The 57,671-nt window shown below is 36.0% G+C and carries 54 protein-coding genes and 2 pseudogenes (2 of these 56 running past the window's edge); 14 read left to right on the forward strand and 42 right to left on the reverse strand.

Features of this window, described 5'->3' with window-relative positions; translation table 11 throughout:
• From LZ578_RS10865 to LZ578_RS10900, 8 genes are all read right to left on the reverse strand, one after another.
• Nucleotides 1–125: the beginning of a D-alanyl-D-alanine carboxypeptidase family protein gene (locus LZ578_RS10865; RefSeq protein ID WP_235145196.1), read on the reverse strand. It extends 472 nt beyond the left edge of the window; 125 of the gene's 597 nt are visible here — the first part of the coding sequence; its start codon is at nucleotides 123–125; its stop codon lies beyond the left edge, outside the window.
• A gap of 392 nt (nucleotides 126–517) precedes the next feature.
• A complete protein-coding gene (locus LZ578_RS10870) occupies nucleotides 518–1,066 on the reverse strand; it encodes a hypothetical protein (protein WP_311198577.1) in 549 nt (182 codons plus the stop codon).
• Between the two features lie 196 nt (nucleotides 1,067–1,262).
• On the reverse strand, nucleotides 1,263–1,916 hold the full coding sequence (locus tag LZ578_RS10875) for a CBS and ACT domain-containing protein (protein ID WP_235145197.1): 654 nt from the start codon (nucleotides 1,914–1,916) through the stop codon (nucleotides 1,263–1,265).
• 3 nt (nucleotides 1,917–1,919) lie between these two features.
• Complete coding sequence (locus LZ578_RS10880; protein ID WP_235145198.1) at nucleotides 1,920–2,624, reverse strand: ABC transporter ATP-binding protein; 705 nt, start codon at nucleotides 2,622–2,624, stop codon at nucleotides 1,920–1,922.
• Between the two features lies 1 nt (nucleotide 2,625).
• Complete coding sequence (locus tag LZ578_RS10885) at nucleotides 2,626–3,399, reverse strand: ABC transporter ATP-binding protein (RefSeq protein WP_235145199.1); 774 nt, start codon at nucleotides 3,397–3,399, stop codon at nucleotides 2,626–2,628.
• Nucleotides 3,396–4,394 (reverse strand): branched-chain amino acid ABC transporter permease, encoded by a 999-nt coding sequence (locus LZ578_RS10890; protein ID WP_235145200.1) that lies wholly within the window; start codon nucleotides 4,392–4,394, stop codon nucleotides 3,396–3,398. Before LZ578_RS10890 ends, LZ578_RS10885 begins: the two co-directional genes overlap by 4 nt.
• Before the next feature lie 10 nt (nucleotides 4,395–4,404).
• Nucleotides 4,405–5,283: a branched-chain amino acid ABC transporter permease gene (locus tag LZ578_RS10895; protein ID WP_235145201.1), complete on the reverse strand. Its 879-nt coding sequence runs from the start codon at nucleotides 5,281–5,283 to the stop codon at nucleotides 4,405–4,407.
• 136 nt (nucleotides 5,284–5,419) lie between these two features.
• Nucleotides 5,420–6,598, reverse strand: a complete 1,179-nt coding sequence (locus LZ578_RS10900; protein ID WP_235145202.1) for an ABC transporter substrate-binding protein — start codon at nucleotides 6,596–6,598, stop codon at nucleotides 5,420–5,422.
• Between the two features lie 307 nt (nucleotides 6,599–6,905).
• Between LZ578_RS10900 and LZ578_RS10905 the strand changes: the two genes are divergently transcribed.
• On the forward strand, nucleotides 6,906–7,415 hold the full coding sequence (locus LZ578_RS10905; protein ID WP_235145203.1) for an aromatic acid exporter family protein: 510 nt from the start codon (nucleotides 6,906–6,908) through the stop codon (nucleotides 7,413–7,415).
• A 46-nt stretch (nucleotides 7,416–7,461) separates the two neighbouring features.
• Here LZ578_RS10905 and LZ578_RS10910 read toward each other — a convergent pair whose 3' ends face one another.
• The 3 genes from LZ578_RS10910 to LZ578_RS10920 form a co-directional block, all read right to left on the reverse strand.
• A complete protein-coding gene (locus tag LZ578_RS10910; protein WP_235145204.1) occupies nucleotides 7,462–11,349 on the reverse strand; it encodes an FtsX-like permease family protein in 3,888 nt (1,295 codons plus the stop codon).
• Between the two features lie 12 nt (nucleotides 11,350–11,361).
• Nucleotides 11,362–12,063, reverse strand: a complete 702-nt coding sequence (locus LZ578_RS10915) for an ABC transporter ATP-binding protein (RefSeq protein ID WP_235145205.1) — start codon at nucleotides 12,061–12,063, stop codon at nucleotides 11,362–11,364.
• Nucleotides 12,064–12,224: 161 nt separating this feature from the next.
• A complete protein-coding gene (locus tag LZ578_RS10920) occupies nucleotides 12,225–12,761 on the reverse strand; it encodes a hypothetical protein (RefSeq protein WP_235145206.1) in 537 nt (178 codons plus the stop codon).
• A gap of 175 nt (nucleotides 12,762–12,936) precedes the next feature.
• Between LZ578_RS10920 and LZ578_RS10925 the strand changes: the two genes are divergently transcribed.
• Entirely contained in the window at nucleotides 12,937–14,199 is a 1,263-nt protein-coding gene (locus LZ578_RS10925) for an NAD(P)/FAD-dependent oxidoreductase (RefSeq protein ID WP_235145207.1), read from the forward strand.
• 89 nt (nucleotides 14,200–14,288) lie between these two features.
• On the opposite strand, the gene LZ578_RS10930 is transcribed toward LZ578_RS10925, so the two are convergent.
• Nucleotides 14,289–15,482, reverse strand: a complete 1,194-nt coding sequence (locus LZ578_RS10930) for a class I SAM-dependent rRNA methyltransferase (RefSeq protein WP_235145208.1) — start codon at nucleotides 15,480–15,482, stop codon at nucleotides 14,289–14,291.
• A 210-nt stretch (nucleotides 15,483–15,692) separates the two neighbouring features.
• On the opposite strand from LZ578_RS10930, the gene LZ578_RS10935 reads away from it, so the two are divergent.
• Nucleotides 15,693–17,870, forward strand: a complete 2,178-nt coding sequence (locus LZ578_RS10935) for an LTA synthase family protein (protein ID WP_235145209.1) — start codon at nucleotides 15,693–15,695, stop codon at nucleotides 17,868–17,870.
• Between the two features lie 64 nt (nucleotides 17,871–17,934).
• Here LZ578_RS10935 and LZ578_RS10940 read toward each other — a convergent pair whose 3' ends face one another.
• Together LZ578_RS10940 and LZ578_RS10945 are read right to left on the reverse strand one after the other, a co-directional pair.
• Nucleotides 17,935–19,356 carry a HAMP domain-containing sensor histidine kinase gene (locus tag LZ578_RS10940; RefSeq protein WP_235145210.1) on the reverse strand — a complete coding sequence of 474 codons (1,422 nt, stop codon included), beginning with the start codon at nucleotides 19,354–19,356 and terminating at the stop codon, nucleotides 17,935–17,937.
• Nucleotides 19,353–20,084, reverse strand: a complete 732-nt coding sequence (locus LZ578_RS10945) for a response regulator transcription factor (RefSeq protein ID WP_235145211.1) — start codon at nucleotides 20,082–20,084, stop codon at nucleotides 19,353–19,355. Before LZ578_RS10945 ends, LZ578_RS10940 begins: the two co-directional genes overlap by 4 nt.
• A 201-nt stretch (nucleotides 20,085–20,285) precedes the next feature.
• On the opposite strand from LZ578_RS10945, the gene LZ578_RS10950 reads away from it, so the two are divergent.
• Nucleotides 20,286–20,633 carry a single-stranded DNA-binding protein gene (locus LZ578_RS10950; protein ID WP_235145212.1) on the forward strand — a complete coding sequence of 116 codons (348 nt, stop codon included), beginning with the start codon at nucleotides 20,286–20,288 and terminating at the stop codon, nucleotides 20,631–20,633.
• A 54-nt stretch (nucleotides 20,634–20,687) separates the two neighbouring features.
• On the opposite strand, the gene whiA is transcribed toward LZ578_RS10950, so the two are convergent.
• The 4 genes from whiA to glpK all read right to left on the reverse strand — a co-directional run bounded on the left by whiA (nucleotide 20,688) and on the right by glpK (nucleotide 25,264).
• Nucleotides 20,688–21,629: a DNA-binding protein WhiA gene (gene whiA, locus LZ578_RS10955; protein WP_235145213.1), complete on the reverse strand. Its 942-nt coding sequence runs from the start codon at nucleotides 21,627–21,629 to the stop codon at nucleotides 20,688–20,690.
• A gap of 62 nt (nucleotides 21,630–21,691) precedes the next feature.
• Nucleotides 21,692–22,720, reverse strand: coding sequence for a YvcK family protein (gene yvcK, locus LZ578_RS10960; protein WP_235145214.1), 1,029 nt, complete (start codon nucleotides 22,718–22,720; stop codon nucleotides 21,692–21,694).
• The gene (rapZ, locus tag LZ578_RS10965; protein WP_235145215.1) at nucleotides 22,717–23,607 is read right to left on the reverse strand and encodes an RNase adapter RapZ; all 891 of its coding nucleotides are present in this window, start codon (nucleotides 23,605–23,607) and stop codon (nucleotides 22,717–22,719) included. Before rapZ ends, yvcK begins: the two co-directional genes overlap by 4 nt.
• A gap of 118 nt (nucleotides 23,608–23,725) precedes the next feature.
• On the reverse strand, nucleotides 23,726–25,264 hold the full coding sequence (gene glpK / locus LZ578_RS10970) for a glycerol kinase GlpK (protein WP_235145216.1): 1,539 nt from the start codon (nucleotides 25,262–25,264) through the stop codon (nucleotides 23,726–23,728).
• 313 nt (nucleotides 25,265–25,577) lie between these two features.
• On the opposite strand from glpK, the gene LZ578_RS10975 reads away from it, so the two are divergent.
• From LZ578_RS10975 to LZ578_RS10990, 4 genes are read left to right on the forward strand one after another with little or no spacing between them, the layout of a single operon-like run.
• The gene (locus LZ578_RS10975) at nucleotides 25,578–26,777 is read left to right on the forward strand and encodes a betaine/proline/choline family ABC transporter ATP-binding protein (RefSeq protein ID WP_235145217.1); all 1,200 of its coding nucleotides are present in this window, start codon (nucleotides 25,578–25,580) and stop codon (nucleotides 26,775–26,777) included.
• Nucleotides 26,774–27,415 (forward strand): ABC transporter permease, encoded by a 642-nt coding sequence (locus tag LZ578_RS10980; protein ID WP_396326762.1) that lies wholly within the window; start codon nucleotides 26,774–26,776, stop codon nucleotides 27,413–27,415. The genes LZ578_RS10975 and LZ578_RS10980 overlap by 4 nt, the downstream gene beginning before the upstream one ends.
• Entirely contained in the window at nucleotides 27,415–28,362 is a 948-nt protein-coding gene (locus LZ578_RS10985; protein WP_235145219.1) for an osmoprotectant ABC transporter substrate-binding protein, read from the forward strand. The genes LZ578_RS10980 and LZ578_RS10985 overlap by 1 nt, the downstream gene beginning before the upstream one ends.
• A 5-nt stretch (nucleotides 28,363–28,367) precedes the next feature.
• Nucleotides 28,368–29,036: an ABC transporter permease gene (locus LZ578_RS10990; protein ID WP_311198626.1), complete on the forward strand. Its 669-nt coding sequence runs from the start codon at nucleotides 28,368–28,370 to the stop codon at nucleotides 29,034–29,036.
• A gap of 77 nt (nucleotides 29,037–29,113) precedes the next feature.
• Here LZ578_RS10990 and LZ578_RS10995 read toward each other — a convergent pair whose 3' ends face one another.
• Nucleotides 29,114–30,838: a phospho-sugar mutase gene (locus LZ578_RS10995; protein WP_235145220.1), complete on the reverse strand. Its 1,725-nt coding sequence runs from the start codon at nucleotides 30,836–30,838 to the stop codon at nucleotides 29,114–29,116.
• A gap of 166 nt (nucleotides 30,839–31,004) precedes the next feature.
• Between LZ578_RS10995 and LZ578_RS11000 the strand changes: the two genes are divergently transcribed.
• The 6 genes from LZ578_RS11000 (at nucleotide 31,005) to LZ578_RS11020 (ending at nucleotide 36,110) form a co-directional block, all read left to right on the forward strand.
• Nucleotides 31,005–32,213 (forward strand): hypothetical protein, encoded by a 1,209-nt coding sequence (locus LZ578_RS11000; RefSeq protein ID WP_235145221.1) that lies wholly within the window; start codon nucleotides 31,005–31,007, stop codon nucleotides 32,211–32,213.
• Nucleotides 32,214–32,223: 10 nt separating this feature from the next.
• A complete protein-coding gene (locus LZ578_RS11005) occupies nucleotides 32,224–33,411 on the forward strand; it encodes a hypothetical protein (RefSeq protein ID WP_235145222.1) in 1,188 nt (395 codons plus the stop codon).
• Nucleotides 33,408–33,785 (forward strand): ATP-binding cassette domain-containing protein, encoded by a 378-nt coding sequence (locus LZ578_RS12755; RefSeq protein ID WP_396326681.1) that lies wholly within the window; start codon nucleotides 33,408–33,410, stop codon nucleotides 33,783–33,785. The genes LZ578_RS11005 and LZ578_RS12755 overlap by 4 nt, the downstream gene beginning before the upstream one ends.
• Nucleotides 33,719–34,327, forward strand: coding sequence for an ATP-binding cassette domain-containing protein (locus LZ578_RS11010; protein ID WP_396326764.1), 609 nt, complete (start codon nucleotides 33,719–33,721; stop codon nucleotides 34,325–34,327). The genes LZ578_RS12755 and LZ578_RS11010 overlap by 67 nt, the downstream gene beginning before the upstream one ends.
• 5 nt (nucleotides 34,328–34,332) lie before the next feature.
• Nucleotides 34,333–35,112, forward strand: coding sequence for a hypothetical protein (locus LZ578_RS11015; RefSeq protein ID WP_235145223.1), 780 nt, complete (start codon nucleotides 34,333–34,335; stop codon nucleotides 35,110–35,112).
• 197 nt (nucleotides 35,113–35,309) lie between these two features.
• The gene (locus LZ578_RS11020) at nucleotides 35,310–36,110 is read left to right on the forward strand and encodes a transporter substrate-binding domain-containing protein (protein WP_235145224.1); all 801 of its coding nucleotides are present in this window, start codon (nucleotides 35,310–35,312) and stop codon (nucleotides 36,108–36,110) included.
• Between the two features lie 66 nt (nucleotides 36,111–36,176).
• Here the strand turns inward: LZ578_RS11020 and heR are convergent, their stop codons facing one another.
• The 23 genes and pseudogenes from heR to pstC (LZ578_RS11135) form a co-directional block, all read right to left on the reverse strand.
• On the reverse strand, nucleotides 36,177–36,959 hold the full coding sequence (gene heR / locus LZ578_RS11025; protein WP_235145225.1) for a heliorhodopsin HeR: 783 nt from the start codon (nucleotides 36,957–36,959) through the stop codon (nucleotides 36,177–36,179).
• Between the two features lie 128 nt (nucleotides 36,960–37,087).
• Nucleotides 37,088–37,744 carry an amino acid ABC transporter permease gene (locus LZ578_RS11030; protein ID WP_235145226.1) on the reverse strand — a complete coding sequence of 219 codons (657 nt, stop codon included), beginning with the start codon at nucleotides 37,742–37,744 and terminating at the stop codon, nucleotides 37,088–37,090.
• Nucleotides 37,745–38,025: 281 nt separating this feature from the next.
• Nucleotides 38,026–38,985, reverse strand: a complete 960-nt coding sequence (gene trxB / locus LZ578_RS11035; RefSeq protein ID WP_235145227.1) for a thioredoxin-disulfide reductase — start codon at nucleotides 38,983–38,985, stop codon at nucleotides 38,026–38,028.
• A 177-nt stretch (nucleotides 38,986–39,162) separates the two neighbouring features.
• Nucleotides 39,163–40,053 carry a UTP--glucose-1-phosphate uridylyltransferase GalU gene (galU, locus tag LZ578_RS11040; RefSeq protein ID WP_235145228.1) on the reverse strand — a complete coding sequence of 297 codons (891 nt, stop codon included), beginning with the start codon at nucleotides 40,051–40,053 and terminating at the stop codon, nucleotides 39,163–39,165.
• A 32-nt stretch (nucleotides 40,054–40,085) separates the two neighbouring features.
• Entirely contained in the window at nucleotides 40,086–41,096 is a 1,011-nt protein-coding gene (locus tag LZ578_RS11045; protein ID WP_235145229.1) for an NAD(P)H-dependent glycerol-3-phosphate dehydrogenase, read from the reverse strand.
• A 17-nt stretch (nucleotides 41,097–41,113) separates the two neighbouring features.
• Nucleotides 41,114–41,764, reverse strand: a complete 651-nt coding sequence (ppaX, locus tag LZ578_RS11050; RefSeq protein ID WP_235145230.1) for a pyrophosphatase PpaX — start codon at nucleotides 41,762–41,764, stop codon at nucleotides 41,114–41,116.
• A gap of 15 nt (nucleotides 41,765–41,779) precedes the next feature.
• A complete protein-coding gene (gene lgt, locus LZ578_RS11055; RefSeq protein ID WP_235145231.1) occupies nucleotides 41,780–42,622 on the reverse strand; it encodes a prolipoprotein diacylglyceryl transferase in 843 nt (280 codons plus the stop codon).
• 23 nt (nucleotides 42,623–42,645) lie between these two features.
• On the reverse strand, nucleotides 42,646–43,584 hold the full coding sequence (gene hprK, locus LZ578_RS11060; protein ID WP_235145232.1) for an HPr(Ser) kinase/phosphatase: 939 nt from the start codon (nucleotides 43,582–43,584) through the stop codon (nucleotides 42,646–42,648).
• 191 nt (nucleotides 43,585–43,775) lie between these two features.
• Nucleotides 43,776–44,117 (reverse strand): phage holin family protein, encoded by a 342-nt coding sequence (locus tag LZ578_RS11065; RefSeq protein WP_235145233.1) that lies wholly within the window; start codon nucleotides 44,115–44,117, stop codon nucleotides 43,776–43,778.
• The gene (locus LZ578_RS11070; RefSeq protein WP_235145234.1) at nucleotides 44,117–44,437 is read right to left on the reverse strand and encodes a PspC domain-containing protein; all 321 of its coding nucleotides are present in this window, start codon (nucleotides 44,435–44,437) and stop codon (nucleotides 44,117–44,119) included. Before LZ578_RS11070 ends, LZ578_RS11065 begins: the two co-directional genes overlap by 1 nt.
• Nucleotides 44,438–44,481: 44 nt before the next feature.
• On the reverse strand, nucleotides 44,482–46,002 hold the full coding sequence (gene liaX, locus LZ578_RS11075; protein WP_235145235.1) for a daptomycin-sensing surface protein LiaX: 1,521 nt from the start codon (nucleotides 46,000–46,002) through the stop codon (nucleotides 44,482–44,484).
• 245 nt (nucleotides 46,003–46,247) lie between these two features.
• Nucleotides 46,248–49,103 (reverse strand): excinuclease ABC subunit UvrA, encoded by a 2,856-nt coding sequence (gene uvrA / locus LZ578_RS11080; protein ID WP_235145236.1) that lies wholly within the window; start codon nucleotides 49,101–49,103, stop codon nucleotides 46,248–46,250.
• Nucleotides 49,104–49,210: 107 nt separating this feature from the next.
• On the reverse strand, nucleotides 49,211–49,609 hold the full coding sequence (locus LZ578_RS11085; protein WP_311198578.1) for a metalloregulator ArsR/SmtB family transcription factor: 399 nt from the start codon (nucleotides 49,607–49,609) through the stop codon (nucleotides 49,211–49,213).
• A 56-nt stretch (nucleotides 49,610–49,665) separates the two neighbouring features.
• Nucleotides 49,666–50,340: a phosphate signaling complex protein PhoU gene (phoU, locus tag LZ578_RS11090; RefSeq protein ID WP_235145237.1), complete on the reverse strand. Its 675-nt coding sequence runs from the start codon at nucleotides 50,338–50,340 to the stop codon at nucleotides 49,666–49,668.
• 36 nt (nucleotides 50,341–50,376) lie between these two features.
• Entirely contained in the window at nucleotides 50,377–51,135 is a 759-nt protein-coding gene (pstB, locus tag LZ578_RS11095; protein WP_235145238.1) for a phosphate ABC transporter ATP-binding protein PstB, read from the reverse strand.
• 15 nt (nucleotides 51,136–51,150) lie between these two features.
• Nucleotides 51,151–51,918, reverse strand: coding sequence for a phosphate ABC transporter ATP-binding protein PstB (pstB, locus tag LZ578_RS11100; RefSeq protein ID WP_396326766.1), 768 nt, complete (start codon nucleotides 51,916–51,918; stop codon nucleotides 51,151–51,153).
• 81 nt (nucleotides 51,919–51,999) lie between these two features.
• Nucleotides 52,000–52,883: pseudogene (gene pstA / locus LZ578_RS11105) on the reverse strand (phosphate ABC transporter permease PstA).
• A 2-nt stretch (nucleotides 52,884–52,885) separates the two neighbouring features.
• Entirely contained in the window at nucleotides 52,886–53,785 is a 900-nt protein-coding gene (gene pstC, locus LZ578_RS11110; protein ID WP_235146458.1) for a phosphate ABC transporter permease subunit PstC, read from the reverse strand.
• An 84-nt stretch (nucleotides 53,786–53,869) separates the two neighbouring features.
• Nucleotides 53,870–54,730: a phosphate ABC transporter substrate-binding protein PstS family protein gene (locus LZ578_RS11115; RefSeq protein ID WP_311198579.1), complete on the reverse strand. Its 861-nt coding sequence runs from the start codon at nucleotides 54,728–54,730 to the stop codon at nucleotides 53,870–53,872.
• Nucleotides 54,731–54,977: 247 nt separating this feature from the next.
• Nucleotides 54,978–55,662 (reverse strand): annotated as a pseudogene (gene phoU, locus LZ578_RS11120) (phosphate signaling complex protein PhoU).
• 33 nt (nucleotides 55,663–55,695) lie between these two features.
• Complete coding sequence (pstB, locus tag LZ578_RS11125; protein WP_235145240.1) at nucleotides 55,696–56,457, reverse strand: phosphate ABC transporter ATP-binding protein PstB; 762 nt, start codon at nucleotides 56,455–56,457, stop codon at nucleotides 55,696–55,698.
• Between the two features lie 20 nt (nucleotides 56,458–56,477).
• Nucleotides 56,478–57,362 carry a phosphate ABC transporter permease PstA gene (gene pstA, locus LZ578_RS11130; protein WP_235145241.1) on the reverse strand — a complete coding sequence of 295 codons (885 nt, stop codon included), beginning with the start codon at nucleotides 57,360–57,362 and terminating at the stop codon, nucleotides 56,478–56,480.
• Nucleotides 57,362–57,671, reverse strand: partial view of a phosphate ABC transporter permease subunit PstC gene (pstC, locus tag LZ578_RS11135; RefSeq protein WP_235145242.1) — the end only. It continues 614 nt past the right edge of the window; only the last 310 of its 924 coding nucleotides appear in the window; its start codon lies beyond the right edge, outside the window; it ends in the stop codon at nucleotides 57,362–57,364. Before pstC (LZ578_RS11135) ends, pstA (LZ578_RS11130) begins: the two co-directional genes overlap by 1 nt.

Below are 57,671 nucleotides of genomic sequence, written 5' to 3' on the forward strand. Positions count from 1 at the left end.
TGTGCTTCACCATCCGCTATCATTTTTTCATATGATTCCGCAATTCGACTATCAATTATTCTTCCATTCGCTGTGTAGTAAGGCTCAAATTCAATATCTTTTTCCAATTGATTATAGCGATTCACTAGAACCAAATTCCAATCAGAAGAATGGGCATTTGGTGTATCAATTAGCTGTTCCTCTAGCTCTTCTTTTACTGTTTGAGAAGAAGATTCGATTTCTTCACTATTTTTTGATTCTAATATAGATTCTTCCGTACTAGATTGAATACTTGTATCTGTTTGAAAAGAACTAGTTTCTTGACCAGTGTCTTCTGTTTCGGTTCCACATGAAGTAAACAGAACGATACTAATCGAAGCAGCTACTCCTATGAACAGGTTTCTCCATTGTTTTTTCTTTTTTCATGATGCCTATTCGCCATTTTCGTACCTCTTTTATCTTTTTGTTTGTCTATTATGATAACACAATGGGAACAGGATATCCGAGTAATTCTAAATAAAATTCTTTAGAATTCAGTTTACTTTTTAGTTTCTTTTAATTCTTGAATGGTATCTGGATTATTTTCAGACATCCATTCTAATAGATCAATTTTTTTAGCTTCAATTTGATGACGAATAACACTAGGTAAACGAAGATCCAAAATATCTTTGTAACTCCAAAAGTCATAATTAGTTTCCAATCGTAAGGTCGTAACCGCAGACTTTCGCACAGAAACGTCCTCTTTAGGGTTCTCCGTACTATGCCATTTCACTGATGCAATTCCTGTTTTAAGCCATTTTTTTGCAATTTGATATTTAAGGAAATGATATTCTCGAACAGGTTCTTCCGCAACTTCTGGTAGAATATCTGCATTTCGACACACCTTTTGTACGAGCATCCATTCATAGTCTGTAAAAAGCTTCGCAACAACTTGCATATTATCTGGCTTTAATCCGTGTTCTCCTTTTTTCCAACGATCCCAACTTTGAGAGGATATCCCTAATTGCGTCGAATAAAAAGCTTTCTCAGTCACATACTGTTCTTTGATGGCATGTAAAACAATTGTTATCAATGCTTGGTTCATCATTTTTCCTCCTCATGATTTACTTACCTCATTATACACCTAACACGTGTAATAATCTTCTAATATCTAATAAAAGTAGACGAAAAAGAAGAGCTTGAGACAAAAGTCTCAGGCTCTTCTTGCTTCTTAACCATTTTCAGTAAAAGGCAGACCCTACGTCTACTTCACGAATCTAAACGCCTTTTATTCCGCTCTTTTTTTATCCTTGTGGTTCTTTGTACATAATCGAACCAACTTCAAAACCTTTTTCTTCTAAACTACTTTGTACACCTTCAACATCTTTACTATCGAGCTGGATAACGACTTGAATTAATCCTGTTTTCCGATAGACCGCAATTTGTTGGATACTAATTTCTGATTCTAAAAATAAATCAGTTACTTCTTCCAACACACCACGTCGGTCTTCAGGCACATTGACTACAACTCGAACTCCAGGTGTATAAAAACCTAAAACATCAATAAAGGCATCAAACATATCTTTGTCTGTGATGATTCCTACCAATTTTGAACTTTCTTCTACTACTGGTAATACCCCTATATTGTGTTGTCGCATCATCACTGCGGCTTCTTCTAACAATGCATCTTGATGGATTGTTATTACTTTTTTCTCCATAATGTCTTCTACATTTGTTTTATTCAATAAATAATTGACTTCGTGCATATCTAAACTCGTCATCGTTGAAGGAGTATTTCTGCCAATCACTCCTTCCGTAATCAGACCTACTAGCTTCCCCTCTTTTACAACAGGTAAGCGATGAATATGGTGCTCTTTCATTAAATCCAATGCATCCAATATTTTAGTTTTTGGATCAATGGTAACTAAATTATTCGACATATAACTTTTTACATCCATGGATTATCCTCCTAGATATGCTTTTTGAACTTCATCACTCTTCAATAAATTTTCTCCCGTATCAGCCAAAACAACTTTTCCAGTTTCAAGTACATATCCGCGATTGGCTACTTGCAAAGCTACATTCGCATTTTGTTCTATTAAAAGAATGGTTGTCCCTTGTTTTTGGATTTCTTCGATAATATGGAAAATCTCTTTAATAAAAATAGGTGCTAAGCCCATTGAAGGCTCATCTAAAAGCAATAATTTAGGTTTCGACATTAATGCTCGACCCATTGCTAGCATTTGTTGCTCTCCACCTGATAAAGTAGCCGCATCTTGATTTTTTCTTTCTGCTAAAATCGGAAACCGATCAAAAACATGTTCTAAATCAGCTTTTAATCCAGACTTATCTTTACGAGTAAAACTGCCCAAATCTAAGTTTTCTTGAACCGTTAATCCTTTAAAAACGTGTCTGCCTTCTGGGACTTGGATTAATCGTTCTTCTACAATTTTTCGAGAAGGCATTTTAGTAATGTCTTTCCCTAAATATTCAATGGATCCTGAAGTAGAACGGACAAGTCCGGATATGGTTCGAAGAATCGTAGATTTACCAGCACCATTTGCACCAATTAGCGTTACGATTTCTCCTTCCTCTACTTCAAAAGAAACATCTTTCACTGCTTGAATCATACCATAATTGACCGAGAGGTTTTTTATTTTTAACATCCTAGTCTCCTCCCAAGTAAGCTTTGATTACCGCTGGATTTTTTTGAATTTCTGCCGGAGTTCCTTGAGCAATTAAACGTCCATATTCCAAACAATAAATTCGCTCACAGACGTTCATTACTAAAGACATATCATGCTCAATTAAAACAACGGTTATAGCAAATTGTTTTTGAATTTTTTTAATTAGTTGAGTTAACTCTGCTGTCTCTTGTGGATTCATTCCAGCTGCAGGTTCATCTAAAAACAAGATTTTTGGTTGAGTAGCGAGCGCTCGAACAATTTCCAGTCTTCTTTGTTCTCCGTATGGCAAATTGCGAGCCAATACATCTACCTTGTTTTCCAACTCAAATATTTTTAGTAGTTCAATAGCTTCTTCTTTCAACATTTCTTCATTTCGATAAAATTCTGGTGTTCGAAATATACTGTTAAAAATATTTGTTCCTTTTCTACTATGTAAAGCAATCCGCACATTATCAATGACAGATAAATCCTTAAATAAACGAATATTTTGAAAGGTTCGTGCCAATCCTAATTTCGTGATTTTATAAGGTTTTTTCCCATTTAGTCTTGTCTTTTCACCATTTTCTTCCAAATAAATATCGCCTTCTGACGGTACATATACTCCTGTCAAAAGATTGAAGAACGTAGTTTTCCCTGCTCCATTTGGTCCAATTAATCCTACCAACTCATTTTCTTCTAAATGAAAATCAACATTGGAAAGAGCTGCTAATCCACCAAAGTTTTTTGTTAGATCCGTTACTGTTAATAGACTCATGTGCTTCCCTCCTCATCTGTTGTCAGAGGTTTCTTTTTACGACTCAAACGATTCAGTAGTGCCGAAATGGTAAACTCTTTGGTTCCTAATAGTCCTCCTGGACGGAATACCATAATTGCAATCAGTGCCAATGCATAAAAAATCATTCGTAGATCTCCTAAAGATTGAAGACTTGTATTCAAAACCCCTAAAGCAATCGCTGCAACAAAAGTTCCAGTGATACTTCCAATTCCACCAAATACAACAATAATTAGAATATCAATCGAACGTTGGAAGGTAAAGTCACTTGGATTAATTACACTAAAGAACGTTCCATACAAAGACCCTGCAATACTTGCAGTTGCTGCCCCTAGCATAAAGGCTACTACTTTGTAAAAAGTTGTATTCACGCCCATAGACTCCGAAGCAATCTCATCTTCTCGAATAGATATAGTGGCCCGACCTGGGCTACTCCGAATGAAATTAACAGTAATAATTGTAGTCAGAACAACGGCCCCAAAAGCCATCATGGTAAATGTCAAATTAGATGAAAATGGAAAAGAAATTCCAGTAATTCCCCGTGCCCCATTTGTTACATCTGGTAAATTGATAATAATAATTCGGATGATTTCTGCAACTCCTAGTGTAGCGATAGCTAGATAATCTCCTTTTAATCGTAAAGTAGGGATTCCTACTAAGAGAGCCACAGTCATAGATAAGATACTTCCAACAACTAATCCTAGTAAGAAGCCACCTATTCCATCGACCATTTTCCCAATAACGGCTCCACTATACGCTCCAATGGCCATAAATCCTGCATGACCTAATGAAAACTGTCCAGAAAATCCGATTACTACATTTAAACCAACCGCAAGAATTATATTAATCAAAATAGTCATTAATGTGATTTGGTAAAAAGGAGAAATGAGTCCTGAAGTAATACCAAAATAAAGAGCTAGCGCTCCGATTACGGTAAGGATGAGCCAGCCTGCATTATTTTTATTAAATTGTTTCATCTGTACTCACCTACACTTTCTCTTTACTATTTTTCCCGAAAATACCTGATGGTTTTACAATCAGGATTAAAATTAGGATTAGATATACAACGGCATCTTTAAACATGGATCCTCCATATGCACTAACAATCGTTTCAATAATACCAATTAAGTATCCACCGACCATCGCACCTGGTATGATTCCAATTCCACCGAAAACTGCTGCAACAAAGGCTTTCAAGCCTAACGTTACTCCCATTAATGGGTCAATTGAATTATAATATATTCCTACTAATACACCTGCTGCTCCTGCCAAAGACGACCCCAGCACAAATGTAAATGAAATAACATTATCAACATTAATTCCCATTAACTGAGCTGCTTCCATGTCCGTACTTACTGCACGCATCGCTTTTCCCATTTTACTATATTTAATAATGAACTGTAGAACGGCCATCAAAAAAATAGTTGTTAAAATAATGGTGATTTGTTGGGAGTTGATTGTAATATTTCCTAATGAAAATACCCGATTTTGTAAGGTAGTTGGAAAAGCTCTTCTTTGTGATGTCATAAAGTAAATCATCAGGTTCTGCAATAAGTAAGAAACACCAATTGCAGTAATCAGAGTTGCAATTCGAGTTGCTCCTCGTAATGGTTTATAAGCAACCTTTTCTATAATCACTCCTAACAAAGCGCATAGTGTCATCGAAATTAAAATAGCTGGAATGAGACCCAACCCTACATTTCGAATGAGTCCATAACCAATATATGCTCCTACCATATAAACGTCCCCGTGAGAAAAATTGATTAGTTTTATGATCCCGTACACCATTGTATACCCTAGTGCAATCAGTGCATAAATACTTCCTAGTGAGATTCCATTTATCATCTGTTGGATAAAGCTCTCCATGTTTACACCTCTCTTATTTAAAGCTTTTTTAACTACTTATCTACAAGTGAAGAAGAGGCCGAGACAGATGTCTTAGCCTCTACTCACATATAATTGGAAGAAGATACGAAAAGAATAAGTTTGTCTTTCTTTTTTATTATTTCGGAGAAACGACTGTGTTTCCTACCTCTTCACCATTTTGTAATTCAATTACATATGTATCTTTAACTGGGTTATGATTTTCATCTAAGGAGAAAGTTCCTGTTACTCCTTCAAAATCAGTTGTGTTTGCGATTGCTTCTGTTACCGCTTCTGGATCAGTTGTTCCTGCTGCTTCAATTGCTTCAAACAAAAGATTAGCTGCGTCATACGCTAATGCTGCAAATGAGTCCGCATCTGTGCCATACTCATCTTCATAAGCTGCTAAGAAATCTTTAACATTTTGGTTTTCACTGTTTGGAGTAAAGTGACCGGTATAGTAAACATCATTCACATTACCTGCACTAGCCAATTCTACTAAAGTTGTATTCGCAAAACCATCTGGTCCTAAGATTGGTTGATCAATTCCCATTTCACGTGCTTGCTTAATCAATAGACCTGCTTCTTCGTAGTATCCTGGGATAAACAAAACATCAAAATCTTTTGAACGGATATTCGTCAAAATTGCTTGGAAATCAGTGTCTCCAACTGTAAAGTTTTCTTCTGCTACAATTTCGCCAGTAAATACATTTTTAAATGCATCTGCTAGACCTAAACCATAATCGGTTGAGTTATCCCACAAGATAACAGCTTTATCAGCACTTAAATCGTTTTGGGCAAAGTTAGCTAAAACTTCTCCTTGGAAGGAGTCTTGGAAACAAACACGGAAGATATATTCTAGAACAGATTCTCCTTCTTGCATCGTTACACTATCTCCAGTTGCTGCAGGTAAAATTGCAGGAACTTTTGCTCGTGTAAGAGCAGGTGTTTGTGCGTTTGCATCTCCAGTCGTTGCCGGTCCGATAATTGCGGATACTTTATCTTCTGTAGCTAGACGAGTAGCAATACTAGCTGCTTCTGAAGGGGTTGACGTATTGTCATAAGAAACATAGGTTACATCTTCTCCTAATACTCCACCTGAATCATTCATGAGATTAACAGCGAGCTTCACAGCTTGATCCATTGGTGTTCCATAAGCACTTGCTCCACCAGATAACTCAAAGTTTCCGCCGATAACGGCACTTTCACTTGAACCTGTGCTTCCAGTAGTATCTCCTGCTGAATCTGTTTCTGCACCATTACCGCAAGCAGCGAGTAACAAAGTAGTTGCTAGACCTAACCAGTATTTTCTTTTCATTATAATACCCTCCACTTATCAATCTCATTGATATTTTTTATTTTTAAATAATAAGAAAAAAACCATCGTTTTCTCCTTAAATTTTAATGTTCATAGTATAGAATATTCTGACAACTTAAGCAACTCTTTTCATTAATTTTTTTTAAATTCTTTTTGTTACCTTTTTTTATTCTTTTACTATCGTTGATTTAATGATGATTCCCTCCACAAACAAAAGAATTTATCTTTCAAAAGTTAATTTACAAAGAGGACCTTATGTTATACTAATGATTAAAATCTCAAAAGATAATGATAGGTGGAAATCAACGTGCTTAAACTAAATCCTGATAAATTGACGATTGGTAGACGAAATTTAAAAACCAGTTTAGCAGCTGGAATCTGTATCCTCCTTTTTCGACTTTTACAAAGAGGAAGTCCTATGCTTGCCTGTTTAGCAACTGTTTTTGCTCTGAGAGAAGATAGTGCACGATCTTTTCACTTTGGTATCAGGAGAGTCGGGGCAACCTTATTGGCAGCTATTCTTGCTCTTTCCCTTGTTTATACAAAACAAGTAACGGGATGGACTTTTTCTGTGGACCTTTTCGGGGTCATGATTGCTATTGTTTTATTTATTATGCTGTGTAATTTTTTAGATTTAAGCCCAGCAATTGTTGGTGGAATGGCTGCTTTCTTTGTAATTTACTTCAACACTGCTTCTCACGAATCTTTCCTATACGCGAGTCAACGGGTATTGGATACTTTTATTGGTTCTCTCGTTGCGATAGGAGTTAATCTAGTATTTCCACCAAAAGGATTAAAGAAAATAGAGAATCCTTAAAATTAAAAAGAGAGACCGGATTTTTTTCCCGGTCTCTCTTTTTAATTTATTCAACTGATTTTAATGCTTCAATCATATCTACATTTTTTAATTTACGATGCATGATAATCATCACTACTGCAGAAAACACCATGGATAACAATGCTGAGTAAAGATAGCTCAGTGGTAAAATCGTAACTGGAAATAGCATGAAGTCAACTTCAACCATTTTCAGAACGACTCCACTCAATACGCTTCCCAGAATAAATCCAAAGAAAATTCCTAGTAACGTTAAGATAAAGGTTTCCCGATAGATATACATACTAACTTCCAAATCATAAAACCCTAAAACTTTAATAGTTGAAAGTTCTCTAATTCGTTCAGAAACATTAATATTCGTTAGATTATATAAGACTACAAAAGCTAGTGCTGCTGCTGATATAATCAGAACCAGTGTAATCACATCTAGGCTCTCCAATGTATCTGCAAAGGCACGATCGATTGTGTCTATGAAGGTCACTACTGCTACTTGTGATCCATCCATTACTTTTGAAGCAAAATTATCTTCCCATTTACGATCTTCTTCATATAAAAGTAAATCTGTATTGGGAACATATTTTTCTGAAAAGATATCTTCATATACTTTAGTTGTTAAATAAAGATAGTGCCCGGTATAGTTTTCGGTGACGGATTGAATCGGAATCGTATACTTCATCTCTTCATCGTCACGAATAACTAGTTCATCTCCTGGACCAACATCCATCAGAATGGCTAGTTTCTCAGAAATGATGGCTCCTCCATTTGTTAGTTCATAAGGAGTTTGTTTATTGCGATCTTGTAAACGTACAAACTCCGACAATTCTTCTGTACTTTCCGGAACAAAGACGGTTACATCTTGAAGGTTGACCCCTTCTTTTTCTACTTTATAAGCAGATTGTAAAACGTGAAGATGATCTTCTATTTCAGAATACTCTGCAATGGTCTCATCATATTCTCTTAGGTCACTCGTTGTTTGGTCTGGTTTCAAAGCTACTACTGCCTGATACCGCATCACATCGCCAAATTGGGTCTCTGCTAAGCCAGAAATAGAGTCCTTAAGAGCAAAACCAGTCAAAATTAATGCTGTACAACCCGCGACTCCAAAAATAGTCATAGAGTTACGAGCTTTATAACGTACTAAATTCCGTACCGTTATTTTAGCGTTAAATCCTAAACGACTCCAGATAAAAGGAAATCTTTCTAAAAACACTCTTTTTCCAATCTTGGGAGCTTTTGGACGCATCAATGATGCAGGATTTTCTCGTAAGGTTCTCGTAGTCGCTAGAATAGATGGCCCAACCGTGCAAAGCATTGCTATTAAGAAAGCAATCAGTGCGTAGGATAAATAATAGTGAATACGAATATCTGGTAAGTTATAAAGGGAACCATATGCTCGATAAATAATAGTAGGAAATAAATTATATCCGAATATCAATCCGAAAATCGTACCTGCAACTCCAGCAATTATTGAATAAACTAAAAACTTCTGTGCGATATCTATATTTCCATATCCAAGTCCTTTTAATGTTCCCATTTGTTGACGCTGTTCATCTACCATTCGGGTCATCGTTGTAAAACTAACGAGCGCTGCAATCATGAAGAAGAATACAGGGAAAATAGATGCGATGGCTGACATACGATTGGCATTATCTTGATACTCTTGATAGCCAGGATTAACCGAACGATCTTGCACGAAATAAATCGGTTCATCTAATCGCATTAACTCACTCATTGCTTTATTTATTTCTACTTGACCATCGGCAATTTCTTTTTCAGCATCCACTCGTTTTTCTTCGAATTCATTGAATCCTTCTTGATAGTCTGCTTCCCCTTTTTGAATATCATTTAAAGCTTCTGCTAAAGCTGTTTCCCCTTCTGCTTTTTGATTGGCTAATTCAGCTTTTCCTTGATCTAATTTTTCTTGGCCTATTTTTAACTCATTGCTTGCCGCTTCCAGTTCGGTACGAGCAGCTTCTAGTGCTGCACCTTGTTCTGAAAACTGAGCATCTGCTCCAGCAATTTGCTCTTGTACGCCTTGCATCGCCGTTTGAACTTCTGACAACAAAATAGTACGTGCTTGTTGAAGATTTTGTTCTTGCGTTTCTAATGCTTTTGCTTCCTCCATTAATCGATTCTTCGCTACTTCTAATTCTTGACCACTTACCAATAACGTGGCTTGTCGTGCTTCCACATTAAGTTCTTGAATAATCGCTTCATCATTTGCAATGGAGGCTTTTTTGCTATCAATTTCTTCCTGAACTTTTTGAAGTCCTTGAAGTTCATTAATTTCCGTTGCGACAAGCCCCTCCATATCAGTCGCTGAAAGGCTTCCGTCTAAATATTGGAGGAATGACTGATGAAATGGTAGTACTTCTTCAAGGCCGTTCCATATGCCTCTCATCTCCTCCTTGCGCTCTTCCGTTAGTTCCTCAAAGTTTTCCGAGAGGAAATCTTGAGCAGTCTCTAATTGGACTTGGCGGGATTCTAACTGAGCAGATGCAAGTTGTTCTTCTAGTATTTGTAAAGCTTCTGTTTCTTCTGCAATTTTTTGCTTTAATCCTTCTGATTGTTGGATGTGCTCATCCAAGGTCAATTGTGCTTCTTCTAATTGCACTTCTTGGGTATCAAGTGTTTTTTGGTGTGCCTTCATCTGGGCTTTTGCATCTTCAATAGCTGCTTCACCATCCAACAATTCTTGAATACTTTGAGCCAGCATTTCGCCTTCTTCACCTGGAATTGGATTTTGAGCCAATCCTTCTAGAGAAATAGCAGAATCTACCTGTTGCAACAGACTTTCTTTTTGGATTTGCCAAGCTGCTTTTGCATCTGCATATTTCTTGGCATTTTCTTCCCAAGTAGCAAGTCCTTCTTGGTAGTCTGACCATCCATCATCAATCGTTTGTTGCTGCTGAGCGATTTCTACTTCTGCATCAGCTATTTTTTCATCAAATTCTTGTTTTTGCTGATTGTATTCCTTTTGACCTTCATCTAATTCCTCTCGGCCTTCTTGAAGTTCTTTTTCAGCTTTACTTAGTTCTTCTTTTGCATCTTCTAATTTCTGCTCTGCTTTTCTGATTTCTTTCTTTCCTTCAGCGCGAATTTCATTCACTCTTTCTAAAGGACGACCATTTAAAGCTAGCTCTATTTCTTCTTTTTTACTTTCTACTTCATCATCATATTCATTCGTATACGCAATTAGTTTTTCATCTACATCAACTTGCACATACGTTTCTGTATAAATTTCCCCATGAATATCCTCTTCGAAAACAACACCAAATCCATCTAGGTTCCCTTTTCCTACTTGGGTATTCCCACGATTGATTCGATCAATATAGACAGGAGAGTTTACGAATCCTACAACCTTGTACGCTTGTTCTTCTAAAGTGATAGCGGAATCTACTTCTATTTCAGATTCCTCTGTATCTTCTTCGTTATCTTCTTCATCTTTTGCTATCTCATGATTAAACCGAATCATATCTCCCACTTTGAATTTCGATTCAAATACCTGATTGGCATCCAATGCAATTTCCCCACTTTTTTCAGGAAGTCTTCCGGAGATAATTGCATATTGATTGGGGCTTTCTTTTTCATCTTGCAAAGGATAAAGTTTTACTAGAAACTCTTCTTCCTGCATATCAATATCAATGGTTCGCATAGGGGTAGCTTTAATGTCTTCAATTTCATTGAGTACCTCTACATCTTTTTCTTCTATTCCAAAATTAGATAATACTTTTAGATCAAAGAGTTTATAGTCTGCATAATATTGATCAGCCGTATCCAGCATATTCGGTCCGGTTGCTTTAATTCCTCCAAAGAAACCCACACCTAATAAAATAATGGCAAAAAGAGCCAAAAACCTTGCTTTATTATTCCAAATTTCGATCCAAATATCTTTCCAGAGAGCTTTCTTTTTCATATCATCAGCCCCTTACCACTCTATTTCAGAAACAGGTTTCGGATTTGGGTTTTCATGTATCGCACGAACTTCAGCATTATTAATCTCAATCACTCGATCTGCCATAGGAGCAATTGCTTGATTATGGGTAATGAGTACAACAGTCGTACCTGTATCACGACACGTATTTTGTAGCAATCGTAATACTTGTTTTCCAGTTTCGTAATCAAGTGCTCCCGTGGGTTCATCACAAAGAAGTATTTTGGGCTGTTTCGCAATCGCTCGAGCAATTGCTACACGTTGCTGTTCTCCCCCAGACAATTGAGCGGGAAAATTATCCATTCGCTCCAGCAAACCTACGTCCGTCAAAACTTCTACCGCATCTCGTGCGCGACCGGAAATCTGAGAAGCTAGTTCGACATTTTCTTTTGCGGTTAGATTAGGGACCAGATTATAAAATTGAAAAATAAATCCTACATCTAAGCGACGAAAGGTCGTTAATTCTTTGTTAGAATATTTACCAATGTTTATTGTATCAATGATAATATCCCCTTCATCGGCCTTATCCATTCCTCCTAAAATATTTAGAACGGTCGATTTCCCGGCTCCAGAAGGTCCCAAAATCACAACAAATTCACCTTGATTAATATCAAAACTAATTTTATCATTTGCAACAATCGTTGTTTCACCCATTTTATAAAATTTACTGACATCTTTTAATGAAATATAAGCCATTTGCTTCACTTCTTTTCTCTATACTTTATTCATCTCATCCATTTAAATGATTATACCGTACCTTACAAAATTTATACAAAATAACAGATTTTTTCAAGTTAAAAAAGCACCCTAGACCCAAATAATGGTCCATGATGCTTCACGTAAAGATAGGCTACTGTTTAGTCTAAAATTCTTGAAAGTAAACTTCCCAGATAAGGTACTCTTTTATTTACTGGTTCATCAGGATAACCAACTTTTAATATTTGAACAACCGAATAGTCACGGGGGACGTCTAGTCTATTTTTCCATTCTGGCATATTTAAAAGACGTAATTTTTCTTGAGGTGCTGAGAAACTATAGCCTAGTAGCAAGTCTGTAATTTGTAATTGCATAGTAGCCATAATCATTCCCGTATAAAAAGAAATTAACTCAGTTGACAGCTCACCATCTTTTACAGAAATAACAAAAAAGACTGGTCCACCCGCTCTCAATTCTCGACTGGTATCTTCAGAAATATCGGTTAGTTCTTCTGAATCTTTCTCCATTAATACCTCTTCGCTACGAATCATGGAGATATGAAAGAAGTCACCTATTATTTTTTCTGGAATAGCTCGTCGTCCGGATTTTTCAATTTCTTCAATCTGTGCATTGGTCAGTTTAATTTGTTGGTAGCCTTTTGCCGATTGAGATAATTGGATTACTTTTGAAAAGTTCATAAGTATCGTCCCCTTTAGCTTATTTTCTCTATTATACTATACTTTCAAAATGTTTTTCATGGAAAGAAAAACTAATACCTATCAAATAGCGTTTTGCTCCTTCATTATGTTAAAATAAACCGAAACCTAAATGTGGGTATAAAACAAAGGATAGAATGGAGAATATATAAAACATATGAAACATCAAGTGATCGTAATCGGCGGAGGTTCCAGTGGGCTGATGGCTGCATGTACCGCAGCAAAAGCAGGTGCTCAAGTCACACTCATCGAAAAAAATAAAGTTTTAGGCAGAAAAATGCTTTTAACCGGAGGCGGGCGTTGTAATGTCACCAATAACCGTCCTGAATCTGAAATTATTGCTCATATTCCAGGAAACGGTCGTTTTCTGCATGGAGCGTTCCATCAATTCTCGCAATATGACATTATGAACTTTTTTACAAGTAAAGGAGTCGCACTGAAAGAGGAAGATCATGGAAGAATGTTTCCAGTCACGAATAAGGCAAAAACAATCTTAGAAACGTTTATTGAAGAATTAGAAAATCAAAAAGTTACGGTACGAACCGATGCTATTGTTGAAAAAATTCTGTTTGATTCTGAGAATGCTATACGTGGATTAAAATTAAACACTGACGAAGAAATTCCGGCAGATCGAATCGTTCTTGCTACCGGAGGGAAAACATATTCGCGAACGGGTTCTACTGGAGATGGCTATCTTTTTGCCGAATCTGCAGGTCATACGATTACAGAACTATACCCTACCGAAGCCCCTATTACTTCCCCAGATTCTTTTATTGTAGAAAGGATTCTAAAGGGCTTATCTTTAAGAGACGTGAAGATGTCTGTTAAAAATAAAAAAGGTAAAGTAGTTGTTAGCCATCAAATGGATATGATTTTCACACATTTTGGCGTTTCTGGTCCCGCTGCTCTTCGTTGTTCGATGTTTGTTCATCAAACAAAGAAACGGGATAAAACGGATACGGTCCAGATGTCTTTGGATGTTTTCCCTGATCAAAGCGAACAGCAAGTAGAACAGTCCTTACGAAAACTCATAAAAAGCGAACCAGAAAAAAGTGTTAAAAATGGCTGGAAAGAACTTCTACCGGAGCGATACCTCTTATTTGGATTGCAACAAGTAGGAATCGATGAGCATAGTCCTTTAAAAACACTTGTCTTAAAAGAAATTCAAGACTTTGCACACTTCTGTAAAGATTTCCCATTCCAAGCAGATGGTACACTTCCTTTGGACAAAGCCTTTGTAACCGGTGGTGGAGTCTCAACTAAAGAAGTGAATCCTAAAACGATGGAAAGTAAAAAAGCAAAAGGCATGTATTTTTGCGGTGAATTACTAGATTACAATGGCTATACGGGAGGCTACAACATTACCGGAGCCTTCGTTACGGGGCATACTGCTGGAACCCACGCGGCTACAGATAAATAAACTAACAAAAATAAAAACATCAGGCCCCTCAAAAGGATTAACTTTTGAGGGGCCTGATGTTTTTCTATTCCCTTTAAATAAATGAGACTCTATTTGCTTCTTTTTTGAACGATGGATACTTTCAAATAATCACTCGTTTGACTTCCTTTTGGTATTGGGAAATCTTCTGGCAATCTGAATTCTTCTAAAAGTGTATATTGCTGTTTTTTGTTACGGAAAGCTGTTTCAATATCATCTCTAAAGTTTTTACGTTTATAGTTGGCAGCATTGGAAGACAGAATAAATACAGCGTCTGGTGCAGAGATATCAATCAAATCTTCAATCATTTGTCCATAATCTTTAGAAACAGAGAACACTCGTTTCTTTGTACGAGCAAAACTTGGCGGATCTACCACAATGACATCAAATTGCAAACTCTTACGTTTTGCAAATTGAATGTAATCAAACACATCCATTACCCGAATAGTGGACTCTTCTGGATCTAGTCCATTTAAAAGAAATTGTTCTTTCGTTTTATCTTTAGAACGGTTTGCTACATCGACACTAGCTGTATGAGAGGCTCCTCCCATTGCTGCTGCTACGGAGAATGCTCCAGTATAACTAAAGGTATTCAGAACTGATTTCCCAGCTGCATAACGATCTTGAAGAGCTTGACGCACTTCACGTTGATCTAAGAAAATACCAGTCATCCAACCTTCATCTAAATATGCGGCAAAGTTCAAGCCGTTCTCTTTAACAACAAGCGGAGCTTCTGCTTCTTCTCCCATAATTAACTTACTTGTTTGGCCATCTTCACGCTTGTAACGATATTTTTCATAGATTCCTACTATATCAGGAAAGACTTCATTAAATGCAGATAAAATTTCTTCTTGATACAAATAAATCCCTTCACTGTACCAAGAGAAAACAACATATCCAGCATAATAATCAATCGTAAGTCCAGGAATTCCATCTCCTTCACCGTTAAACAAACGATACGTATTCGTTAACTCATCGGACATTAGCTTTTGTCTTCTTTCAAATGCATGGTAAAATTGTTGGAGAAAGAAGCTTCCATCGAAATCAATATCATTGGTACGACTAAATACCCAGCCAACTCCTTTATTTTGTTTTGCAAGGTAAGCTTGGGCTACAAATTCTCCCTTTTGGCCTACTAACTCAACAATTTCCCCTTCTTTAAATGTAATTTCATTAGGAAAACATACTTCTTGTAATAAGGGATTTCCCTTTTCTATATCTTTTTGTGCTTGTCTTTTTATGGATATACTTCTTTTTTGTTTCATTTTTCTCCTGCTTTCTTTTTTTAATCGTCATCTCAGCTATTTCGGTTCTATTCAGTATACCGTATTTGATTCGTTTATGAGTCTTTTATTAGAAATCTCTTTTGTATTCGCTCCCATCATTTGACTATAAAAAAATTAAATTTTATAATACACATACTCATGGAAAGATTACGTTTAATTTTATCCATATAAAATTTAGGAGGTACCAAATTGAAAATAACTTTAAAAGAAACCTTCTTTAAGAAATATGGTTTCTTTCTCATAGCCATTTTACTCTTTTGGCTGAAAACGTATCTTGCTTATCATTTAGACTTTTCATTGGGTGTAGATGGGGCCTTTCAGCAATTGATTCTTTTCTTGAATCCATTAGCAAGCACAATTTTTATTTTCGGATTATCCCTATTCTTTTCTGACTCTAAAAAAAGCAATCGTGCTTTACTCCTTCTTTACTTTTTAAACTCTCTATTACTATTTTCAAATATTCTTTATTATCGAGAATTCTCAGACTTCATTACGATAAAATCTATACTTAGTTCTGCTAGTATCACAAAAAGTATCGGACCAAGTATTTTTCAAATGTTCAAGTTAACGGACATTGTCTATTGGATTGACTTCATTTTGATGATTCATTTGTATAGAAAGAAAAAAACATCACAAATTTCTTATTCACTTAAGAAAAAAATGGCTTTTACTACTATGATTGTTTCTATTCTAGTTTTCCTATTCAATTTAAATCTTGCAGAAATTAGCCGACCACAATTATTAACACGAACCTTTGACCGTAACTACATTGTAAAGTATTTGGGTCTCAATGTGTATACTATTTATGATGGTGTTCAGACTGCAAAGGCAAATTCTGTTCGTGCCAGCGCAGATAGTTCAGATATGGCTACTGTATTAGATTATTTAGAAGACCATCACGCTGAACCAAATGAAGCCTACTTTGGAAAAGCAGAAGGTCGAAATATTGTCTACGTTCATTTAGAAAGTATGCAACAATTTATCATTAATCTATCCATGATTGAGAAAGATGGAACGCAAAGTGAAGTAACTCCTTTCTTGAATAGTCTGTATGACAACGAAGATTCGATTAGTTTTTCTAATTTTTTCCATCAAACAGGTCAAGGAAAGACAAGCGATGCTGAACTATTAATGGATAATTCTCTATTTGGATTACCACAAGGTTCTGCCTTTACTCAAGCTGGTTCGGATAATACCTTCCATGCTGCACCACAAATTTTAAAAAATAAAGGCTATACGAGTGCTGTTTTCCATGGAAATGTAGGTAGTTTTTGGAATAGAGATAATACGTACAAAGCAATGGGATACGATTATTTCTTTAGTGCCGAGACTAGTTATACTTTAAATGATGAAAACTCTTTGGAATATGGCTTGAAAGATAAATTATTCCTACAAGAATCCGTGCAGTATCTAGAACAAATGGAACAACCTTTTTATACGAAATTCTTGACGGTATCAAATCATTTCCCATTTCCTGAAGATGAATTAAATACAGTCTATGAAATACCAGAGACCCCGGATTCAACGGTTACAGGTTATTTTAATACTGCACATTACGCTGATCAAGCAGTGGAAGAGTTTTTCCAATACATGAAAGATTCAGGTCTCTACGAAGACACCATCTTCATTTTATACGGAGACCATTTTGGAATTTCTAATTCACGTAATACTACTCTTGCTCCTTTGTTAGGAAAAAGTTCGCGAACTTGGGGAGAATATGATAATGCTATGTTACAAAGAGTTCCGATGATTATTCACATTCCTGGATTAGGCAATGGAAGTATCCAAGATACTTATGGTGGACAAGTAGACGCTTTGCCAACCTTAATGCATCTATTAGGAATTCAGACAGAAACATACGTACAATTAGGCCAAGATTTATTATCAGAAGAACGAAACCAGATTGTTCCCTTCCGAAATGGAATTACAATCACTCCTGAGTACACAATCATTGGAAACTCTATTTATGATACAAAAACAGGCAATTCAGCTCTGATGAGCTCTGAAGACAGTGTTACTGATTATCAAAATGAAGTTAATAGAATAAAAGAAGCCTCTCAAAAACAATTAATGATTTCTGATCAAATTATAAACGGAGACCTTCTACGCTTCTACTCTCCAGCAGACTTTATTCCTGCTGATAGAGATGCCCATAATTATTTAGATTCTCCTGCACAGTTGTTGGAAGATCGAAAAGAAGCTGGTGACGAAGGAACCTCATTGATTCAACAAAATAACGGAAAATCAAGTGTCCCTCTTTACAAAACGGATGCTCCAGAATTTCCAGCAAATCAAACAGAAACAGAACTAGACTCAGAAAATACTAGTAGCGAAAAAGAAGTCTTAGAAACAAACCTTCTAGAATAGCACCTACTAATCTAAAAAAAGAAAGCCGCTAAAGTTGACGTTCAACTTTAGCGGCTTTCTCTTTTTATTTTTCTATTATATTTTTAGGTGGAAATTGAATTGTAAATGTAGTTCCTTTCCCTAGGATACTTTCCACTTCAATTTCACCTTGATGACTTTTTACTAGTGATTTTACAATGGCTAAACCTATTCCTGATTCGCCAAATTTATTGTTTTTTCTAGAGATATCCGCTTTATAATATCTTTCCCAAATACTTAAAATATCCTTTTTATCGATTCCTTGTCCAGTATCACGAACCTTAATAATCGTTCCCTCTTTTGTTTCTTCTGCCTCTAAATGAATATTCCCATTTTCAGTAAATTGAATAGCATTTGTAGTTAAGTTAACGAGAATTTGAATGAAACGATCATAGTCTGCATAGATTTTCATATCAGGTGTTTGGATGATCACTTCTATTTTATTACCTTTACTCGTGGCTTTCTTTTCCAGTTGTTCTTTTACATTTTGAAGAGCATCTTGAGCAAGAAACTCTTGTTTTACTAAAACGATTTGATCAGAACGAATCTTTTCATAATCTAAGTTTTCATTTACCATACGAATCATTCGGCGAGTCTCATTATGCATGATGGTGAGACTTCTTTCCTTACTTTTTTCAGGAATCATATCATGTTCTAACCCTTCAAGAATTCCATGAATCGTCGTTAATGGCGTTCTCATCTCATGTGCAACATCCATCATAAATTGACGTCGTAAATTTTCCTGTCTTTCAATCTCTTGTTGGGAGTCTTTTAACGAACCTACCATCAGATTGAAATCTTGAGATAGTTCATCAAATTCATCACGATGATGATTTTCCAGTGAAATATCAAAATTTCCTTGAGTGATCTCACGTGTAGCATTTCTCATTCGAACAATCCGACGAGATAAATAATTTGCAAACCCAATACTAATAATAATAGAAATCCCACCTGAAATTAGAACGGTTAAAAGAGAATTTGTACGTATTTCTTCGATTTGTTTTTGAATCCCACTAACTGGTGAAGCTACTGCGACAAATCCAGAAAAATTAGTAGAGGTTCTGTTAAATAAGGGTAAATACACTGTTACGATTGAAAAATCTTCATTCATAAACCCACGATCTCGTTCTGTAAGAGAAATTCTTTCTCCTTCTTGTAATCGTTGAATATCTTCTTGAGATAGTCCACTAGAATACTGATGATTGGCAGTCGTCGGATATACTAACTCATCTTTCTTATCGTAAATAGCTAAAATAACATCTTGATTGGAAATTACTTTAATTCCATTTTCGATATCCTGAATAGACATATTTTGGTCAATCACTGATTCTGCATACCCAAACAGTTGTGCTTCTTTATCTTCGTAAATATTCGTTACTAAAAATCGAATAAAAATAATTCCTGAAGTAGCTACCGTTATTAAAACAACGATGAAAAAAGCAATAATTTGTTTATAAAGGTATTTCAATGATCCACCACTCCGTTCAATCCTGAATCATCAAACTTATAACCAACACCCCAAACCGTTTGAATAACTTGTGGTCCTGCTATTTCTATTTTTTGACGAAGCTTTTTAATGTGAGCATCGATGGTTCGTTCATCTCCAAAGTAAGGATCTTCCCAGATACTTGTTAAGATGTGCTCCCTTGAAAACACTTGTCGCGGATGTTCTGCCAACAACGTAAATATTTCGAATTCCTTGGGAGTTAAACTCTCAATAATTTCCCCATCCAAATAAGCTTCTCTAGTTGAAATACTGATTTTTACATGTTGCGTTACAATATCAAAACGACTGGCATCTTCTTGTCCGTTATCACCTGTTTTTGTAAGTTGAGATCGTCTGTATAATGCCTTCATTCGTGCCATTAGAGTTAAGGGACTGAATGGTTTTGTTACATATTCATCTGCACCAATTTCTAAGCCTATCACTTGATCACTTTCGGAATCACGGGCAGTCAGCATGATAATCGGTACATAATTTGATTTTTTTCTGATTTCGCGACACACTTGCATCCCGTCCATACTTGGCAGGTTCAAATCAAGAATAATCATGTCCCACTTTTCACTATCTTCATTAAATACATCCAATCCTGCTTTCCCATCGGTTTGAAATTCAACATCCCAATCTTCTTTTTCAAAAAACATATTCATCATTTCGCAAACTGCTTCATTGTCTTCAATCATTAAAATATTCATGTTCTTCACCTTTTCCTTTTTTATTTTCATGAATCAATGATGTCTTTTTTATAGCTCCTTAGATTCTTTAGAGTTCTTCTCAAGAATAGTTTACCAGAATTCTTTGAACAATCTGTGAATTTCTTTAGTAGATATTGCTTTTTAAAAGGGAAACTCTTTCTTTTGCGTATATTAATAATAGAAACGAAAGGAGAGAAAAAAATGAATCAAGTATCTTTGTTAGGAAGATTAGTTCGTCCCATTGAGCTTCAAGAAGTAGGTAGTGATCGTGTGGTTTGTAACAACACACTTGCGATTCAACGATTACGAAAGAAAGATGATACTCAACCTCAAGCTGATTTTATTCCTGTAGTATTTTGGGGGAATACCGCTCGTTTGTTACACCAGTATTGTGGAAAAGGAAATCAGATTGGAGTAAATGGACATCTCGCTTCAAGGTCCTACACAAATAAACAAGAGCAACAAGTTTTTGTCGTTGAATTGATTGCGGAAGAAATCCACTTTGTAGAATCTAAAAAAGAAGCAACCAGTACAGAACCCGTTTTCTAAAATAAAAGCAGTGAAAGAAACCGAATTTTCCGGTGTTCTTTCACTGCTTTTAGATTAATGCATGATTTCCATATTTTTTAGTTTTTCTGCATATTCATTAATTTTTCGAAGTCGATGGTTGATCCCTGATTTAGAGATTAGTCCACTTGGAACCATTTCACCTAATTCTTTCAGACTTACGTCAGGATTTTCAATTCGCAAAATAGCAATTTCTCTTAACTTTTCTGGAAGCTTATCCAATCCCACTATTTTACTGATGAATTCAATATTGGCTATTTGTCTAGCTGCTGCATCAATGGTTTTATTCATATTTGCATTTTCACAGTTTACTAAACGGTTTACCGAATTCCGCATATCTCGTACAATCCGGATATCTTCAAATTTCATCATTGAATTATGGGCACCGATTAACGCTAGAAAGTCTGCTATTTTTTCTGCTTCTTTGAGATAGGTAATATATCCATTGCGACGGTCAATGGTCCTTGCATTTAGATCAAATTTATTCATAATCGTACAAATATCTTGATTATGGTCTTCATAACTTGAATAGATTTCTAAATGGTAGCGACTTGTTTCTGGACTATTCACTGATCCACCCGCTAAAAAGGCTCCTCGTAAATAGGAACGTTGTTTTTGATCATTTTCCATAATCACGTCCGCTACTTTTGTCTTAAAATGAAAGCCATCAAAAATATTTAAGTCATGCAAGAGTTCTTTTACTCCTTGTTTTACACGCACAATATAAATATTATTTTTCTTTAGTTTCATTTTTCTACGGACCAGTAACTCTCCTTCTGTTTGATAATGATCTTTTAAAAGAGAATACATTCGTCTAGCAATTGCTGCATTTTCCGTTTGAATATTTAAAATTAATTTTTGATTATAGATACTGACAGAACCACTCATTCGTATTAATGCAGTCAATTCTGCTTTTGCATGTTCACGATGCACTTCCAAGGTTGTTAGTTCTTTTTTCACTTCAGATGCATAAGACAATCATTATTCCTCCTCACAGGCTTTTGACTTGATGCTTCAAAATGAATTTGCCTACTTTCTTCTTAAAAAGAAGTTTCAGAAAAAGTTGTCTTTACATTCCACATACTGGAAGTTAGATTTAATATTTCATTTGTGACTTTTTCACCATCATGGTAAACGCCACCTTCTTTTAAATTCAAGAAATCCGCTGAAATGACACGGCAATTCTCATCACGTAGCGATTGAAAATCGTGCGTAACTTGAAATAGGTATTCCTCATCTGCTTGTTGATTCAAGTATTGTTCCGGGACTTTCTCTGTATTCACTAACACCGTATTGATAAATTTAGTGTTCAAATGTTTGTGCAACACCTTAACATGCTCTGCATCAGAAAAATTTTCTGTTTCTCCTAATTGAGTCATAATATTACAGATATAAACAACTTCAGCTTCTGTATCAATAATTGCTTGTCCCAAATCAGGAATCATTAAGTTGGGTAGAATACTCGTATATAAGCTTCCTGGTCCTAATAAAACAATATCTGCTTCCATAATAGAACGAATAACATCTCTTGCGGCTTGTGATTCTCGTGTTTCATCATCGAGCGGTTTTACATAGACTCTCTCGATTTTTTTTCGAAACTGAGCAATTTTTGATTCCCCTTTTACTACTTCTCCATCTTCAAATTCAGCAAATAGCATTAATGGTTCTTCTGCTGCTGCATAAATTTTCCCACTCACATTCATCATTTCAGATAATGTATTAACCGCATCAAAGACATTCCCCTTCATTTCTGCTAGAGCAGCAATAATTAGGTTTCCAATCGCATGACCTGATAAAAAGTCATCTTTGGAATCAAAGCGATATTGAAAGATATCTTTTTGAATTTGAGGTAAATCAGAAAGAGCAATCATACAGTTTCGGATATCACCAGGAGGAACGATATTCACATAGTCACGAAGAATACCACTACTTCCACCATCATCTGCGACTGTGACTATGGCTGTTAAATCCACATTTAGTTTTTTTAATTGGTTAAGGATAACTGGTAAGCCTGTTCCTCCACCAAGTACAACCATCTTTTTTTGTCGTTTTTTTGGCTTTTCATTCATGACCGATTAGTTGCCTCTTTTCGTTTACTTTTATCACGATGCGAAATATTTACGGTGTACCCATCATTTTGTAAATGAAGTCCAATTCTTTCCGTTAAGGCTACTGAACGGTGTTGACCTCCTGTACAGCCGATTGCAATCGTAACACTAGCTTTTCCTTCTTTCTTATAACCAGGAATAATATAATCCAGTAAGTCTGTAAATTTACGATAAAACATTTCTGTTTCTGGTTGTTGCATCACATAATCATAAACGGGTTTATCTAAACCTGTCAATGGACGAAGCTCATCAATATAGTGCGGATTTGGTAAAAAACGTACATCCATCACGATATCTGCATCAATTGGAGAACTATATTTAAAACCAAAAGACTGCATTTCAATATGGAAAACACTTTGATCATTTGTACGGAATTTACTTAAGATTTGTTCACGTAATTTCCGAGGTGAAGTGTTACTTGTATCAAAGACCCATTGAGATCGATTTTGTATATCTTTTAGTAGCTCACGCTCTTTTTTTATTCCTTCTATTACAGTACCACCCGTTTGAGTAAGAGGATGATTTCTTCTCGTTTCTTTGTAGCGAGAAACAAGCGTTTCATCAGATGCATCAAGAAAGATAATTTTTGTAGTCACAAAGGAAGTGTTATCAATACTTCCAATTGAACTTAATATTTCTTCAAAGAACGCTCTCGATCGCAAATCAATTACAAGACAAACTCGTGTGATCTTGCCAGATTCTTTTACCAATTCCCAAAATTTAGGTAATAAACTTGGAGGCATATTATCTACGCAATAATATCCAAGATCTTCAAATGTCTGTAAAGCAACGGTCTTTCCGGCACCGCTCATCCCTGTTATAATCACCAATTCCAATGTGTCAGCCATGGTAATACCTCCTCTTTCTACCTTCAAAATTCATTATAACACACCGGGCGTGTCACATGTGTATTTTACTTCTATTTTCTTTTCACGTACTTTACTTTTATCAAAGAAATACGCACTTCTAATCTTCATCTATTGGAGTTGGTTTGAACATTCTGGCAGCTTGTATGGCCATTTTCCAATTTTCATAGAGCTGCTCTCTCTTTTTCTCACTAAACTCTGGTTGAAACACATGCTCTTGCTCCCAATGGTTGCGAATATCTTCTTTGCTTTCCCAAAAGCCAACTGCTAATCCTGCTAGATATGCAGCACCTAAGGACGTTGTTTCCTTTACTTTAGATCTTGTTACGGATGTACCTAACATGTCACTCTGAAATTGCATCAAGAAATCGTTAATGGAAGCTCCACCATCTACTCGCATATCCGAAATGGTTAATCCCGCATCTTCTTGCATGGCTTCTACTACATCCTTTGTTTGGAGGGCAAGCGATTCTAGCACAGAACGTACTAAATGAGATTTTGTTGTTCCCCTTGTCAAACCAAAAAAAGAGCCTCTTACTTCTTGATCCCAATAAGGAGATCCTAAGCCTACAAACGCCGGAATAAAATAAATATTTTCATTGCTACAAACTTCTTGTGCCATCTTTTCTGATTCCTCAGCATCTTCAATAAAGCCCAATTGATCACGGATCCATTGAATAGCAGAACCAGCCACAAAAATACTTCCTTCTAATGCATACGTTACCTTTCCTTCTATACTATAAGCGATTGTAGTTAGTAAACCATTTTTTGACTGCACAGGATGTTCTCCTGTATTCATAATAATGAACGCTCCTGTGCCGTAAGTATTTTTAACAATTCCCCTTTCAAAGCCCGCTTGTCCAAAAAGCGCGGCTTGTTGATCGCCAGCAACACCCGCAATCGGAATGTTCGCACCGTAAAAATGATATCCCACCGTTTCTCCTACAATTCCAATTGAATCTTTTACGTGAGGCAATATCGTACGAGGAATCTGTAATTCTTTCAAAATTTCATCATCCCAATCTAAATCATAAATATTGAATAACATCGTCCGACTAGCATTGGTGTGATCGGTGACGTGAGCTGCCCCACCCGTTAACTTCCATATAAGCCAAGAATCAATCGTCCCAAATAAAAGTTCTCCTCGCTCTGCTCGATCTCTAGCACCTTCTACATGATTTAAAATCCAACTGATTTTTGATGCAGAAAAATAGGAATCAATACGTAAACCTGTTTTTTTACGAATCATCTCTTCTAGGCCTTTTTTTCTCCACTCATCTACAATTTCTGCTGTTTGTCTAGATTGCCATACAATGGCTGGATAAATCGGGTCTCCTGTTTTTTTATCCCAAAGAATAGTCGTTTCTCTTTGATTGGTAATCCCAATTCCTGCAATTTGGTACGGTTGAATATCACTTCTGATTAATGCATCTGCTATAACACTTTGGACCGACACCCAAATTTCAATGGGATCATGCTCAACCCATCCTGGTTTAGGATAGGATTGAGTAATTTCTTTTTGAGCGGTCATCACTGGACTTCCTTCATGGTCCCAGATAATCGCTCGTGAACTAGTCGTTCCTTGATCAATAGACAAAATATATTTTTCTACATTTTTATCACTATTTGTGAAAGTCATGAGAGCGTTCCCCTTTTTTAATATTCATTTTCCTTATCGTATCATGTGGCTTTCTTTTTCACCATATCTACTATTTTCAGTTCAAAGAAATAGACACTTAAAAACAATATGTTTATATTTTTATCGAATGGATACAAGCCTATTTTCGAAAAATCTTATATCGCCGTTATCCCTATACCTAAAGGGTTGAAAGTAATTTATTTCTTATAATTTCTAGTATAAAACCCTTCCATTTTTTGCAATTAGCTTCTATTATTGAGATGATAGTTTAACCATGTGTGCAAAAAAAAACAAAATGGTAGGAGTGGACTGAATGATAGAGTTTAAAAATGTTACAAAATTATATCCAAATGGCAAAAAAGCAGTAGATGATATCTCTTTGTCTTTTGATAAAGGCGAATTTATCGTATTTATTGGTACAAGTGGAAGTGGGAAAACTACTTCTATGAGAATGATTAACCGAATGCTCGAACCAACCTCAGGTCAAATTTTGATTAATGGGAAAGATATTCAAGAGCAAAACGCTGTAGAATTACGCCGAAAAATCGGCTATGTTATCCAGCAAATCGGTTTAATGCCTCATATGACGATTTTACAAAATATCGTTTTGGTACCGAAGTTATTAGGCTGGTCAGAAGATAAACAGAAAGAAATCGCAAAAGAATTAATTGCTAGAGTAGATTTACCAGTTGACTTTTTAGATCGCTATCCTTCTGAACTTTCTGGAGGACAACAGCAACGAATTGGTGTTATTCGTGCCTTGGCTGCCGATCAAGATATTATTTTGATGGATGAGCCATTTGGTGCATTAGATCCAATTACACGTGATGCACTACAAGAACTATTAAAACATTTACAACAAGAATTAGGAAAAACGGTCGTATTTGTTACTCATGATATGGATGAGGCTTTGAAATTAGCCGATCGAATCGTTATTATGGCAGAAGGTAAAGTCGTTCAATTCGATACTCCAGATAATATTTTAAAAAATCCTGCTAATGAATTTGTTGAAAGTTTTATTGGAGAAGAACGTTTAACTCAAGCACAGACCAACTTAAAAACAGTTGATCAAATTATGTTACGTAAACCAGTAACAATGAGCCCTGACCAAAGTTTAGGTGAAGCAATTAAAGTGATGCGTTCTCGTCGTGTAGATAACTTATTTATTACGGATGAAAATGATAAACTTCTAGGGTTATTAGCAGTAGAAGGAATTGAGAAAAACCGTCGCCGGAATGTCACGATTGGCGATATCATGGAAGAAGTTATGTTCGTCCGGGAAGGAGCTCTCGTTCGTGACGCGTTGCAAAGAATTTTAATCCTTGGATATAAAAATATTCCAGTTGTTGATCATAATGATCATTTAATGGGCTTAATTACCCGTGCATCTATCGTTGATATGGTATACGACTCCATCTGGCAAGATACAGATTTTGGTGAAATAGACGATGTCATTGAATCAACTTCGGTGGCAGAAATCGAGATGGCACCTGAAAAGGAGCTGATTGAATAATGGATTTCTTACAAGCAAATGGACCCGCTCTTCTTTATAAAACAGGCGAGCATTTCCTTATTTCCATCATTGCCTTGGTGTTAGGTGCTGTAGTTGCCGTTCCATTAGGGATTTTATTGACTCGTTCTGGAAAAATATCTCGTTATGTAATTGGATTTGTTTCCGTTTTGCAAACGGTACCTTCTCTGGCTCTTTTAGCCTTGATGATTCCTTTATTTGGAGTTGGAAAATTCCCAGCAATCATCAGCCTATTTATCTATTCCCTATTACCTATCCTACGTAATACGTATATTGGAATCAATAACGTAAACGAAAATACCGTGGATTCTGCCAAAGGAATGGGAATGACCGAAACTCAATTAATTTCAAAAGTAAAATTACCGTTAGCCGCTCCTGTGATCATGTCGGGAATTCGATTAGCCGGTGTCTATGTTATTGCATGGGCAACACTCGCTTCTTATATTGGTGCTGGTGGATTAGGTGACTTCATTTTTAATGGTCTGAATGTTTATGATCAAGAAATGATTATTTGGGGTACAATTCCTGTTACTATTTTGGCACTTCTTTCTGATTTCTTACTAGGAAAAGTAGAGACTGCCGTTACTCCTACACTAACTTCCGAGAAAGGAGCAGCATAATGAAAACTTTCAAAAAATTGATTTTAATTCCCATCTTGATGCTTTTTCTTTCTGCTTGTTCTCTTCCTGGATTGGGAGCTACGTACTCTAGTGATGGAGTAATCATCACAGGGGGTACTACTACGGAAGCACAAGTACTGGCTTATGTAGTAGAAGGAATGGTAAAACATTATCTTCCAGAAGTACCGGTCGGATTAGTAAATAATCTAGGGTCTTCTACTTTAAACCACCAAGCTTTAATTGGTGGGGATGCAAATATTTCAGCTGCTCGTTATACGGGTACTTCTTTAACCGGTGAATTAGCACAAGATCCGATTACCGAACCAGAAGCGGCATACGCTGCTGTAGTAAAAGGTTTTGATGAGAAGTTTGATCAAGTTTGGTTCCCTAGTTATGGTTTTGCTAATACGTACGCGTTTCTTGTAACAAAAGATTTTGCAAAAGAAAATAATGTTTCTAAAATTAGCGATTTAGAGCCTGTTATTGGTTCTTTAACAGCAGGTGTAGATAAATCCTGGATGGAACGTGATGGAGATGGATACCGTGCTTTTAAAGATATTTACGGTTTCGATTTTAAATCTGTTTACCCTATGCAAATTGGTTTAGTATATGATGCATTAGAAGCGGGTAGCATGGATGTCGTTTTAGGTTATTCAACAGATGGTCGAATTGCAAGTTACGATCTCATCGTACTAGAAGATGACAGAAATCTATTCCCACCTTATGATGTCAGCCCAGTTGCTACAAAAGAAATTCTAGAAACATACCCTGAATTGGAAACTGTTTTATTGAGATTACAAGATGTCTTCACTACTGAAGAAATCCAACAACTCAATTACGATGTGGACAATGATTTAGTAGAACCAAAAAAAGTAGCAGATGACTTTTTAGAAGAAAATAATTATTTTGAAGATAAAGACGTCGTACTTCCAGAGGAGAATAAATAATGGATATAAGCGAAATGAATACACTTCAACAGTTAGCTTTTTACTATACTGAAAATGGTACCTATGTCTTAAGTCAATTCTGGCGTCACTTCTTGATTTCAATATATGGAGTTTTATTTGCTTCCATTGTCTCGATTCCTCTTGGATTCTGGATTGCTCGTCACAAGAAAATCGCAGATTGGGTAATCGGAATAGCTAACGTGATTCAAACCATCCCTTCTTTAGCACTCCTTTCTATTTTAATGTTAGGAATAGGCTTGGGGAGTGATACCGTTATTGCTGCTGTATTCCTTTATTCGTTACTACCTATCATCAAAAATACGTACACAGGAGTTCGAAGTGTGGATGCATCTTTGTTAGATACTGGTAAAGGAATGGGAATGACTCGATTCCAGCTTACGTATATGGTGGAATTACCTCTTTCCTTATCTGTCATCATGGCAGGTTTACGTAATGCCCTTGTAGTAGCGATTGGAATTACGTCTATCGGTACCTTTATTGGAGCCGGTGGACTAGGAGATATCATCACTCGTGGTGTAAATGCTACGAATGGTGGAGCAATCATTCTTGCTGGAGCTCTTCCAACTGCTTTAATGGCTATCCTATCGGATTTCTTCCTAGAGTACTTAGAGAACCGTTTAGACCCTTCTACAAGAATTGGTAAAAAGAAATAACAAAATAAATAAAAACCAAAAACAGCTGGAGTGCAGTCGATACTGAACTGCTCCCAGCTGTTTTTGGTTTTAGTTTTTTATTTTGTATATTTCAAAAGCTCTTCTTCTAAACAAGTAATTTTATCAGTTGCTTCTTTTTCACTACTTGCTTTTGCACCTATATAGAATTTAATCTTAGGCTCGGTTCCACTTGGTCGTACCGCAATCCAACTACCGTCTTCCAAAATATATTTCAATACATTGGAACTAGGCATTTCAATCGGTTCAATCGATCCATCTTGTGCAGTTTTTGTACGATTTCCAAAATCTAACGTTTCTTTCACAGCAATTCCAGCAAATTCAGTTGGTGAATTTTCACGGAAAGTAGCAATTAATTTTTCAATTTTTTCTGCTCCAGTAACTCCACTCATCGTAACTGAAATTGTTTTTTCTTGGTAATATCCATATTTTTCATAGATCTCTTGAAGGCCATCATCTAATGTTTGTCCTTTTTTCTTATAATGTGCCGCCACTTCAGCAATCAAGACCAACGCTTGAATAGCATCCTTATCCCGCACAAATGGTTTCACTAAATAGCCATAGCTTTCTTCAAAGCCAAAGACAAACTCTTGGCTATGGTCGGTTTCATACTGATGAATTTTTTCAGCAATAAATTTAAAACCAGTTAGAACATCAACCATTTTCACACCATATGATTCGGCAATAGCAGTAGGTAGTTCACTAGAAACAATCGATTTTAGAACAACAGCATTTTCAGCAAGTTCACCTGCATCTTTTTTAGCTAGTAATAAATATTCTAACATTAAGGAAGCAATTTGGTTTCCTGTAATTACTTCGTATTCGCCATCTTCTTTTCGAACTGCAGCACCTAAACGATCCGCATCTGGATCTGTTGCCACTAAAATATCTGCCCCTATTTCTTTTCCTAACTTGATCGCATACTCAAATGCACCTGGTTCTTCTGGGTTTGGAGAATGAACGGTAGAAAAATCTGAATCTGGCTCCGCTTGTTCAGGAACTAAAGTAAAACCATCAAAACCAGCATTTTTCAAAGCTCTTTCACCCAACATTTTTCCTGTCCCGTGTAAAGGTGTAAATACTAGCTTCATTTCTGTACTCATTTCCTTCACCAATTCAGGGTTAACGGTTACCGTTGCAACTTCTTTTAAATAAATCTCATCGACTTCTTCCCCTAAAATAGTAAGTAAGCCTTTTTCTTTGATTTCTGCTTCACTTGCAACTTCTACCTCTAAAGAATTTTCAATTTCACGAATAAATGTAGTTAGCGCATCAGCATCATGGGGTGGCATTTGTCCGCCATCTTCTCCATATACTTTATACCCATTATAATTAGCTGGGTTATGACTCGCTGTTATCATAATTCCACATAAGCAATTTAAATGACGTACTGCAAAAGATAATTCTGGAGTTGGTCGTAAACTTTCAAAAACATAGGCTGGAATTCCATGAGCACCTAATGTTCGTGCTGCTTCCATAGCAAATTCAGGAGAAAATCTTCTAGAATCGTAGGCAATTGCTACTCCACGTTTCTTTTCTTCTTCCCCTTTAGATTCCATTAAGCGAGCTAATCCTTCTGTCGCTTGTCGCACGGTGTAGATATTCATACGATTAATACCGGCTCCTAAAATTCCACGCATTCCTGCTGTACCAAATTCTAACGGAGCAAAGAAAGCATCTTTCATTGTTTCCTCATCTGAAGCCATCGCCTCTAATTCTTCTTTAAGCAAATGATCCAAATTTTGATTTTCTTTCCACTGCTGATACGTATCTTTATAACCCATGTGAATCCCTCCATAACTTTTTTTATTCTTATTATTAGTTTATCATATCTTTTATTTTATCATAACTTTCTTACATAAAGTGAGAATATTATGATAAGATTATTTCAATATGCCATAAAAATACTTATGTACTTATTATATTTTAATCTAAAGAGGAGTTGCCCCTATGTCTCGAACCCTTTTTCTTCAAACGTGGCTTCAAATTTTTCGTAGTACTAAAAACCGATTGGCTATTGTTCTTGCCTTTCTTGCCATTATTTTTTACTCAGCTTTTTTCTTACCACAAATCAATACCAATCAAACAATTAACTTAGAACAATTACAAATGGAACTACTGTCTAATAAAGGAATCATGGAGGATGCCATTGAAAATGGGAATTTCCATATCAATCAGTTTACCGGACAAAGTACCTATGAAGAATCCAAGTATCACTACGAACAACAACGAGCTTTATATTCTTCCATTACTTCTGGTGATGCAGAACGATACACTAAAATCTTTCAGTTCTACGTTCCACCTTTTCATTTGGAAATGCTCAATGAATATTACCTGGAGAATTCTGTCTATCCCGGAAAAGATTTGGCCCATGATTGGGGAAATTATAGAATACGGATGGATAGCTATAAGGAAAATGAGTCTCCTATAACATTTTCTGTCATTCAACAAAAAACCTCCTGGCAGCAAATCCAATTATTTTTTCTGAATTTTGGATCTACTCTTTTTGTTATTTTTACGTTATTTGTCGCTTCGGATGTTTTCCTTCAAAGTAGAAAGTCACGTACACAACAAATCGGGGTTCCCATTGCTTGGAATCGTCATCTCTTTATTCAAAGTTTAGCTATTTTAAGTTATGTGGCTATTTGTTTTCTTAGTCTAGCCGTTTTATTTTATTTTCTAAATGGGTTTCTAAATGGTTTTGGAAGTCTTACTTGGAAAACCTCATTATTTGTTTATAACGAAAATTTTGTAACAGATCCAGACACCTATCCAATGATCAGTATTGGCTTGTTTTTACTAAAGATACTACCTTTCTTACTAATGATCACATACCTTTTCGTACGGTTGTCTGTTCTTTTCTCACTTCTATTCCGTCAGGAAGTTATGGTGTTTTTAGCAGGATTATTTTTACTTCTTTTTGAACAACTCTATTTTAGCCGCACAACTAGAAAAATACTTGGAATTCCTATTGGATATTTCCCACAAACATATTTCGATTATGGAAAGGTAATTACGGGTGAGAAAAATTATTTGATGAATACCGGATCGATTACTTATGATCGTGGTTTATTCGTATTAATTGTATCCACGATTGTTCTGGAAGGAATTTTGGCTTTTACAACTCATTGGCGAACTCGTCAAAAATTCATTCAGTAGGAGGATACACATGCATATTGCTAAATGGGAATGGAAAAAACTTCTTCGTGATTGGAAAACACGTATCTTAGCTTTGGCTTTTCTATTATTTTTTGGATCTTTTTCTCTTCTCTATCAACAACAAACGGTAGCATTCCCGCAAGAACGAATGGCTCAAGAATATGAAGATATCCACAGTTTATTTAACATGCTTCCTCAGAGTGCCTTTACAGATGACATTGGGGACGAAGTCTACGATTTACTAGCAGAACAGCAGATGTTGTATGGATTACAACTATACATCTTAAAAAAGAAATTGGGGAATACCGTTCCTAATTGGGAAAAGATCTTATCAAATTATTTAGACAATGGTACAAAGATTGCTACTAACCAGAGTCGTTTATTGGAGTTAAAAGAGTTTGATCATTTTAATTTTTTACGGCAATATTTACCGGAAGAAGAACGAATCACTCAAGAACTTGCTTTATATAAATATTTAGAAGAACATGATTTGGACATTGAATGGAATTCTTATTCTGCCAGTAATATTTTGTTACAAGAAGTGAATCTAATCATTGGCTTTAGTTTGTTTTTATTTATTGCTTTGTTAGGTTCCGATCGATTCACAAAAGACCAAACCAAAAACTGGAGTATCTCTCAAGGAGTTCCTGTAACGTTACGGAAACAATGGCATATTCGTACCTTCCATACATGGGTCGTTGTGTGGTCCGTTTCTCTAATTGGGTTATTGATTAGCTATCTGATTAGTCTCATTCAAGAAACGTCTGGAAGCCTTCTGTATCCGGTAATGGTCTATACTTCTTCCGGGTATAAGCCTATCGCCATTTGGCAATATACTTTCCTGGCACTGGGAATAGCTATGTTACTCAGTTATTTTCTTCTTTTATTAACGATTGGATTGAGCTGGGTATTTCGTACGACTTATTTAACCATCATCCTAGTCTTAGGAGTTTATTTTTTTCCTTTTATCTGGAACTTTATTCCATCTTTCAGTTCATGGCAACCTAGCCTTTACTTACATTTACAATCTATTTTCTCGGGAGAAATGGCAATGCAATTACAGATGCCCGGTATTACTTTCGAAAAAGCATGGATTGGGATTTTACTACTTATTTTATTTGTAGAAGTACTTTTTACATTCCTATTTGATCAGATTCAAACTCAAACTCTTGGATTACAAAGGAGAATTAGCTCATGACCTTACTTATAAAAGATTTATCAGTTCAATTTGGAGAAAAAATCATTTTAGATCACCTTCATTTTGATATTCCTGATGGACAGATTATTGGCTTAGTTGCTCCAAATGGAACAGGAAAGACGACCCTTTTTAATGCCATTATGCGCTATATTCCCATTCAAAGTGGAGAGATACAGATTGATGATATCGTTTATAAAAATACACGAAAAGATATTTTACGATTACATCGTCTCATTACTTTTTCCCTGACCAGGCTGATCTCTACGAAAACTTTTCTGGTCGGGAACATATTAAAATGTATGCTGAAATGTGGAAACAAGATTCTACATCTATCGATAAAATTATTCGTATGCTACACATGGATCATTACGTAATGAATAAAGTACATACCTATTCTTTAGGAATGCGTCAGCGACTTTGTTTTGCGATGATGTGTGCAGCTGATACTCCTGTTATGTTAATGGATGAAGTAATGAATGGATTGGATCCCGAAAATGTTTCTCTTATTTCAAGAGTTTTACAGACGTTACGTACTGAAGGAAAAGTAATTATGATTTCTTCTCACCTTTTAGACAACTTGGATGAGTATGCTGATAAAGTTTTCTTTTTGCGTGGAGGTAAAATTATTTTTGTATCCGATCATCATGAAAAACAACTTGATTATGTAAAAGCAAAACTCTCTTCTGATTCGTTCCATACCCTAACAAAAAAGAACGAATTACCAGAAGGAAGTTTTTACCTAGATAACGGCTTATTTTGCATCCCAATAAGTGACGATAACGAAGCAGAAATGAAAACGATACACTATGTTTCTCTTTTACGTTCTTTTCACCCCGTTGAAGTTTCAGTTGGTCCTTTAGGAACGGCAGAGCATTATGTTCGATTGTATAACTTTAATACCGAGGGAGAGGACTGATTGGTGTGAATTACAAACGAATTCAACAGTGGTGCGTCTCTCTTATCGTCTTTCCACTTTTAGTTGCCTGCTCTTCTACTAAAGGTGTTCTTCCACAAACGTATGATGGGATGAAAATTATCGAGCAGGAGGAAGTGATTGCTGCCTATTCAAATGCCCAGAAAATCATTGGAAAAGAGAAAGAAGACTTTTTTCCTAGTCATATGCCCGAATACTACTCTCAATCTCCTCTGCCTTTTTTAGAAAATGAAACGGTTGAACTTACAGCTGATTCAAAAATTATTGGCGTCGATTTACCCGAAGGTAGGTATGTAGTAGAAGTTCCTGACTATGCTCCTGGAGCTAGTCTAATTATTAAAGACCAAGAAAATCAAACGATATTTCAAGTTGTTCTTGGTTTTTTGAATAATCATATTGAATTAAATCTATACAAAAATCAGTCTGTTTCTCTTGTTGGCCAACAAGGATCTACCCTCCTTGCAACTAGCAACGCCGCTTCCTCTGAACGTACAGAAGAAAATGGAATTTTTACGTTGAGTAATGGAATATGGAAAGTAGGCGAACACCTTCCTGCAGGAAGCTACTCTTTATCTCGTCCTCTCAATGTTGGAAAAGATATTCCTTATTTTTATATCATTGAAGAAAATGGAGCCTATCAGGTTCATGAATTAGTAACTGATTTTGATATTCCCGAGGGCTTTGATATACAAGTGACCTTAAAGGACCAACAAACTCTCTATATAGATAAAAGCCAAACATTAACTTTTACTCCATTTATTGAATGAAAAGTGAGATGTAAGGTTTCATTACATCTCACTTTAAATCTCCATTAGAACGATGAGATTTTTTTAATAATCATTTTAAAAAAGATTGACATAGATTAATCGCAATGCTATCCTTAGAAGAATAAAAGTTCATAAAATAAAAAACTATCTAAATGTTAAGAATCTTAACATCGTATGAACAACAAGGAGGATTATCTATGAAAAAGAAAAAAATAGCTTTACTGGCTTTTACATCTCTTTCTGCTACTTTATTAGCAGCATGTGGTAGTACTGGGGATTCAGATTCAAATAGCGCTACAAGCGGAGCAGGTGCTTCAGATGCTACTGTCTATGCAATTGGTACCGATACTACTTTCGCCCCTTTTGAGTTTGAAAATGATGAAGGTGATTTTGTAGGAATTGACTTGGATTTATTGGATGCAATTGCCAAAAACCAAGGATTTGAATATGAATTACGTTCTCTTGGGTTTAATGCAGCCGTTACTGCTTTGGAAGCTGGACAAGTAGACGGAGTCATTGCTGGTATGTCTATCAATGAAGAACGTGAAAAGAAATATGATTTTTCAGACCCTTACTATGATTCTAAAACAGGTGTAGCTGTGAAACCTGATTCTGGAATTACTTCTCTTGAAGACTTAGAAGGAAAACAAGTTGTTGTTAAAACAGGTACGACGGGTTCTGAATATGCAGAAGCTAACAAAGATGAATATGGATTTACTGTAAAATATGTAGAAGATTCCTCTACAATGTATCAAGATGTTCTAGGTGGAAACTCTGCTGCAACTTTTGAAGATTACCCTGTTATCCAATACGAGATTAGCCGTGGAATGAAATTAGAAGTGGTGGACCAATCCGAAGAAGGTAGTGAATATGGCTTTGCTACTTTGAAAGGCAAACAAACCGAACTAGTTGAAAAATTCAATGCCGGTTTAGCTGAACTTCGTGAAAATGGCGAATATGATGAAATCCTTGATCGTTACTTAGGTGACTCAGAATAAAAAACTAATAAAAAAGTAGGTAGAATCTCAGTTGAGAATCTACCTACTTTTTTAGTATTCATCATTCTATGGTTGCATGACACCAGCAAAGGCAATCCAAGCTAGAATCGTTTTTGCAACTAAGCTCAATACGATATATCCTTTCTCACCGTACAAGTAGCTTTCCCATTTTCCAACCTTCTTATATTGTAATACCATATTTATTGGGAACAGGTTGAAAAACACAAAATAAGATCCTGCTAATGCATATACAAACCAAGGAACTTCCGAAGGATTTGAATTTCCAAAAGCATATAAAAGAATGACTATCCAAGGAATAACCCCTGCAATACTACCAAATACAAACGGTTTCCAATTCACCTTTTCTCTATTCTTATTCATTTCTTCCATATCTAAACCAAAAAGGTTCATAGCAGCATTCAAGCCGAATATTAAGAGTAAAGAACCAACGTCATAGACTCCAAATAACAAGGCAATTAAAACAATCATCAGAGAAGAACTAAGTGCATATTCGTACCATCTAAACCGATTCATTCCATTTTCTAAATCTTTATTGTAGCGTCGATTTCCCCAAGGACTTATGATGATAAAGTGAGCAAAAGCAGAAAGAAACAAAAACAAGGAAACCATGACTCCAAACGGAAAATCAAAAAGCTCTTTCGTATCTGTAACGAGACTCATTTGCGTTTGATCAAAACTAAGAAAATAAGAGCGGATAGGGATTTTAAAAGATGAAATTTTATCAATAAACAGCGCAAACCATAACATGAGAGAACCTTGCACAAGATGTAGGACACCCATTATTCCATTGAACTTCCTTAAAGAAGGATAGGTAATTTCTTTTGACATTTTTAGCACTCCTTTCTTTGGATTAATCTTTCAAGTTGACTATACCATAAAAGGAAGCGCCTTCAAATTGAGTAAATCTGTTCTTGAAAAATAAAAAAGGTTTAGACCGTAGCCTAAACCTTTTTCATCTATTTTGATCGGGACATTTTGCTTTCTAATTTGTTGGCAACCAGTGTTAGAAGTGAGATAACTATTAAATAATAAATAGCTACGATTCCCCACATTCGTATCGTTTCCATGTTATTAGCCGTAATAATTTTCCCATTCATCGTTAACTCTCGTACTCCAATAACAGATAGCAAAGACGTATCTTTTAATGTAATAATAAATTGGTTAATGATAGAAGGTAACATAGTACGTAGTGCTTGAGGGAGAACTACTTTTGCCATTGACCTACGATAAGGTAAACCTAGACTTCTAGCTGCTTCCATTTGACCTGAATCCACCGCTTCAATCCCTCCGCGGACAATCTCAGCCATATAAGCACCAGCATTTAAACTCATCGTAATGATACCAGCATCCCATTCAGAAAGACTGATTCCAAAAGCCATTGGAATCCCAAAGTATACAAAGTAAATTTGAACCAACAGCGGTGTTCCTCGAATAATCCAAATATACGCATTAGCAATGGAACGTAAAATACGTCCTCGCGAAACTTTCATTAATCCAAATACAATCCCTATGATCGAAGCAAACACTAACGATAGTAGTGTAATTTGGACAGTTAATCCCATCGCATGAAGGAATGAGGGGAAATGTTTTATAAATAATTCAAAAAATAACATATCATTAGCCTACCTTTTTGTAAGAGCTTTTCTCTTAGATTTTAAATTCTATATAAAAAAGAAAAAAGCATATAAAATGCTTATAAAATAGATTATGAGAATTTTCTTATAATCTAAATGCCTTATCAGAATATCATAATTTTTCTTTATCGTCAATGTAAGAAGACTTTAGAAAGCGCGTTCTATCAATATTTTCATAGGATGTTTATTCAATTAAACTCGATAAAAGCAAAAGGTCTTGTCTACGGTTAGACAAGAACCTTTTATTTTTACATTTTTTATTAGTTTTCAACTACTACTTGCTCTGTACGTTCATTCCACTCTTCTACATAGTGGAAGACACGGTTACCTGCTTCTCCACCGTCACCTACTGCTGTTGTTACTTGACGCAGAGTTTTTTGGCGTACATCTCCAACCGCAAAAATACCTGGCACTGATGTTTCCATTAGTTCATTCGTAACAACCCAACCTTCTTGATCAGTAATTCCTAAATCTAAGAATGCGTCGGTTTGTGGAAGGATTCCTACATAAATGAAGACACCATCTACAGCCTTGGTTGTTACTTCTCCTGTTTCAACATTTCGAAGAGTGACACCAGTAACTTTTTTATCGTCTCCATTAATTTCTTCTACAACGTTATCCCAAGTAAAGGAAACTCGTTCATTTTTGAAAGCACGATCTTGCAAGATTTTTTGAGCACGTAATTCATCACGACGGTGAACAATATTTACATCAGCAAACTGAGTTAGATAGGTTCCCTCTTCTACTGCAGAGTCTCCCCCACCAATAACTGCTAATTGTTTGTTACGGAAGAATGCTCCATCACAAACCGCACAGTAAGAAACTCCGCGACCATTGTATTGATCTTCTCCTGGAACATTCAACTTACGGTGATACGAACCAGTAGCAATGACAACTGATTTTGTACGGAACGATTTTTTATTGGTTTGTACAAGACGATATTCGCCGTCTACTACAATTCGTTTTACATCACCATATGCATGCTCTGCACCAAACCGCATAGAACTCTTATACATCTTATCAGCTAACTCAGGTCCCATAATGGAATCAAACCCAGGATAGTTTTCTACTTCTGCCGTATTGATTAATTCACCGCCAGGAACTCCTCTTTCCAGTACTAACGTTTTTAAATTGGAACGGGAAGCATATAAGGCTGCTGTCATTCCTCCTGGCCCAGCTCCAATCACTACAACATCATATATTTTTTCTTGTTCTTCCATTTAATCTTTCTCCTTTATATTCCAATTAGTTTTCCAATATCTTCTTTTTTTGAAGGTTCTCTTTCAGTTTAATGACTTTGACTCCATTTAGCGAACGTTCTGCTCAGAGTTTCCTTTTATTTCCTTTTTGAAAATAAAAAAAGCAAAGATGGCTTGTAAAAAGCCATCTTCTGTTTATTATTGACTATCTTCCTCTTCTAAACGTTCACCTAGATCGACAATATAATCTTTTAATTTATCCTTCATTTCAGGATGTTCTAATCCATAGCTAATACTGGTTGCTAAGAAGCCAAATTTATCTCCTACGTCAAAACGTTTCCCAGTGAACTTTTTAGCAAACACACGTTGTGTTTTATTTAAAGTATCAATCGCATCGGTTAACTGAATTTCGCCACCTGCACCCGGTTCTTGATTTTCAAGAATTTCAAATATCTCCGGTGTTAACAAGTAGCGTCCGATAATTGCTAAATCACTTGGAGCATCTTCTGGATCTGGTTTCTCTACAAATTTCCGAACGTTGTACAAACCATCTTCTAGTTCACTATCCGGATCAATAATTCCGTATTTAGACGTCTCTTCATGAGGAACTTCCATCACAGCAATCGTAGAAGCATGTGTGCGTTCATATCCATCCATCAACTGTCTTGTCAAAGGAACAGTGTCTTTCATCAAATCGTCGCCTAGCATCACAACAAATGGTTCCCCACCTACAAATGCTTTGGCTTGAAGAACAGCATGACCTAAACCTAACGGATAAGACTGACGAACAAAGTGAATCCGTAGTCCGGTCGTTTCTTGTACCAGTTTTAATAAGTCCATTTCTCCCTTTTTTTCCAAATTAGTTTCTAGTTCTATATTGGAATCAAAATGATCTTCTATTGGACGTTTACTTTTCCCTGTAACAATTAAAATATCCTCAATACCTGATTCGATTGCTTCTTCCACAATAAATTGGATCGTTGGTTTATCAACAATAGGTAACATTTCTTTTGCCATAGCTTTTGTTGCAGGTAAAAAACGAGTTCCGAAACCTGCAGCTGGTATGATTGCTTTTCTAACTTTTTTCATTTGACTTTTAGCTCCCCTGCTTATTTTTTGTTTTACAGCTCAGCTTTACGATCTCTCAACATGATATCTTTTATAACGGTATCTACTTCTGCTCCCTCATATAAAACTTGATAAATAGCTTTTGTGATTGGCATTTCGATTCCCTTTTCTTTTGCTAACTCGTAGGCTGCCTTTGTTGTTTCTACACCTTCCACAACCATTCCCATATTAGCTAAAACTTCTGCTAAGGGAACTTTTTTACCAATTTGGTATCCTGCGCGCCAATTACGTGAATGCTCACTCGTTGCAGTTACAATTAAATCACCAACACCACTTAAACCAATAAAGGTAAGAGGATCTGCACCAAATGCTACTCCGAGTCTGCTGATTTCAGCCAGTCCACGTGTCATCAAAGCAGCTTTCGCGTTGTCTCCATATCCAAGACCTTTTAAGGCCCCTGCACCAACCGCTATAATATTTTTCAAGGCAGCACCTAACTCTACCCCTATTACATCTTGATTCGTGTATACACGAAAGTATTGATTCATAAATACTTTCTGAACTGCTTCTGCTGCTTCCATTTTTTCTGAAGCAGCTGTAATAGTCGTAATGTCTTTACGAGCAACCTCTTCGGCATGACTTGGACCTGATAATACAACTAATCCATTATGAAGCGTTTCTGGAACTTCTTCTTCGATAATAACAGAGATTCGCTTATGCGTATTTTGTTCTAACCCTTTACTTGCATGAACGAGATATGGTTTTCTTTTTCCATCTAGGTGAGTAGCTACTTGTGACGCTACAGAACGAATAGCTTTCGTAGGAATGACAAAAACAATGAATGTAGCTCCATCAACTGCTTCGCCTAAGTCCGTATATCCTTTTATATTTCCACTTAAACCAATGTCTTGTAGATAGTGTTGATTAGTGTGCTCTTCATTTATTTCTTTAATTTGCTCCGGGTTATTCCCCCAAAGGCGTACTTCATGACCATTTTCATCTAGCACCATTGAAAGTGCGGTCCCCCATGATCCGGCTCCTAATACGGTAACAATCTCTTTCATATTAGCCTCCCTTTCAATCAAGATTGATATTCCAGAATTAATTTTTCTAACTCTTTAACATTAGAAACGATAAAAGTAGGTTCATACGGCAAAATAGATTCTACTGACTTTTCGGACCACTCAACAAAGACACTTTGTGTACCCGCAGAATTTCCTGCTTCGATATCATGGAAATTATCTCCTACCATCATGGCTGTATCAGCTGAACTATTTAATTTTTCTAAGGCCAACAAAACTGATTCTGGATTTGGCTTTGAATTTTGATAATCCCCAAATCCAATTACTACATCAACGTAAGGTGCTATCCCTAAAACTTGAACTCCTTGTTCAAGGATATCTTTTCTTTTCGCTGATACAATTCCCACTTTAATCCCTTTTTCATGAATCACTTCCAACATTTCTTTTATGCCAGGAAACATTTTAATCGTATCGTCATGCATACTCATCATATGGTTGCGATACTTTTCCATCATTTCTTCTTTTCTTTCGTTGTCTAAATGCGTATAAATATCTACTAGACTTGGACCGTTAAACGATTGCATGTTATCTCTTTGGAATCGACCAGGAAAATATTCATCGACTACTCGAAAATGTGATTCACTAATTAACTCATTTGAGTCTGCAAGCGTCCCATCAAAATCAAAAAGAATCGTATTTATTTTTTTCATTATTCTTTTAGCTCCTCACTTCACTTGATGATCCAGTCCTATTTCTGTGTAATAAGGATCTTTGGGATAATGATTGTATCTACGGTACGCCCAAATAGCTGCCATACCGAATAACAATATAATTGATAATAATTGAGACACACGAATACCACCTAGATATAGGCTATCTGTACGCATTCCCTCAATGAAGAAGCGTCCTAATGAATACCACATGATATACGTGAAGAAAACCTCTCCTTCCCGAAGAATACGAGGCTGTCTTCGTAAATAAAGAATGAGTATAAATCCTAATAAGGACCATAACGATTCATATAGAAAAGTAGGATGATAATACGTTCCCTCAATATTCATTTGGTTAATAATAAATTCAGGTAAAAATAATTTTTCTAAAAATTCACGACTTACTTCTGCTCCATGCGCTTCTTGATTGATGAAATTTCCCCAACGACCAATTGATTGTGCTATCAAAACGGCTGGTGCTAATACATCCAACGTTAACATAAAGGAAACATTTTTCTTTTTTGTATAAAAATAAACGGTAAGTGCACCCGCAATCAACGCACCATAAATGGCAATTCCACCATTCCAAATTTGTATAATTTGTTCAGGATGTTGTAAGTAATACGGTAATTCAAACGCGACATAATAAAGTCGAGCTCCAATAATTGCAATCGGAACAGCCCAAAAAGCCATGTCCAAAATGAAATCAGGATGCATTCCTTTGCGTTCTCCTTCTTTTGATGCCAAATACATAGCAATAGCAATTCCCAAGCCAATAATGACTCCATACCAGGCTATTTCAAAATTCTCCCCAAAAGATATGGCGATTGGATCAAGTGCTGCTAAAAAACTTTTCATTAACTTTCCACCTCATTGACTTATTAATCTTCTTTCATAGAGTTCTCTTTTATTAAGAGATCTAAGTTTCGTTCAAATGTTTCGGCAGCATTGTACCCCATACTCTTTGCACGGAAATTCATTGCAGCAATTTCTACAATAATTGCTAGATTTCGGCCCGTTTTAACAGGTATGGTAATCTTTGGAACCGTAACATCTAGAATATTTACTACTTCTTCCGTACTACCTAATCGTTCGTATTTCTTTTCTTGCGTCCACAGTTCTAGGTTCACAATTAAATTAACTTCATTGGATTGCTTAACGGCGCCTGCACCAAATAAGGTCATGACATCCATAATCCCAATCCCTCTAATTTCAATTAAGTGTCGTAAAATTCCTGGTGCTTCTCCCATCAATGTCTCTTCATCGTATTGATACATATCAACGCGGTCATCCGCTACTAAACGATGTCCTTTTTGGATTAACTCCAATGCTGTTTCAGATTTACCAACACCACTATCTCCGATAATCATTACACCCATCCCAAATACATCAACCAGTACACCATGCATGGAAACGCGTTCTGCTAAATGACTTTCTAAGAAGTTCGTGACTTTACTTGAAACACGCGTAGTCTTCGATTGCGCTTGTAAAAGTGGTATCCCTGCTTCTTGACAAGCTTTGACAAGTTCTACTGGTGCTTCCATTTTGCGAGAAATAATAAAACACGGAGTTTCCTTCTGACTAAGTCTTCTCATAATTACCATACGTTCTTCAGCTGTCATTCGAGCAATAAAGGATATTTCCGTTTTCCCTAATAATTGTACACGGTCAGCAGGATAAAAATTGAAGTAGCCCGTTAGTTCAACACCAGGTCTGGATATTTCAGTGGTGGTTATCTTTTTATTTAAAAACTCTTCACCGGCAAGAACTTTGTATGAAGAACCTTTTATCAATTCTTGAACTGTTACACTATTTGCCATTGGATTTTCCCTCACTATATTTAATTTTATCTTCTATTAAAAATTTCATACTGTTTCCTTTCAATCATAACATTAATACACCCCTGAAGAAAGGCAAAAAAGTGACCAGGATCATCCACTGGGAGACAAAAAAAGAAAGGGAGCTGAGACTTTTATGTCCCAGCTCCCTTTCTTTTTGTATTCAATCTTTTTTAGTATCTTTTTCTATCAGAAATGAAGCTTTGAACTAGTGAAAGAACAAGGGAAACAAGCAATGCTGTTCCAAAGTTACTAAAATAAAATCCTGATCCTACTAATACGGAAGTAAGAGAAAGCATTAACGCATTGATAACGAAACTAAACAGTCCAAAAGTAAGTAAGGTAATTGGAAACGATAGTAGAGAAAGTACTGGCTTCACTAATACATTCAGAAATGCCAGAACGATACTTGCTATTAAAGCAGTCCATACACTACTTACTATAAACCCTTGCATCATATATTGTAGAGCAATAAATACAAGAGAGTTAATTGCTATTCTTTGCCAAAATCCCATTAGAAATCGCTCCAATTGTCATCTTCATCATTTTTTACTGGTTTAGCCTCTTTACGCGGTCTAGCTTGACTATCTCTACTACCTCTTCTAGTTGGATCTCCATAAGGAGAATTTCCACCATTTCTATAATTATTACGATTTGGCTCAGGCAACAGAATAGCCATGATGATATATAAAAATACAGGCGATCCTACCCCAGCAAAGGTAAATACCAAGAATAGAACACGAATGATTGTTGAGTCGATGCCAAAATATTCAGCAATCCCACCCAAAACACCACTCACTTGTCTATCTGTAGCTGATTTAGTTAGTTTTTTCATTGTTATTCCCCTCTTCTTTTACTTTAATTCGGTTTCTTTTACTCTTATTTATCAGTATCTTTTAATAGAATATTACCGTTTGTTGTCTTTAATTCTACCATAACTGGTGCTGTGTCTACCAGTCTTCTGAACTGTAGATATTTATTCGTTTTTTCATCTCTTTGTTTTAAGATTTCAACATCTGAGATTCGATTTTTAATTTGTCCCAATGAACTACTTGCTTCCAATTCAATACTTTTTTCAGCAGGAAGTGCTACTTTGATTGCTCCATTTACAATAGAAGCTTCTACTCTTTTTACAGTAGAATCCGTTGTCGTCATACGGATATCTCCATTCACTAGTGACAGTGATGAACTAGCAATTTCATTCTTATTTATTTGAATATCTCCATTTACTAACTTTGCCATCAAATCAATCAGTTTGCTGTCTTCAATGGTAATTCCCCCATTGACTCCATCCATTTCTAGCATCGTAGCTTCTAGGTTCGTAAAGTTCATCAGACTATTGGTTGTTTTGATATAAATATCTTTCCCCTTCATATCGTTTACGTTCACATTTCCATTCAACAATTTAAACGCTACGTAATCATATTCGCGTTCCGGTAAAGAAACGATGATATCACAGCGAACTCGTTTATTAGGAACGTTGAAAGTAAATTGATCTTCACTTATATCTATCGTGCTCCTAGCTTCAAAAGCTTCCTCTGGTGTAGCTTCTTCAAATTTAGCGTAAATCTTGATATCTGCTTCTACTTTAATGTCCTCTTTATCCCATTTTTCCAAAGAAATGTTCCCATTTGCTAATTGGAAATCTAAGATGGTTGCTGTTGTATTTTCAAACAAGAATTTCTGACTAAATTTACTAGTTACTAAGCCCGGTACATTCATGTTGAAATCAAATTCTTTCCATTCAATATTATCTTTTACGGAATCCATTGTGGACGTTAAGAATTTTCCGATACGAGAACCGACTTTATTGATCTTTACATTAAGATCATCCGCTGTCTCTTTCCATTCTTCTTTACTACCAAATTTTTCACTAAAGGAGCGAACATTTTTCTCTAGTTGCTCTTTCTTTAGTGTATGCATTTTTTGTTCCATTCCTATTTTTTCTTCTCTTAAAGAAGCTTCTTGGGAACGCAGACTTTCTAATTCTTCCTCTAAACGAAGAGCTTCCATTTCTAATTCTACCGTCATTGTATCGAATTCTTCATAGGTAGCAATTTCTTGTCTTCGTTCTTCTTTTAGACTAATTTGTCGACGAAGAACTTGTAAAGCTTCTGTTTTTTCATCCACTCTAGAAGAAAAGAATGAAATTTCACTCGCTAATTCTCCCAAAATCTTTTCAAAGGTTGCTTGGTCTTTCTTTTCAGTTTCATCAATAGAATCAACTTTTTTATCTTCTGGGTGTTGGGTTTTAGTGTCTTCAGTGAAATCCGCTTCTTTGTTTTTACGCATCTCATCTTTTCCTAATTTCTTTGCAGCACTTTCTAAAAGTTCAATCGCATCTTCCGTTGTGATGATCCCTTCTCTTACCAGCGCCAAAATTCGTTCTCTTTCGCTCATAATAATTCCTCCTATTTTATATACAGTTTTTCAGCAGTTTCATATGACGTAGAAAATCAATCGTCTTTCTCTCTATATCTATTATGCCAATGATTGGAGTAAATTTCATAGGGCTTAAGGTTGATTTCCGCTTACTTTCTAGTATGTAGATGGATGTAAGACCTATTTGAAGAGGTTTCCCTTGTTTTTTATACAAAAAGTAAGAGTTGTGAACGGATTGTTCCCAACTCTTACTTTTGATTCTACTATTTTGTTTTTGATTTTGTTCTCTCTTTATCTCGTTCTAAAATTTTCTTTAAAAATTGTCCAGTATAGCTTTCTTCAACTTCAGCAATTTCTTCTGGTGTACCTTGAGCAATGACTGTTCCTCCACCGTCTCCGCCTTCTGGTCCCATATCGATAATATGATCCGCCGTCTTGATAACATCCATATTATGTTCAACGACCAGTACCGTGTTTCCAGCGTCCACTAATCTTTCTAGAACTTCCAAAAGTTTAGCAATATCGTGCGTATGTAAACCAGTGGTTGGCTCATCTAAAATATAGAAAGTTTGTCCCGTTGATACTCGCTGTAGTTCACTAGCAAGCTTCATCCGTTGCGCTTCCCCACCAGATAAAGTCGTAGCCGATTGGCCTAAGGTAACATAACCCAAACCAACATCCGCTATCGTTTGTAGTTTGCGACGAATTTTAGGTATCGCATCAAAGAATGCTAGAGCTTCCTCAATCGTCATAGCTAATACATCTGCAATATTTTTTCCTTTATAGCGAACTTCCAAAGTTTCTGAGTTGTACCTTGTCCCATGACAAATCTCACATGGTACATAAACGTCTGGTAAGAAGTGCATTTCTATTTTTAAAATCCCATCACCTTTACAAGCTTCACAACGTCCACCTTTTACATTAAAACTAAACCGCCCTTTACTATATCCACGTATTTTGGCTTCGTTTGTATTTGCGAATAAGTCTCGAATATTATCAAATACGGTCGTATAGGTTGCCGGGTTACTTCGAGGTGTCCGTCCGATTGGGCTTTGGTTGATATCAATTACTTTTTCAAAATCTTTTTCATATCCTGATATTTTCTTAAATGCACCAGGCTTTTCTTTTGCACGAGTTAATTCCCGTGACAATGCTAATTTTAGAATACGGTTCACTAAAGAACTCTTTCCAGATCCTGAAACTCCAGTCACAGCAATGAATTTTCCGATTGGAAAGGCTACATCAATATTTTTTAAATTATTTTCTGTAGCTCCTTCTACCAAAACAGCTCCTCGATCTTCTGTACGACGATGTTCTGGAACAGAAATAAATTTTTTACCTGACAAGTATTGTCCGGTAATGGATTTCTTTTTCTTCATTACTTGTTTTGGTGTACCCGCGGCTACTACCTCACCACCAGCACTACCTGCTCCAGGACCGATATCGATTAGATAATCTGCTTGAAACATCGTGTCTTCATCATGTTCTACTACTATTAGCGTATTTCCTAAATCTCGCATTTTTTTCATGGAATCAATTAGTAAATTATTATCTCGTTGATGAAGGCCTATTGACGGCTCATCTAAGATATAAAGAACTCCTGAAAGATTGGAACCTATTTGAGTTGCTAAACGAATTCGTTGCGCTTCTCCACCTGATAGAGTCCCTGCCGAACGACTCAATGTTAAGTAATTTAAACCTACATTGTTTAAAAAGCTTAATCGAGAATTAATTTCTCTAAGAATTGGATTCGCTATGATATATTCGGATTCAGATAAATGAACGTGTTTAAAAAACTCAATCGCATTTTCAATCGAATAATCTGTTAATTTCGCTATATCTGTATTCTCTACTTTTACACTGAGTGCTTGTTGATTCAAACGGGCACCGTGACAAGTTTGACAGGTTAATTCGGTCATATACTGACGCATCGCTTTTCTTGTGTATTCACTTGATGACTCTTGATAGCGTCGAGAAACATTTTGAACGACCCCTTCAAAAGCAATATTCACATCGCGGGTTCCCCCAAATTCATTTTTATAAAGAAAATGGAATGTAGAACCATTTGAACCATAAAGAAGCTGGTCACGATGTTCTTTGGAAAGTTCCTGATACGGAACATTCATAGGAATTTGATTTTGTTCACAAAATTGTTTTAAGAGTTCTGGATAATAATTAGAACTAATGGGTTTCCAAGGTAGCAAAGCATTTTCTTTTAAGGTTAGTGTTTTGTCTGGAATAATCAAATCTTGATCGACTTCTAATTTTACACCTAACCCATCACAGTCTGCACAAGCCCCGTATGGAGCATTAAAAGAAAATAAACGTGGTTCCACTTCACCTACTGTAAATCCACAGATGGGACAAGCATAGTGTTCACTAAAGGACATTTCTTCTCCATCAATGATATCAACTAATGCATATCCTTCTGCTAAACGAAGAGCAGCTTCGATTGAATCAAATAAACGAGAACGAATTCCTTCCTTAATTACAATTCGGTCAATAACAATCTCAATTTGATGGTTTTTATTTTTTTCTAATTCAGGTACTTCTGAAATATCATAAATTTCACCATCTACTCGCACACGAACATAGCCTTGCTTTTTAATTTTCTCAAAAACTTTTTTATGTTGGCCTTTTTTACTTTTTACAATGGGAGCTAGTATTTGAATTCGGGTACGTTCTGGTAATTCTAAAATTTGATTGACAATTTGTTCCGCTGATTGACTGCTAATTTCAGTACCATCATTGGGACAGATCGGGTGTCCGATACGTGCATAAAGAAGACGAAGAAAGTCATTAATTTCTGTAACGGTTCCTACCGTAGAACGAGGGTTATTATTAGTTGATTTTTGATCAATCGCAATAGCAGGACTTAATCCATCAATACTATCTACATCAGGTTTATCCATTTGTCCCAAAAATTGACGGGCATAGGCAGAAAGACTTTCTACATACCGTCTTTTTCCTTCCGCATATAAAGTGTCAAAAGCTAATGAACTTTTTCCAGATCCAGATAGCCCGGTTACTACAACCATTTTATCACGCGGAATGGTAACATCTATATCTTTTAAATTATGGGAACGTGCGCCATGCACGACAATTTGATTTTTTGCCATAACATACTTCCTTTTTATTGTGATTTCCATTTCTTTTTTTATCATACCATTAAAACAGGAAAAAGAACATCTGTTCGAATGTGATGTTCTGATTATCATAATGATTTTTATTTTTCTGGATGAGTAGTGTGTGTGGCATGAGTAACGGCCATTTCCAAGATTTCAAAAACATGACTATCATCTTGGCTATATAACATATTTTTACCGACCCGGCGACTCTTTACAAGCTTTGCTTGTTTCAACTTTTTTAATTGATGAGAAACGGCAGATTGTTCCATATTCAGTTCCAGTGCAATTGCATTTACATTCCATTCTTCTTCTAAAAGGTACAACATCCGAAATCGTGTTGGATCTCCTAGCAATTTAAATATTTGAGTGGTTCGTTCTACTATATCTTCTTTTATCTTTTTTTGCACACAAGTCACCTCTTCTATTCCATTCTTATCTATTTTACCAAAAATAATAGATTCAGGGTAAGCGGTTTGATTTTCAATTGGTCTGTTCATAAAATATTTTCAATCAAAAACAGGATGAAAGAATATTCTCATCCTGTTTCTTCATCCTATTCTTCTACGTAGTTATGTGTATTTAATTCAATAATTTTTCCTGAATTCAAGTAAATAATCCATTCACAAATATTAGTAATATAATCCCCGATTCTTTCAATATATAAGGCAATTCGCATATAATGGCTACCACCTAGAACAATATCTGGATCTCGTTTCATTTCTTCCACCGTTGCTTCGTAAATTTCCTTCGTGAGCTTGTCTATTTTTTCATCTTTTTTTGCAATTTTATAGGCTGCATCTGCATCAAAAACTACATAAGCATCTAAAACTTCTTGCAGCATCGTACTTACTTCATCTGAAGCAAGAGCAATTTTTGTTTCAATATCGATGTTATGCTTATTCCCTTTCACAGAAATAGTCGCTTTTGCCATACTAACTGCGTGGTCTCCAATTCGTTCCAGGTCCGAACTAGCCTTCATAACCGTTACAATCTTACGTAAATCAGTTGTTACGGGTTGTTGAAGAGCAATGAGTTCAAAGCATGCTTGTTCCAATTGAGCTTCACATTGATTGATTTCGATATCATCTTCAATAACTTTTCGTGATAATTCTTTATCATGATTAATAAAAGCGTCAATAGCATTATGAAAAGATTCATTTACTAAAACACCCATTCTCATAAATTGGGTATGTAATTCGTGTAATTCTTTCTCAAAAATACGTCTCATTTCATTCATCTCCTATTTTGGGTTCATTTTTAGAACTTAACCGAAGCGTCCAGAAATATAATTCTCGGTTTGTTGATCTTTGGGATTTGTAAAGATTCGATTTGTTTTACCATATTCAATTAAATCTCCACTTAAAAAGAATGCTGTTTGATCAGAAATACGCGATGCTTGTTGCATATTGTGCGTCACAATAATTTGGGTGTAGTCTTTCTTCAACTCCAGAAGCATCTGTTCAATCTGAGCACTGGATACAGGATCAAGAGCACTCGTTGGTTCATCTAACAATATAATTTCTGGTTCAATCGCAAGTACCCGAGCAATACAAATCCGTTGCTGCTGACCTCCAGAAAGAGAAAGAGCATTTTGGTCCAACTTATCTTTGACCTCATCCCAGACAGAAGCTTTACGAAGACTTTTTTCTACTATTTCATCTACTTTCTGTTTATCTTTCATACCAGAAATATTCAAACCATAGGCAATATTTTCACGAATGGAAAAAGGGAATGGATTCGGTTGCTGAAAAACCATTCCAATTTTCTTGCGTAACTCAACCGTATCCATATTTTCACTATAAATATCTTTTCCTTCATAACTAACATTACCTGTAATGGTTACATCAGGAATTAAATCATTCATTCGATTCAAAGTTCTTAGAAACGTGGATTTCCCACAACCACTCGGACCAATTAGAGCCGTAATTTCTTTCTCATTAATCCCCATAGTAATTCCTTTTAACGCTTCAAAGTCTCCATAATATAAATGGACATCTGTTGTTTCAATAATTGGCTTTCCCATTTTCATCTCTCCCACCTATCCAAAGTGTCCGGACACGTAATCTTCAGTCATTTGAATTTTTGGTCGTGTAAATATTTTTCGTGTTTCATCATACTCAATTACATTTCCTAAGTAAAAGAAGGAAGTATAATCACTTACTCGTGATGCTTGTTGCATATTATGGGTCACGATGACAATCGTGTAGTCTTCTTTTAATTGAAGCATGGTTTCTTCTACTTGTGCAGTAGAGATAGGATCCAAAGCACTCGCTGGTTCATCCATCAAAAGGATATCCGGACGTAAAGCAATTGCTCGAGCAATACAAAGCCTTTGTTGCTGACCTCCTGATAGAGCAACCGCACTCTTATTAAGATTATCTTTTACTTGATCCCATAAAGCTGCTTGTTTCAAACTAGTTTCTACTCTTTCATCTAATTCATCTTTGTTTTTCATTCCATGTCTTTTTAAAGCAAAAGCGATATTTTCATAAATGGATTTACTAAAAGGATTTGGTCTTTGGAAAACCATCCCAATATTTTTACGCATCTCAAATACATCAATTCCTGGCTTGTTGACATCTATTCCCTGATAAATAATTTCTCCAGTAACTTTTGCACCAGGAATGATGTCATTCATTCGGTTTAAGGAACGTAAATAAGTAGACTTTCCACAGCCACTAGGTCCAATTAAAGAGGTAATCTTATTTTTTTCAAATTCCATTGAAATTCCTTTAATCGCTTCAAAGTCTCGATAGAAAACATGTAAATCTTTTGTTTCTAAAGCGATCTCCGTTTCAGGCTTCATCGTGATTAAATGCGTTTCTTGTTGTTCTTTATCATGTCTTTCATTAATCATATGCCGATGTCCTCCATTCCTGTTCTATTCTTATGCTGAAGTTGCTTTTTTCTGTAGCTTTCTACCTAGATAACGTGCTAGAAGGTTAAAGAGTAGAACGGCCAAAATTAACACTGCTGAGGCTCCAGCTGAGATTGCATCTCCATCCGGTTTTAAGCCTTCGCTATTTATTTTCCAAATATGGACTGCTAACGTTTCAGCAGGTCTAAATATATTTAACGGACTAGTAATGGATTGCGGATTCAATTGGTAAAATCAAGTGCCGGTGCACTTTGTCCAGCTGTATAAATTAAAGCAGCCGCTTCTCCAAAAATTCGTCCAGCTGCTAAAATCATCCCCGTCAGAATGCCAGGTAAAGCCGCTGGTAAAATGATTCGAGTCACCGTTTCCCATCTGGAAAGTCCCAACGCTAATCCAGCCTCTCTTTGATGAGGAGATATGGCACGTAAAGAGTCTTCTATCGTACGAGTTAATAGTGGTAAATTGAAAATCGTTAAGGTCATGGCACCAGAAAGGATTGAAAATCCTAGTCCAAATTGAATAACAAAGATTAGAAATCCAAATAGTCCTACTACAATAGAGGGTAGCGAACTTAATACTTCGATAGCCGTCCGAATAAAATCAGTAAACCAATTTTCTGGAGCATACTCGGACAAGTAGATAGAAGCGCCTAAAGCTAATGGAGCGCTAATTAACATGGTCAATAACAGTAAATAGAAACTATTAAAGAGCTGAATTCCTACTCCTCCACCTTCTTGGAAAGTACGAGCCGGTTGAGTTAAGAATTCCCATGAAAATTGAGGAAGTCCTCTCCACAAAATAAAGAACAGTAATCCACCCAAAATTAAGATGATAAAGAAGGAGAAAACATAGATAAGTCCAACCATAATCTTGTCCATTTTTTTAGGATGTATATTCATTTTTTAACGGCTCCTTTCTTTCCAATCCATCTTGTCAAAATATTAAAGAATAAAGCCATTAATAATAAAATAGTTGCTAGAGTCCATAATACATTATTTTCAAGTGTACCCATTACAGTGTTTCCCATACTCATGGTTAAAATACTCGTTAGTGTAGAGGCAGGGGTAACTAAACTGGTGGGCATCAACGTAGCATTTCCGATTACCATTTGTACAGCTAACGCTTCTCCAAATGCTCGTGCCATTCCAAATACGACTGCGGTCAATATTCCAGGCATTCCTGCTCGCAGAACCACTTTGTAAATAGTTTGCCAACGAGTGGCCCCCATTGCAAGAGATGCTTCTCGATAATAGCGAGGGACAGATTGTAGTGCATCTACTGACATACTCGTAACAGTAGGCAGGATCATCACAAACAGAACTAATGTGGCTGAAAGGATTCCAAATCCAGTTCCTCCAAAAATACTACGAACAAAAGGAACTACGACTGTCAATCCAATAAAGCCATATACAACAGAAGGTATTCCTACTAACAATTCCACTACTGGCTGCAGAATTTTTTTACCTGTTTTAGGTGAAATTTCTGTCATATAAATAGCCGCTGCTAGTGCAAAAGGTGTTGCAAAGATTGCGGAAACAAACGTAACTAGAAAAGATCCAGCAATCATCGGCAAGGCTCCCACTAACTGGGTACCCATTTCGTCTATCGTTCCTGGATTCCAGATTTTTTTAGTAAAAAACTCACCGAGTGTAACACCATCTTGCGTAAAGGTTGAAATACCTTTACTGATTACAAAATATAGAATTGCCAGAACAATTAATACAATAAATGCAGTAGTGATGAGACTAATCGTCCGCCCGAATGTCTCTAGGCGGTTTTTCTTGGAATGTTTCATTAAATTCCCTTGATTCTGAGTCACAACTATACCTCCTTTTTTCATTAAAAACGCGATGTTTGAGCTTTATTAATTTAGAATGATTTATTCAACCTGCTTGATTTCTCCACTTAACTCTCGTTCCACTTGCATCCGATCAATTGAAATATATCCTAGCAATTCAATCAAATTTTCTTGAACACCCGGTGTATACATATAATCCATAAACTCTTTTGTTAGACCGGTTGGTTCTCCATTTGTATACATATGTTCATAGGACCAAATAATCCAATTATTAGTTGCTACATTTTCTGCAGTTGGTGCTACTCCGCTAATGGAAAGCGGCTCTACTTCATCGGTTACATACGAAAAGGCAACATAACTAATAGTTCCTGGAGTATTCGCAACAATTTGGCGAACCGTCCCATTGGATTCTTGTTCTTGTGTAACAATACTTTCTTCTCCATTTAGAACCCATTCATCAAAGGTTGCCCGTGTTCCACTCCCTTTTGCTCGATTTAACACTACAATCGGAAGATCGTTTCCACCTAATTCAGACCAATTCGTATAGTCTCCCATAAAAATGCCTTTTAATTCTTTCATACTGATATCATCCACACCGACTCCCGGAGTGACAATGGGTGCAATTCCTACTACAGCAACGCGATGATCAACCAATTTGGAGGCATCAATACCGTCTCTTTCTTCCGCAAAGATATCAGAGTTCCCGATATCGACTGCTCCTGCATCAATTTGACTTAAACCAGTTCCGGATCCGCCACCTTGAACATTGATAAATTTCCCTAGGTTTTCTGACCCAAACTGTTCACCAGCCGCTTCTACTAACGGTTGTAAAGCAGATGATCCTACTGCCGTAATAGACTCCTCATCCACCACTTCTCCACAACCTGATAATATCAAAATTCCAAAGAAAGACAATCCAGTTAAAATACGTTTTAATTTCATGATACCCCTCCTACTCATTTCTTAGAAAAACTCTTCTTTTTAATACTAACGAACCAATGTAAATGTACGGTATCTCTTTTGTAAATTTTAGGTAAATGTTTAGCTATTTCTTCAATTATATAGTATCTATCTATTATTATATCAGACACCCTTCTCGATGTATTGGAAGGTGCATTGAAAAACTGAGATTACTCCATATAAAAAAAGGTAGAAACAAAATAAGTTTCTACCTTTTTTATAAGACTACTTACAAGAAAAGCTCATCTATTGTATTATGTGTATTCCATTCAACAAATTTCCCTGTCTCGAGGTAGGAAATCCATTCGCATATATTGGTAACATAATCACCAATTCGAGATAAATAGCCGGCGACAAAAATATAATCTGTGACTCCTAAAACTAATTCTGAATCTTTTTTCATTTCTTTTATCGATTGCTTATAAATTTGATTGGAAAGAATTTGGATTTCACGATTACTTTGAGATATTTCCCACGCAGATTCTACATCATTTTGGATGTAGGCAATCAGTACTTGGTCTACCATTACTTTTACTTTTTCTGATTGTTCAGCAATCATTGCTTCTATTTCAGCAACTCGTTTATTCCCTTTTACACGAATCGTTGATTTAGAAATACTTACTGCATGATCACCCATTCGTTCTATATCTGCGCAAGCTTTCATGATGGTCACAATTTTTCGTAAATTACCTGTAACGGGTTGATGTAAGGCAATCAATTCAAAACTTTTTTTCTCAATACGAATTTCTAATTGATTTATCTGGGGATCAAAATTGACTACCTCTTTCGCCATCTCTTTATCATGATTGATAAAAGCTTTCACTGATTTATAAATGGCTTCATTCACCATTTTCCCCATTTCGGAAAAAGAGAACGTGAAGATCCATTAGTTCTTCTTCAAAAAATTTCCTCATTTTATTCTCTCCCATCTTTTTACTATATGAAAACTAACCAAACCTTCCTGAAATATAATCATCTGTTCTTTTATCTGTTGGATTCGAGAATATTTTTTCTGTACGATCATATTCTATTATTTCTCCATTTAAAAAAAATGCGGTTTGATCAGAAATTCGGGCTGCTTGCTGCATGTTATGAGTAACAATGATTATACTATATTCTTTTTTTAATGTTTGAATCAATTCTTCTATTTTTAATGTAGAAATCGGATCCAATGCGGAAGTTGGCTCATCCATCAAAAGAACTTTTGGTTCTACGGCAAGACTACGAGCAATACATAATCTTTGTTGTTGACCACCAGATAATCCCCAAGCATTTTCTTTTAAACGATCTTTGACTTCTTCCCAAAGTGCTGCTCTTTTCAAACTTTTTTCTACTATTTCATCAAGAACAGAAGAGTCTTTCATTCCGTGAATACGAGGTCCGTATGCGATATTATCATAAATAGATTTTGGAAAAGGATTCGGTTTTTGGAATACCATTCCTACATCTGTTCGTAGTGCTTCTACTTGATAGGTCGGTGCAAATATATTTTGAGATTGATAGGTGATACTTCCTGTCATTTTTACAGATGGAATAAACTCAACCATTCGGTTCAACGTTTTGACAAAAGTAGACTTTCCACAACCAGAAGGGCCGATAATGGCGGTCACTTCATGAGCAGGGATATCTAAATCAATATTCTTCAAAGCATATGTTTCTCCATACCATAAATTAAAATCTTGTATGCGATAAATAATTTTTTTACTCATATTTTATCCCTTCATCCTCTCTACTTATTACCTTTGTATCGTTTTGAAAATTTATTTCGAATAAAAATTGCTGCAGAATTCATAATTAACAAGAAAACTAGTAAAACAATACTCCCTGCTGCTGCAACCGATTGAAAGTCTTCCTGAGGTCTTCCTGCCCAATTAAAAATCTGAATAGGAATAACAGTAAAACTAGAAAAAACATTCTCAGGTAAGTAGGCTATGAATGTCATTGCACCCATCATTAGCAAAGGTGCCGTTTCTCCTACAGAACGAGATAAAGCTAAAATAGCTCCTGTTAAAATCCCAGGTATCGCAGCAGGAAGAACAACCGTTTGAATGGTCTGCCACTTCGTAGCTCCTAATGCATACGAAGCCTCATATTGCTCAGCCGGGATAGACCGAATCGCTTCCTGAGAAGCTACAACAATCACAGGTAAAATCAAAAGACTCATCGTCAGTCCTCCTGCTAGAACACTCCGTCCCATGCCTAAGATACGTACAAAAACAGTTAATCCTAGTAATCCAAAAACGATAGAAGGAACACCAGCAAGATTAGAAATGTTCATTTCGATAAATGTTGTCCATTTATTTTTAGGAGCATACTCTTCTAAATAGATTGCTGTTCCCACCCCAACAGACAATGAAACAGGAATAATCATTGCCATCATCCAAATTGTCCCTGCAATAGCAGCTTTTAGTCCAGCTAACTCTGGCTTTCTAGAGGCATAATTCAATAAAAAATCCAGACGAAGATAATCTTTTCCTTGAAAAAATATTCGAAGAAGTAAAATTGCTAAAACAATAATTCCGAATAAAGTTGCTAAGAAAAATATTTTTTCAACAATTTTATTCCATAAAATCCTTCTTGAAATTCTTGCTCGACTTTCATTAGACCGATTCATCAATACTCCTCCTTAAATCGATTAGACACCCATTTAGCAAGTACATTCATCAAAAGAGTGAATAGAAAAAGAGTAATCCCTACAGCATAGATACTATAATAAGTAATCGAACCATATGTAGCGTCGCCCATACTAACTTGAACCATATAAGAAGTCATCGTTTGAATGGATTGAGCTGGATTAAACCCTAATATAGGAGTAGATCCTGCCGCGGTAGAAACAATCATTGTTTCTCCAATTGCTCGAGAAACCCCTAATAATATCGAAGAAATGATCCCAGATAATGCTGCTGGGAAAACTACTTTCAAT

Source organism: Jeotgalibaca sp. MA1X17-3 (genome assembly GCF_021513155.1).
In the GTDB taxonomy this organism is placed as follows: Bacteria; Bacillota; Bacilli; order Lactobacillales; family Aerococcaceae; genus Jeotgalibaca.

Coding starts and splice junctions, on each gene's coding strand:
- lgt (WP_235145231.1), bottom strand. CDS start 42,622: ATGAAAAGTTTTTTAGCAGCACTTGATCCAATCGCCATATCTTTTGGG.
- LZ578_RS11000 (WP_235145221.1), top strand. CDS start 31,005: ATGTCTCGAACCCTTTTTCTTCAAACGTGGCTTCAAATTTTTCGTAGT.
- LZ578_RS10870 (WP_311198577.1), bottom strand. CDS start 1,066: ATGATGAACCAAGCATTGATAACAATTGTTTTACATGCCATCAAAGAA.
- LZ578_RS10885 (WP_235145199.1), bottom strand. CDS start 3,399: ATGAGTCTATTAACAGTAACGGATCTAACAAAAAACTTTGGTGGATTA.
- LZ578_RS11010 (WP_396326764.1), top strand. CDS start 33,719: ATGTGGAAACAAGATTCTACATCTATCGATAAAATTATTCGTATGCTA.
- LZ578_RS10945 (WP_235145211.1), bottom strand. CDS start 20,084: ATGAATATTTTAATGATTGAAGACAATGAAGCAGTTTGCGAAATGATG.
- LZ578_RS12755 (WP_396326681.1), top strand. CDS start 33,408: ATGACCTTACTTATAAAAGATTTATCAGTTCAATTTGGAGAAAAAATC.
- LZ578_RS10950 (WP_235145212.1), top strand. CDS start 20,286: ATGAATCAAGTATCTTTGTTAGGAAGATTAGTTCGTCCCATTGAGCTT.
- LZ578_RS11065 (WP_235145233.1), bottom strand. CDS start 44,117: ATGGGATTTTGGCAAAGAATAGCAATTAACTCTCTTGTATTTATTGCT.
- ppaX (WP_235145230.1), bottom strand. CDS start 41,764: ATGAAAAAAATAAATACGATTCTTTTTGATTTTGATGGGACGCTTGCA.
- LZ578_RS11030 (WP_235145226.1), bottom strand. CDS start 37,744: ATGTTATTTTTTGAATTATTTATAAAACATTTCCCCTCATTCCTTCAT.
- LZ578_RS11070 (WP_235145234.1), bottom strand. CDS start 44,437: ATGAAAAAACTAACTAAATCAGCTACAGATAGACAAGTGAGTGGTGTT.
- LZ578_RS10875 (WP_235145197.1), bottom strand. CDS start 1,916: ATGGATGTAAAAAGTTATATGTCGAATAATTTAGTTACCATTGATCCA.
- pstA (WP_235145241.1), bottom strand. CDS start 57,362: ATGAATCGGTCTAATGAAAGTCGAGCAAGAATTTCAAGAAGGATTTTA.
- heR (WP_235145225.1), bottom strand. CDS start 36,959: ATGTCAAAAGAAATTACCTATCCTTCTTTAAGGAAGTTCAATGGAATA.
- pstC (WP_235146458.1), bottom strand. CDS start 53,785: ATGAAACATTCCAAGAAAAACCGCCTAGAGACATTCGGGCGGACGATT.
- pstB (WP_235145240.1), bottom strand. CDS start 56,457: ATGAGTAAAAAAATTATTTATCGCATACAAGATTTTAATTTATGGTAT.
- LZ578_RS10900 (WP_235145202.1), bottom strand. CDS start 6,598: ATGAAAAGAAAATACTGGTTAGGTCTAGCAACTACTTTGTTACTCGCT.
- LZ578_RS10985 (WP_235145219.1), top strand. CDS start 27,415: ATGAAAACTTTCAAAAAATTGATTTTAATTCCCATCTTGATGCTTTTT.
- LZ578_RS11045 (WP_235145229.1), bottom strand. CDS start 41,096: ATGAAAGAGATTGTTACCGTATTAGGAGCCGGATCATGGGGGACCGCA.
- glpK (WP_235145216.1), bottom strand. CDS start 25,264: ATGACTTTCACAAATAGTGATAAAAATGTAGAAAAATATATTTTGTCT.
- phoU (WP_235145237.1), bottom strand. CDS start 50,340: ATGAGACGTATTTTTGAGAAAGAATTACACGAATTACATACCCAATTT.
- LZ578_RS11005 (WP_235145222.1), top strand. CDS start 32,224: ATGCATATTGCTAAATGGGAATGGAAAAAACTTCTTCGTGATTGGAAA.
- LZ578_RS10975 (WP_235145217.1), top strand. CDS start 25,578: ATGATAGAGTTTAAAAATGTTACAAAATTATATCCAAATGGCAAAAAA.
- LZ578_RS10915 (WP_235145205.1), bottom strand. CDS start 12,063: ATGGCTTATATTTCATTAAAAGATGTCAGTAAATTTTATAAAATGGGT.
- LZ578_RS10925 (WP_235145207.1), top strand. CDS start 12,937: ATGAAACATCAAGTGATCGTAATCGGCGGAGGTTCCAGTGGGCTGATG.
- pstB (WP_396326766.1), bottom strand. CDS start 51,918: ATGAAGCCTGAAACGGAGATCGCTTTAGAAACAAAAGATTTACATGTT.
- yvcK (WP_235145214.1), bottom strand. CDS start 22,720: ATGAATGAAAAGCCAAAAAAACGACAAAAAAAGATGGTTGTACTTGGT.
- pstB (WP_235145238.1), bottom strand. CDS start 51,135: ATGGGAAAGCCAATTATTGAAACAACAGATGTCCATTTATATTATGGA.
- LZ578_RS10880 (WP_235145198.1), bottom strand. CDS start 2,624: ATGTTAAAAATAAAAAACCTCTCGGTCAATTATGGTATGATTCAAGCA.
- hprK (WP_235145232.1), bottom strand. CDS start 43,584: ATGGCAAATAGTGTAACAGTTCAAGAATTGATAAAAGGTTCTTCATAC.
- LZ578_RS10910 (WP_235145204.1), bottom strand. CDS start 11,349: ATGAAAAAGAAAGCTCTCTGGAAAGATATTTGGATCGAAATTTGGAAT.
- LZ578_RS10890 (WP_235145200.1), bottom strand. CDS start 4,394: ATGAAACAATTTAATAAAAATAATGCAGGCTGGCTCATCCTTACCGTA.
- trxB (WP_235145227.1), bottom strand. CDS start 38,985: ATGGAAGAACAAGAAAAAATATATGATGTTGTAGTGATTGGAGCTGGG.
- rapZ (WP_235145215.1), bottom strand. CDS start 23,607: ATGGCTGACACATTGGAATTGGTGATTATAACAGGGATGAGCGGTGCC.
- LZ578_RS10920 (WP_235145206.1), bottom strand. CDS start 12,761: ATGAACTTTTCAAAAGTAATCCAATTATCTCAATCGGCAAAAGGCTAC.
- uvrA (WP_235145236.1), bottom strand. CDS start 49,103: ATGGCAAAAAATCAAATTGTCGTGCATGGCGCACGTTCCCATAATTTA.
- LZ578_RS11020 (WP_235145224.1), top strand. CDS start 35,310: ATGAAAAAGAAAAAAATAGCTTTACTGGCTTTTACATCTCTTTCTGCT.
- LZ578_RS10995 (WP_235145220.1), bottom strand. CDS start 30,838: ATGGGTTATAAAGATACGTATCAGCAGTGGAAAGAAAATCAAAATTTG.
- galU (WP_235145228.1), bottom strand. CDS start 40,053: ATGAAAAAAGTTAGAAAAGCAATCATACCAGCTGCAGGTTTCGGAACT.
- LZ578_RS10930 (WP_235145208.1), bottom strand. CDS start 15,482: ATGAAACAAAAAAGAAGTATATCCATAAAAAGACAAGCACAAAAAGAT.
- LZ578_RS10895 (WP_235145201.1), bottom strand. CDS start 5,283: ATGGAGAGCTTTATCCAACAGATGATAAATGGAATCTCACTAGGAAGT.
- LZ578_RS11115 (WP_311198579.1), bottom strand. CDS start 54,730: ATGAAATTAAAACGTATTTTAACTGGATTGTCTTTCTTTGGAATTTTG.
- liaX (WP_235145235.1), bottom strand. CDS start 46,002: ATGAGCGAAAGAGAACGAATTTTGGCGCTGGTAAGAGAAGGGATCATC.
- LZ578_RS11085 (WP_311198578.1), bottom strand. CDS start 49,609: ATGAACAGACCAATTGAAAATCAAACCGCTTACCCTGAATCTATTATT.